Origin of the sequence: Streptomyces blattellae, from assembly GCF_009709555.1 — a bacterium.
GTDB lineage: Bacteria > Actinomycetota > Actinomycetes > Streptomycetales > Streptomycetaceae > Streptomyces > Streptomyces blattellae.
In genome coordinates, this window is the sequence record NZ_WJBG01000213.1 from 56,645 (window position 1) to 112,101 (window position 55,457).

Sequence of the window (55,457 nt, forward strand, 5' to 3'; positions counted from 1 at the left end):
CGGTCACCGTCGGCACCTCCACGATCAGCGAGGAGGCCACCTGCGGCGGTGAGGGCGAGGTCCTTCCGTCCGCGGAGGTGACGAAGTGCCTGGATGAGACGGACATCGAGTCGATCACCGTGGACCCGGACGAGACCGTGCGCTTCGGCGTCGACCCGGAGGTCGCCGACAAGCGCTGGACGATCCTGATGAACGGTCAGCCGCTCACCGAGGACAGCGACAAGACGTACCGCACGGTCCCGGGCAGCGTGTTCTTCAACGCCCAGTACGGCGCGCAGGGCAACTCGACCCTCGTCTCCATCCGGGCGGCCGACGGTGAGAAGGACAGCAACACGGTCACCGGCCTGTGGTCCTTCACGCTGAAGAAGGACGACTGACCACGCCTGCCGTACGCGTCCTCGTAGCCACCGCCGTCCCGGCCGAACGGGACGCGGTGGCACGGGCGTTCACGAAGTTCCCAGGGACACCTGGAACCCCGGGAGCACCGGGGACACCGGGCACCCCGGGGACACCGGGCGCCATCCTCGCCGTCGGCGTCGGCCCCGCCCGCGCCGCCGCCGCCACCGCCACGGCCCTCGCGGGAACCCCGTACGACCTGGTGATCTCGGCCGGAATCGGCGGCGGCTTCCAGCCGTACGCCCCCGTCGGCTCCCTCGTCGTCGCCGACGAGATCACCGCCGCCGACCTGGGCGCCGAGACGCCCGACGGCTTTCTGCCGGTCACGGAACTGGGCTTCGGCGCGGTCACCCACCGTCCACCGGAATCACTCGTACGAGAGTTCGCGGCGGCCACCGGAGCCCGTACCGGCGCGGTACTCACCGTCTCCACCGTCACCGGCACCGCCACCCGCGCCGCCGCCCTGCTCGAACGCCATCCGACCGCGCTCGCCGAGGCGATGGAGGGCTTCGGCGTCGCCGAGGCGGCCATCGCGCACGGCGTTCCCGTGCTGGAGATCCGTGCCGTCTCCAACCCCGTCGGCCCGCGCGACCGCGCCGCCTGGCGCATCGGCGAAGCGCTGGCCGCGCTGACGGAGGCCTTCGGGAAGCTCGCACCCCTCCTGGAGAGTTGGAACCCACATGACCACCGGTGAGCCACTGCGGATCGCGTACTCCCCCTGCCCGAACGACACCTTCGTCTTCGACGCCCTCGCCCACGGCCGCGTCCCCGGCGCCCCCGCGCTCGACGTGACCTTCGCGGACATCGACATCACCAACGGCATGGCCGAGCGCGGCGAGTTCGACGTGCTGAAGGTGTCGTACGCCGTCCTGCCGTACGTCCTCGACGAGTACCGGCTGCTGCCGTGCGGGGGCGCGCTGGGCCGGGGTTGCGGGCCGCTGGTGCTGACGCGGGAGGCGGGGGCCGACCTCACGGGCCGTACGGTCGCCGTGCCGAGCGAGAAGTCGACGGCGTATCTGCTGTTCCGCCTGTGGGCCGCCGACACGCTGCCCGCCGGGGTCGGCGAGATCGTGGTGCTGCCGTTCCACGAGATCATGCCCGCCGTACGGGACGGAAAGATCGACGCGGGACTCGTCATCCACGAGGCGCGCTTCACGTACCGGAACTACGGCCTGCACAAGCTCGCCGACATGGGCGAGCACTGGGAGCACACCACCGGGCTGCCGATCCCGCTCGGCGCGATCGTCGCGAAGCGGTCGCTGGGCGCGGACACGCTGCGACTGCTCGCCGAATCCGTCCGCACGTCCGTCAAGGCCGCCTGGGACGACCCCGAGGCCTCCCGCCCGTACGTCATGGAACACGCCCAGGAAATGGACCCGTCCGTCGCCGACCAGCACATCGGCCTGTATGTCAACGAGTTCACCCACGACCTCGGCGTGGACGGCTACGCAGCGGTCAGGGGGCTGCTGACCCGCGCCGCGGCCGAGGGGCTGGTGCCGCCCCTCGGACCGGGTGCGCTGGATTTCCCGTAGCGGTTCGCTATACGTCCGAGGTTCGCTATACGTCCAACTGGTCGGCGACAGCGCGGAGCAGCCCGGCGATCTTCTTGCCGGCGGCCTTGTCGGGGTAGCGGCCCCTCTCCAGCATCGGCGTGACGTTCTCAAGGAGGGTCGTCAGATCCTGGACGATGGAGGCCAGCTCGTCCGGCTTCTTGCGAGTGGCGGCCGCGACGGACGGGGTCGGGTCAAGAATCGTCACCGAGAGCGCCTGGTCACCGCGCTGCCCGGCGACGACCCCGAACTCGACTCGCTGGCCCGGCTTGAGCGTCTCGACTCCGGCGGGGAGGACCGAGGAATGAACGAAGACGTCGCCGCCGTCGTCACGGGAGAGAAAGCCGAAGCCCTTCTCACTGTTGAACCACTTGACCTTGCCAGTCGGCAAAGCACACACTCCCTCGATCGCTCCCGGACTGGCCGGACACCCTTGATCTGCCGTTGAGACAGCCTACCGGGGGTCTCTCCAGCCGAACACGCCTTAAAACGAGACTGAGCCCCTACCAGTGAAGGCAGAGGCTCAAAGTGGTGCAGGAAGCGTGAGGGGCTAGCCAATGTGCCGGTAGAGCGTGGCGCGGGAGAGTCCGAGAGCCTTGGCAATGGCAGTGATGCTCTCCCCCTTGGCCTTACGAGCCTTTGCGACAGTCAGCACGTCCTCAGTGATGACGGTAGGACGTCCACCGGTACGCCCCTGAGCCTTGGCAGCATCGAGACCAGCACGAGTGCGCTCAACGATCATGTCTCGCTCAAGCTCAGCAAAGGCAACCATCATCGTAAAGAAGAACTTGCCTTCCCCCTTGGGCGAGTAGTTACTAGCCGGAATCCCGACTAGGGGGGTAGTCGGAAAACCGGCTAGGGGTAGTCGGAATCCCGACCAGGAGGTAGACGGAATCCCGGCTACAAACAATAAGTAAAGAACTAGAAGAAGTAACAAGACGAATGGAACAACCGCTGCACCTGGCGTAGCCAGGGACAGCGAATGATTAAAGGGAGAGTGATTCAGTAGACCAGGGAAAACCAAAGGGTAGAGAGATTGGGCTACCCCTGGTTGAGACTAATACCCGCCTTCGGCGGATTAGGTTTCTCCTCTGGTTTACTGATTAGACATCCCCCGACTTCTTCATTGCTATTCCACTGGATATGGAATATCCCAGCCGGCTGGGGTACATTAATCCCCTTAGAAATGTCATTGAATAAGGCTACCGAATAGCAATTCCAAAGGAATTCCAGCCGTGACATCTAGTTTTCTGGGTAGTTCACGGGGGAACTCGACTAGGTGGAGTTACTCCTGTCTAGCGGCCTCTGAGTTATGAGGAGAAAACTCCGAGTTTCCAGCAACGCTCAGAATCGCTAGGGAGTTACTTGTCTGGCTACGACTCAATAGCCTTGAGTCCCTGGTATGCCTCTCTCAGGTCTGCGCTCTCTGGAAGCTGTCGAGCCTCTACAGCCTTCACCACTTCCAGCGCACGCCAGTGATTCGAGGGGACCACACGGCCGGACAGAATAGCTTTCTGCGCCGAGTCGCACGCTTCGTCTAGCCGGTCTTCCTTGAGGAGTACCAAGGCAAGGTCGATATTCGCTGAAGCCACACGCCTAGGCCACTTGGTCACGTCGTCACTCGGACTCAGCCTCTTGATTACTTCCCTGGCGTACGGCTCTGCCGCTACGTCTCCGAGCCAAGCAAGGGTTGTAGCCGTATAGGACAGAGCCTTTGCAGGGTCGTACCTGTAATGATGCTCTGGCGTATCAGGGGAGCCGATAGCCGCAGAGAGAGCCTGTACCCGCTCAATGGCTGAGTAGGTCTCTGTCGACTCCCCTAGCCGTGCATTCGCTCTTCCCTCTTGGGCTGTCGCCTGAATCATTGCTGAGCTAGTAGCGGGAGCTATCTCCTGTGCGGCTCGGGAGAGGTCAACAGCCTGTACGTAATCCCCATCGGTAAGGACTCTCCAAGCCTCAGTCTCGAAACACCATGCCTCAATCTCAGGATGCCCGGCTTCCCTAGCTAGCGTTGCTGCTGTCTCCAGTCGAGCCGTAGCGGCATCGTCTTGCATCAGGTCGATATGGACCGTGGCACCCAGGAGAGAAAGCCAACCCCCGACTACCAACAAGCGTCGGTGCTCAGACAGAGTCTTCTTACTGTCCAAGAGCTTGACGACATACGCGGAGTGCTTCCGTACGTGCCTCAACAGCTCTGCCGGATCAGCCTTTGGGTACGCCATGGCCAGACCGTCAAAGGCACGTTCCAGCCGTTCAAGGGTGGCGTTCCCTACGTCGCTTGCCTGTACGCGTCGGGCAAGTTCCCATGCGTCCATCTCATCGTCATGAGAGCCGCTGTCTTCCACGGAGAGGGAGAGGCCGAGGTATTCGTTAAGAGCCACGGTCAACTCAGCAGAGGGAGCCTGTTTCCCATTGAGTACCCGGCTCAGATAGGCAACGTCGTAATGGAGTTCCTTGGCTGCACCTCTCAGGCTCTTCCCCTGTGCCTTGAGTGCGCTCCGTACCTCTGACCCGAAGTCGACCATGGTGCAGCTCCCGTTGACTGTTGACGTCCATCGTAGTCAACGCTGGTCAACTGCCCTATGGCGTACGCAGATCGGTTGGGTGGACGGACGCATAACCCCACCGACCACAGGAGCCGTCATGGCACGCCGTACCGCCGCAGAGGCCACAGGGAGCAAGCCCGTTCCCCTCGACCTACAGACGATGCGTGAGACGGCCGCACGGCTGCTCTCAGAGGATGCTGTACCGCGCGCATGCGCTCTGGCGTGCGTAGGAGAGGCCCGTATGAGGCTGAGGCTGGAACCCTCCAACGGCACCCTTCCGGCCGCTGTGGCGCACGCTCAGAAGCTCGCACGGTCCGTCAGAGCCCTTGCCGACCACTACGTGACGCTCGGGGGTGAGCAGTGACTCAGACCCTTCACGTCTGCCGGTACTGCGATGGACTGATCACAGAGCCAGGGGACGCGGTAGCCGTAGCCCACGAACTAGGCATGTCCGGCCCCGGTTGGACGGTATGGGCACACAGGGAACACGCTCACCTGGTGGAGCCGGATGAGGCTCCCATTCGCATCCTGGCGCGCGTCCTGGTGGCCAAGCTGACTTCCCCTGATGCCGCATGGCGTAAGGAGTCCTAGCGGCTACTGCCTCCCCCGTAGGGAGCCTCAGGCACGAGAGAGACCAGACCACCCAGGAATTAAATTCAATTAATAAAGGTAGGGGGTCGAATTCATAAACAAATAGGGAAAAGAATAAGGCCCCGCTATTCAGCGGAGCCTTTTCTTTATGCCTCTTTCTTTTACGCCGCTTCGAGTTCCTTTAGGAATGCGGGGACTGGTTCCAATTCCAGGCCAGGGAATTCCCTCAACTCGGGGTTAGTCCAGTGCGGCGGTACGTTCTGGCCAATCAATAGCCGGTCCATTCCCTCTTCCTTATTCAGGCTGAGTTCCTGCGCCATGGTCTGGATATCGCCCAGGTCCATTACCATTGCCCGGTCATTCTGATTTACGCCTTTATCCCAAGCCCATACCTTTACCTCATACGTGCGGAGGAATTCCCTACGGTCTTCCTGGTCTTTGGCTTCCCAGACTTCCCCGTACTTCTTACCCGTGGCTTTCAGTGTGGGGTTAGCCCTTTCCTCTTCCTGCTTAGCCAGGAGAGCGACCTTTGCGGAAAGTCCCTTGTGCATCCGCATGTACGACTCTTCCTGTCCCTCTCCGTCGTACTCTCCAGCCATGTACTTAGCTTCGAGGTTTTCCAGGCGCGCCCTGGTCTCCTGGAGTTCCCTTGCCTGAGAGGGACCCTTACCGGCTCGCTCGTACATGTCCCACGTACCTACGCTGTCACGTACAGCCTGGTCAACCCACGTGTCCAGGAGATCAGCACGGACGTAGAGACCCTGCGCGCACGCTCCGCCCTTGAATTTGTTGGAGCAGCGGTAATACCTGTGTCCCGGAATTCGTTCTCCGTCTTTCCTGGTGTGCCCGGAATTCAGAAGAGAAGTAACCGGCGCTCCGCAATTGCCACACCGAGCAATACCAGCAAGCAGGCTCTTAGCACCCGTACGACTTTCCGCCCCTACAGGCTTGGGAGCCGGTTTAATCCTGTCGACCAGGTCTGTCCATTCATCCATAGAAGCCAAAGGCTTTTCAGGAAGAATCACCGGCTCTCCCTGGTCATCCAGAACAGCCTCACCCTTATAGGCGTAGATACCAGGAACCCAAGAGGAACGGATGAATTTATTGATGATGGTTGATTGCCACTGAGTTCCCTTGGTCTCCTCCCCCTTCAATTTCCTGAGGTGATCTCCCCATGTGAGTACGCCCCGGCCGTTGAAGTCTCGGGCAATCCTGTGTGTGGACTGTCCCTCACGAACACGAGTAAAGATCTCTTCCACGTAGGGATAGAAGTCCTGGTCAATCTCCAGAACCTTCCTCCTGCCACCCTCTACGGCTTTGATGCGGTAGCCGGTAGGCGGAGCACCTGTGAGCCAGGAACGGTTCTCTAGGCGGCTCTGTACGCCGTTGAGGATGCGTGCCTGGATTGTGTCCCACTCAGCCTCAGCGAATACGGCTGTCATGCGAGCCATCATCTTGCCTTGGGGAGTCGAGAGGTCGAACCCCTCTTCAACACAGACGATGAACTTCCCGTTTTCCTGCGCCCACTCCAAGAGTTCGTTGAAGTGCATCGAGCGACGCGTAAGCCTGTCCATCTTGGCCGCAATGATCACGTCGAACTCATCGGCTCGGGACGTGAGCCAGCGTCCTAGCTTGGGGCGCTTGAAGGGGCTCATCGAGCCTGAGACGTCCGTGTCCTCTGCCTCGCCCACCAGGACGCCGGACAGGTGCGGAGAGCTGACGTGGTGTCGGATCACGCCACGCTGCCACTCGATGGACGTCGAGCCGTCCGAGTCGGCAGACAGGCGGAGACAGGCGAGGTAGCGCAGACCAGGTGTCATGAGGGGAGGCTAGCGGAGTCTGTGTGCCTAGGTAACCGGCTTGGCCTTGCCGGTGGGCACGTCTGTCCTCGTCCTCGTACTCGTCGGAAAACTGCTTGATAGCACTGGGGCGGGTCGTCGGGACCCGCCGGTACCAAAGCTAATGCTCTTCGACCCGGTGACAAGACGTCACCCGGTTGTTCCTTCGCGCAGGGAACTACCCTGGTCGGGTGCGTGACAAAACCCAAACGAATTCCGCCGCGCCCGGCGACCGACTGATCCGCGCCGGAGCCGTCGTCTTCTTCGCCGGTGCCGTGGCCACACTCGTCACCGTGGCCCCGCTTCTCCTCGGTACGACGCCATTTCCGACGTACATGTTCGGATTGAGCATGCTCATGGGCGTCGGGTTCCTGGTGGCGGGGGCCGGCGTCTTCCAGTCGATCGCGGCCGGCCGCCGTCAGGCGCGCACCGGGCGGTAGTCCGCGAGCCAGGCCGGGAAGTGGGTGAGGTCCGGCAGGACCACATCCGCACCGGCCGCCCGCAGCGCGTCGCCGTCGCACGGCCCGGTCGTGACGCCGACGGACAGCGCTTCGGCGGTACGCGCCCCGCGCACATCGCCGATGTGGTCGCCGACGTACACCGCCGCACCGTGCTCGCGCAGCGCCTGGGCCTTCTGCTCGGCCCACAGGTCGCCGATCACCGCGTCCGCGTCGATGCCCAGATGCTCCAGATGCAGCTTGGCGTTGGGCTCGTACTTGGCGGTGACGACGATCGCCCGGCCGCCGGCCGCGCGCACGGCGGCTATCGCCTCACGGGCGCCGGGCAGGGCGGGCGTGGCGGCGATGGCGATCGTCGGGTACATCGAGCGGTACAGATCGCCCATCTCCGCCACGTGCTCCGCCGGGAACCAGTTGATCAACTCCTCCGCGAGCGGCGGCCCGAGCCGGGTGACCACCAGATCGGCGTCGATGAACGTGCCCGTCCGCTCGGCGAGCGCCGTGAAGCAGGCGTGGATGCCGGGCCGCGAGTCGATCAGCGTCATGTCGAGGTCGAAGCCGACGGTGGGGGAGGCGAGGGGAGGCAGGGCGGCAGAGGTCATATGGGCCATTGTGCCCAGGCGGGAGGGCGATCAGGACGTCCGGCCCCCGAGATCGGGATACCTACCGCTGCCGCTGGGAGCGCCACAGCAGGAAGAGCGCGGAGGCGAGGGCGGCGCCCCGGATGACCCACGGCCAGGTCTCGGCGGCGGCGGCGTTCACCTGCCCCTCGGCGATGGGGTCGCCCCACCGCCCCTCGTTGCGTCCCCACAGCCAGACGAGCCCGGCGGCGATCGCCGCGCCCGGCAGCACCATGACCGCCCACTGCCGCTCCGTCGGCGTCAGCCGCCGGGAGGCGTAGGCGATGAGCCAGCCGAAGAGGAGCGCGATGAGGTTCCCCAGCAAGGCGCCGGCGACGAGGAGGGAGGCGCCGAGCAGGAGAAGGGGGTTGCTCCAGCTTCCGGGGCGGGGAAGGCGGAGACGGCGGCGGCGCGCGGACGTGCTCTTCTCGGCCTTCTTCGCGATGTTCACGGCGGCGGGCTCGTCCCGGACGGCCTCCTTCGCCGCCTTATCGGCCTTATTGGTCTTATCGGCCTTCTCCGCTTTCTCCGACTTCTCGGCCTTGTCGGCCTTCTCGGTTTCCTTCGGCGGCGGAGGCTTCAGCAGCTCCGGGATCTCCACTCCGCCGACGAACCCCGGCACCTCGTCCCCGCCCCCGAACGGACTGCTGTCCACGCGCCACCAGTCGGGCTGCATCGCACTGGTCCCGAGTTCGTCGGGACCGGCGAGGTGGGGCGGAGTCGGCGCGTCGGAGGGCCTGTCGTCCTCGACGGGGTCGGCGGGTTCGGCGGGCCGAGGCCGGGGCACCACGCGCCGCAACCCCTTGGACCTGGGCCGCTGCTCCGCCCGGTCCGGCTGTACGGGTACGGAGGCGTCCGGCGTCTGCGGGGCACCGCCGCCGGCACCGGCCGCCGCCACGATCTCGTCGGGGCTGCCCAGCCGGGCGAGGATGCGGCGCACGGCGGCGGGACTGTCCACCGGCGCCTTCGACCGGCGCCGCTCGATCTCGTTCCGCAACTCCGAGACCAGCCGCATCCGGTCGGACGACGGCAGCTGACGCTGCTGCGCCACATCACCGACGCGGCTCAGATACTCGTAGACGACCTGGTCGCTCTCGATCCCCACGAAGTCCCCTCCGGGGCGGGTGTGTTGGATACCCCGTGATGACAGACGTTACCGCCAAGCTGCGGCCATGCGTGCCTCCCCCAGTGCCTTAAAGGCCTGGGCGGACCCCCAGGGCGGCATCAGCGCCGGGCGCCCGCACAGCAGGGGCAACGAAACCGACGTACTCACCCGGTACCGTGATTCGGATGAGCACCGAGGACAAGCCGGCCGCCCCGCGTTCCCTCGCGGAGGCGCTGCGTGGGCGGGACGACGCCGCCCTGGCCGCGCTGCTGCGCAGCCGCCCCGACCTCATCACGCCCGTCCCGACCGACCTCACCCAGCTCGCGACCCGGGCCGGCACCCGCGCGTCCGTCGTCCGTGCCCTGGAGCGGCTGGACCGTTTCGCCCTGCAGACGGCTGAGGCGCTCGCCGTCGCCGCGGACCCGGCGCCGTACGAAGAACTCCTCGGCCTCATGACCGGTGACAAGGGGGACGCGACCGTCGCCGCGGCGCTGCCGCACGCCCTCGCCACCCTGCGCGAGCAGGCCCTCGTCTGGGGCCCCGACGACCGCCTCCGTCTCGTCCGCACCGCCCGCGAACTGCTGTCCCCGTCGCCTCAGCACCCGTCCCCGACCGGCCTGGGCCCGACGGTGCAGGAGGCGACGGCGGGCATGTCGCCGGGGCGTATCCAGGAGATCGTCACGGCGGCCGGGCTGGCGTCCACGCACGACGCGGTCTCGGCGGTGGCCGCGCTGACCGCCCTGTTCAAGGACCGCGAGCGGATGGCGGCCCTGCTGGCCGACGCCCCGGAGGAGTCCCTGGAGGTGCTGCGCCGCCTGGTCTGGGGGCCGCCGTACGGGCAGGTCACCGCCGACCCGGCGCCCCGGCTGCGCCGGCTCCTCGACCGCGGGCTGCTGCTGCCGACGGCGCCCGGGACCGTCGTACTGCCCCGTGAGGTGGCCCTTCATCTGCGCGAGGGCCACGCCCACCGAGCCACCGAGCCGCTGCCGCCTCCCGTCGAGCCCGTCGGCTCCCACCGTCCACAGGTTGTGGACGCGACGGCCGCCGGGCAGGCGTACACGGCACTGGCGACCGTCGAGGAGCTGCTGAAGGACTGGGACGAAGGTGGCCCCGCGGTGCTGCGGGCGGGGGGCTTGAGCGTCCGGGACCTGAAGCGGACGGCCGTCGCCCTGGACGTACCGGAGCCGATCGCGGCGTTCTGGGTGGAACTGGCGTACGCGGCGGGCCTCATCGCGTCGGACGGCGAGGCCGACGAGCGGTACGCGGCGACCCCGGCGTACGACGAGTGGCTGGAGCAGCCCGCCGACCGGCGCTGGGTGCGGCTCGCCGAGGCCTGGCTGGCGGCGACCCGCACGGCGGGACTGGTCGGCGGGCGGGACGCCAAGGACCGCAGTCTGTCGGCCCTCGGCCCGGGCCTGGACCGCTCCGCCGCGCCGGAGGTACGGCACCGGGTGCTGGCCCTGCTCGCCGAACTGCCGGAGGGCGCCGCGCCGTCCGCCGAGTCGGTGCTGGCCCGGCTGCGCTGGGAGCGCCCGCTGCGGGGGCCGCAAAAGGACGACGACCTGCGCACCCGGCTCGCCCGGTGGACGCTCTCGGAGGCGGAACTGCTCGGCGTCACCGGCCGCGGCGCGCTGTCCGCGCACGGGCGGGCGCTGATCGGGGCGCCCGCCGCGAAGCCCGCCGACGACACGCCCTCAGGCCCCGGCGACAAGCTGCCCGTCCATCACAGGCACCACAAGAACCACAAGCACCACGAGGCAGCCGCTGTTCGCGAGCCCCTCACCCCCGCCGAACAGGCCGTCGCCTCGGCGACCGCCGCCCGGCTCCTCGCCCCGCTCCTGCCCGAGCCGCTGGACCACGTCCTCCTCCAGGCCGACCTGACAGCCGTCGCCCCCGGCCCGCTGCAGCGCCCGCTCGCCGACATGCTCGACGTCCTCGCGGACGTGGAGTCCAAGGGCGGGGCGACGGTGTACCGGTTCACCCCCGGCTCCGTACGCCGTGCGCTGGACGTCGGCCGCACCGCCTCCGACCTGCACGCCTTCCTCGCCGCGCACTCGCGTACGCCGATTCCGCAGCCGCTGGCGTATCTGATCGACGACGTGGCCAGGAAACACGGGCAGCTGCGGATCGGCGCGGCGTCGGCGTACGTCCGCTGCGACGACGACGCCCTGCTGAACGAGATCCTCGCCGACAAACGCGCCGCCGCGCTGCACCTGCGACGCCTCGCCCCGACCGTGCTGGCCGCCCAGGCCGGCCCGGCGGCCCTGCTGGAAGGCCTGCGCGCGATGGGATTCGCGCCGGCCGCCGAATCCGCCGAGGGCGACGTCCTGATCACCCGCGCCCACGCCCACCGCACCCCGCCCCGCACGGCCCCGGAGCCGGTCCCGGACGGCCCCCCGGCACCCGACGCGACCCTCCTGTCGGCCGCGATCCGCGCGATCCGGGCGGGCGACCTCGCCTCCACGACCCCGCGCAGGCACACCCCCGTGGCGAACGGCGAACTCCCCCGCACCGGCGCCGCCGAGACCCTCGCCACCATGCAGGCCGCCGTCCTCACCGGCGAGGCCCTCTGGATCGGCTACGTGAACGCCGACGGCGCCGCCAGCCAGCGCGTCATCGCCCCGATCCGCGTCGAGGGCGGCTTCGTGACCGCGTACGACCACACCGCGGACGAGGTCCGCACCTACCCCCTCCACCGGATCACCGGCGCCGCGGAACTGGCCGACGACTGAGCGCTCCGCCGGCTGTGCCGATATGCGGCTGTGCCGATATGCGGCTGAGCCGCGGGGGCAGTTCACTGCAGTCGGCCTGATCCGCCGGTCAGGCCCCGGACGTGGCCGCCGCTTCGCTCGTACGGGTGTACGCCCGCGTTCATGCGCGCCACGCCGGACACTTCCCACCGATGAGGGAACGCGCAGGTCATCCGGCATTCCGGGGCGGGGCGGCGGGCAGCCAACGGGTGTCCTGATCAAGTCCGAGCCGCCGGCAACGGGTTCGGGCGAAAGTGCAGTGAAATGAAAGGAAGTCCTCGCCCATGCGTGCAGCCCGTCGAGTCGCCGCTGTCCTGACCGCCACCGCCATGATGATCGGCGCCTTCGCCACCCAGGCCGCGGCCATCGGCATCGATGTCGCCGGCCTGGTCCTCGAAACACCGGCCATCTGACCCGCCCCGCGCCCCTCTCGGGCCGGTCCCGGCAGGTCCGGGCCCGGCCCTCCCCGATCGGCCCACGCTCGCCCCCTCGACCCACCTCCGCGAAAGGCCCCTGACTCCCCATGCGTGACAAGCTCAACCACCGCACCCGTGCCGCCGTCGCCGTGTCCGCCACCGCACTGGTCTCCGCGGCCGCGCTCCTCGCCGCGCTGGCGCCGGAGGCCTCGGCGGCCCCCGCGCTGCCGCTGCCGCTCCCGGCCGCCGGGGCAGGCGGCGAGCCGCTTCTCAACGTCGACGGACACGTCTTCGCCCAACCACTGGTCAACAACCTCGGCCTGCCCACTCTGAAGTAGCCCGGCGCATGCGGTAGCTGTCCCCTTCGAGCCGCACGATCTCGGCGTGGTGGGCCAGCCGGTCCACCATCGCCGGGGCGGCCGGGCCGCCGAACACCTCGTCCCACCGCTCAAGCGGGCGGTCGCCGGTCACGATCAGCGACCCCCGCTCGTAGCGGTGCGCCACCAGCTGGAAGAAGAGCCGGGACGTGTCCGCGTCGAACGGCACGTACCCGATCTCGTCGACGATCAGCACCGGGCAGCCATCCAGCTCGGCCAGCTCCTCCGCGAGCCGGCCCGCGGCCTGCGCCCCGGCCAGCCGTGCGGCCCATCCGGCGGCCGTGTCGAACAGCACCCGGTACCCGGCCTCACAGGCCCGCACCCCGAGCCCGACGGCCAGATGCGTCTTGCCGGTGCCGGGCGGCCCGACGAGCACCACGTTGCCGCGGGCCCCGACGAAGTCCAGCTTGCCGAGCCGCGCCACGGCCTCCCGGTCGAAGACCCGGGGATGCTCGGCGTCGTACTCCTCCAGCAGTTTCCGCGCCGGGAACCCTGCCGCCCGGATCCGCTCCTCGGCCCCCGTCTCGACGGCGGGTGCCCGCGCCTGGCTCGGAATCGGAACGGCGGGCCGTGCGGGCGCGGGCGGCTCGACCCTGTGCCCGTGTTGCTCCCGGCGCTGTACGGACCGCTCGGCATGCGCGGCCATCGGCCCCGACATATACGCCAGGATCGCCGCCGAGACGATGAACGCCATATGGATCACCGTCCCCCACATCAGCGAGTGCCGCGAGGTGTGGTGCACATCCACGAACATCTGCAGCAGATGGACGGAGGAGATGCCCACGATGGCGGTGGCCAGCTTGACCTTCAGCACGTTGGAGTTGACGTGCGAGAGCCATTCCGGCTGGTCGCGGTGGCCCTGGAGACCGATCCGCGAGACGAAGGTCTCGTAGCCGCCGACGATCACCATGATCAGCAGGTTGGCGATCATGACGACGTCGACCAGCTTGAGCACGGCGAGCATGACGTACGTCTCGTTCGCCTGCCCGGTGACGCACCGGAGGATTAAGGTCCACAACTCGTTGAAGAACTTGTAGACATAGACGCCCTGAGCGGCCACGAGGCCGAAGTAGAGCGGCGCCTGAAGCCAGCGAGTGGCGAACAGGGCATAGCCCAGGGTCGTGGGCGGCGTGGACGGATCACGAGTGAGGGAGTGCACGGTCGGCCATTCTTCGCATCCGCCGCCGTACAGGTGAAACCACACCACTCACAGGAATGAATAGACATCCAGTACGACGTGACACCCGCCCCGGCCCCGACCGGGGAACGATCAGGCACACTGGATGTTTGGCCGTGACGTCTGGCCTCAGGGAACCGGAGAGGGTGCCGCGCGTGGGTCCACTGATCGTCCAGTCCGACAAGACGCTGCTTCTGGAAGTCGATCACGAGCAGGCCGACGAGTGCCGGCGGGCCATCGCGCCGTTCGCCGAGCTGGAGCGGGCGCCCGAGCACATCCACACCTACCGGGTGACGCCGCTCGGGCTGTGGAACGCGCGGGCGGCGGGGCATGACGCCGAGCAGGTCGTGGACGCGCTGGTGCAGTACAGCCGCTATCCGGTGCCGCACGCGCTGCTGGTCGACGTCGCCGAGACGATGGACCGGTACGGGCGGCTGACGCTCAGCAAGCACCCCGCGCACGGGCTCGTGCTCACGACCACCGACCGTCCGGTCCTTGAGGAGATCCTGCGCTCCAAGCGGATCACTCCGCTCGTCGGCGCCCGGATCGACCCGGACACCGTCGCCGTGCATCCCTCCGAGCGCGGGCAGATCAAGCAGACGCTGCTGAAGCTGGGCTGGCCGGCCGAGGACCTCGCCGGATACGTCGACGGCGAGGCGCACGCGATCGAGCTGAACGAGGACGGCTGGGCGCTCCGGCCGTACCAGAAGCAGGCGGTGGAGAACTTCTGGCACGGCGGCAGCGGGGTCGTCGTACTGCCGTGTGGCGCCGGTAAGACGCTCGTCGGCGCCGGGTCCATGGCCCAGGCGAAGTCCACGACGCTGATCCTGGTGACGAACACCGTGTCGGCCCGGCAGTGGAAGCACGAGCTGGTGAAGCGGACCTCGCTGACCGAGGACGAGGTCGGCGAGTACAGCGGTACGCGCAAGGAGATCCGGCCGGTCACCATCGCGACGTACCAGGTGCTGACGACCAGGCGGAAGGGCGTCTATCCGCACCTGGAGCTGTTCGACTCCCGCGACTGGGGGCTCATCGTCTACGACGAGGTGCATCTGCTGCCGGCGCCGGTCTTCAAGTTCACCGCGGATCTGCAGGCCCGGCGGCGGCTCGGGCTGACGGCGACGCTGGTGCGGGAGGACGGCCGTGAGTCGGACGTGTTCTCGCTGATCGGGCCCAAGCGTTTCGACGCGCCCTGGAAGGAGATCGAGGCGCAGGGCTATATCGCGCCCGCCGACTGCGTGGAGGTCCGGGTCAATCTCACCGACGCCGAGCGGCTGGCGTACGCGACCGCCGAGCAGGAGGAGAAGTACCGCTTCTGCGCGACGACGGACACCAAGCGGAAGGTCACTCAGGCGCTGGTACGGCGTTTCGCCGGGCAGCAGATCCTGGTCATCGGCCAGTACATCGACCAGCTCGACGAACTGGGCGAGCACCTGAACGCCCCCGTCATCAAGGGCGAGACCTCCAACGCCCAGCGCGAGAAGCTCTTCGACGCCTTCCGGGAGGGCGAGATCAGCGTCCTGGTCGTCTCGAAGGTCGCGAACTTCTCCATCGACCTGCCGGAGGCGACGGTCGCCATCCAGGTGTCGGGGACGTTCGGGTCACGGCAGGAGGAGGCGCAGCGGCTGGGGCGGGTGCTGCGGCCGAAGGCGGACGGTCACCAGGCCCACTTCTACTCGGTGGTCGCGCGGGACACCATCGACCAGGACTTCGCCGCGCATCGGCAGCGGTTCCTGGCGGAGCAGGGGTACGCGTACCGGATCGTGGACGCGGACGAGTTGCTGGCGGAGAGCTGAGCCGGCGGGGCAGGGGCGGTCGTCGATCACGGGTCACCTGCGGCGGACGCCTGCCTCCTCGCCGTACTCGCCGAAGATGATCACGTCGAAGGCGGCGCCCGCGTACACCTTGATGGCACGCAGGGCCTCGCCGAGGCGGTGACGGTGGTGGCTGGGAGTGAGGGCGGTCGCGCCTGAGGCGCGGCCGGGGGCTGGGGTAAAGGTTGCTGCGCTCATGTATCCATGGTGGCTCTCCGACCATGGGAAAGGCATCGGTCTACGGGGCCAACTCGGGTGGTCCCTGGGTACACCCATGGGGCGAGCCTTGCCCCCTACGGGGGATAGGCCTATCCCCTAGGGGATGACGGGGGACGAACCCCCGTGGACGGACACCCGTGGACGGACACCGACTGCTCGCGGCAGGGAAAACCGTTGGCGCCCCTCTCCCTCGGCGACCTAGAATCCCCGCTCTTGTCCGGATCCAACGGAGGCACCCCCTTGTCCACGCCGTCGTCCGCCGATCCCCTCTCCCGAGAGCGCTCCCATCTCGCCTCCTCCCGGGCCGCCCTGCGCGCCATGCGCGAGGACGTCGAGTCCCTCGACATCAGCGACGTCACCGCGAACTGGGTCAACGCCGAAGTCCTCGCCCGCCAGATCGACGAGCGGATCAAGGCCCTCGCCGACCTCAGCGACACCCCGCTGTTCTTCGGCCGGCTCGACTACCTGCACGCGGTGGGCGCCGAGCAGGCGGAGGGGGCGGAGGGCGAGCGCTTCTACATCGGGCGGCGCCATGTGCACGACGCGGACGGCGACCCGATGGTGATCGACTGGCGTGCACCGGTGTCGCAGCCCTTCTACCGGGCCTCCAAGAAGGCCCCGATGGACATCGCGCTGCGCCGCCGCTTCGGCTACACGGGCGGCGACCTCACGGCGTACGAGGACGAGCATCTGTCGGACCCGGCCGAGGCGGCGCGCACCAGCAAGCTGCTCCAGCAGGAGATCGAGCGCCCGCGCGTCGGCCCCATGCGGGACATCGTGGCGACGATCCAGCCGGAGCAGGACGAGATCGTACGCAGCGGGCTGGGCGGGACCGTGTGTGTGCAGGGAGGTCCCGGGACCGGGAAGACGGCCGTCGGTCTGCACCGGGTCGCCTACCTCCTGTACGCGCACCGTGAGCGGCTCGCCCGCACCGGCACGCTCGTCATCGGGCCGAACAGGTCCTTCCTGCACTACATCGAGCAAGTGCTCCCCGCGCTCGGCGAGTTGGCGGTACGGCAGGCGACGGTCGACGACCTCGTGGCACATGTCGAGGTGCGGGGCGCGGACGACGCGGCGGCCGCGGTCGTCAAGGGGGACGCGAGGATGGCGGAGGTGCTGCGGCGCGCGGTCCGCTCCCATGTGACCATGCCCACCGAACCGGTCGTGGTCGTGCGCGGCTCGCGTCGCTGGCGGGTCCCGGCGTACGAACTCGAAGGCGTCGTCGGTGAGTTGCTCGACCGCGACATCCGGTACGGCGCCGCCCGCGACGCCCTGCCGCAGCGCATCGCGCACGCGGTCCTGGTGCAGATGGAGCGTTCCGGAGAGGCCCCGGACGACCGCGTGCAGGACGCCGTCGCCCGTAACCCCGCGGTGAAGGCGGCGGTGAAGGCGATCTGGCCGCCGGTCGAGCCGGCGAAGCTCGTGCTGCGGCTGCTGACGGACGCGGACTTCCTCGCCCTGCACGCGGCGGGGCTCCTCACCGAGGACGAGCAGAAGGCGATCCTGTGGGCGAAGCCGGTGCGGTCGGTGAAGTCCGCCAAGTGGTCCGCCGCGGACGCCGTGTTGATCGACGAGGCGACGGATCTCGTACAGCGCACGCACTCGCTGGGGCATGTGGTGCTCGACGAGGCGCAGGACCTCTCCCCCATGCAGTACCGCGCGGTCGGCCGCCGCTGCACCACCGGTTCGGCGACCGTCCTCGGCGATCTGGCGCAGGGCACGACGCCGTGGGCCACCCGGAGTTGGCAGGAGGCGCTGGGCCACCTCGGCAAGACGGACGCGGTCGTCGAGGAGCTGACGGCCGGTTTCCGTGTGCCGACGGATGTGATCACGTATGCGTCCCGGCTGCTGCCGCATATCGCGCCGGGGCTGACGCCGGTGGCGTCGGTGCGGGAGAATCCGGGGTTCTTCGAGGTTCGTGAGGTGTGTGGTGCGGGGGAAGTGGTCGCCGCGTGTGCGGAGTTGCTGCGGAACGAGGGGTCCACGGGGCTGATCGCGGCGGACGCGCGGATTCCGGCACTGACGGAGGCGCTCGCGGCGGCGGGGCTCGCCCACCTGGCTCCCGGTGAGGAGACGACCCGGGAGACCCGCCTCACCCTGGTCCCGGCGTCCCTCGCGAAGGGTCTGGAGTACGACTACGTGGTCCTCGACGAGCCCCGGGCGGTGGTCGACGGGGAGCCGGACGAGCGGACGGGGTTGCGGCGGCTGTACGTGGCCCTCACCCGGGCCGTCTCGGGGTTGATCGTGACGCATGCGGCGCCGTTGCCGGCGGAGTTGTGAGTGCCGGTTGAGGTTCCCGGACCGGCGGGTACGCCCACGCGGCGGAGCCGCACATCGGCGCAGCCCCGCACTCCGTCCGGGCAAGCCGACTCAGCCTGCGCCGCCCGCGCCGCCCGCGTCCAGGACTCGGCGCCACTCGCGCACGGCCTCCGCCGACACGGGGGACGTCCAGCCCTCCGGCCTGGCTGCCCCTCCGATGTGGAACGCGTCGATCCCGGCGGCTCGCAGTTGCGGGACGTGGTCCAGCCGTAGGCCGCCGCCCACCATGAGCTGCTGCTCATAGCCGGGCTCCCCGGCCCTCGCCGCCTCCGTGAGCAGCGTCGGCAGCCCCTCGTCGACGCCCGCCGCCGATCCGGCCGTGAGGTAGGTGTCGAGCCCCGGCAGGTCGGCGATGTGCTTGCGCAGGGCGTCGCGGTCGGCGGCGTGGTCGATCGCCCGGTGAAAGGTCCAGCGGCAGCCGTCCAGCTCGCCCAGCACCCGCTCCACCGCATCGAGATCCACGCCGTCCCCGGCGTCCAGGAACCCGAGCACGAACTGGTCGGCCCCCGCCCCGCGCAGCTCCCGCGCCACCTCCGTCAAGCGCTCGGCGTCCCCCGCCGCGAACCCGTCCGCGAGCCGCAGCATCACGCGCAGGTCGATGTCGACGGCGGCGCGGATCGCGGTGAAGGCCGTGGTCGGCGGGGTGAGGCCGTCCGCTGCCATGTCGGTGACCAGTTCGAGGCGATCCGCGCCTCCGGCCTGGGCGGCGAGGGCGTCCTCGGCATCGAGGGCGATCACCTCCAGGACTGCACGCTTGCCCATGGAACTCCATTCCTCGGCGACTCGGAACGACTAGGACGACGACCAGGACGACCAGGAGGACGACCAGGACGACCAGGAGGTCTAGTCCATTGCCCGCCACCCTACGCCGGGAAGGACGAGGCCGCGAGAAGATCGCGGTCAGCCGAAGACGTTCAGCTCGGCCTCCGTCACGCCCGTCGGCTCGTACGACGCCGCTCCCGTCGTACGAGCCGAGTACTGCCCGCGTCACGGGAGAATGGCGCACATGCCCGACCTCGAAGCCCTCGCCGCCCGCTTCGCCGAGGCTCTGCGCGCGGCCCGCGCCCCGGTGGACTCGCCCGACCCGGCGCCGTACGCCGACGATCTCCTCACCCGCTGGCAGGAACCCCAGCGCCGGTACCACACGCTCGCGCATCTCACCGCGGTCCTCGACCACATCGACGTGCTGGAGAAGCACGCGGCGGACCCGGACGCCGTACGCCTGGCCGCGTGGTTCCACGACGCGGTGTACCTGCCCGAGCGCTCCGAGAACGAGGAGCGGTCGGCCCGGCTCGCCGAGCGGGCGCTGCCCGAGGCCGGTCTGCCCGCCGCGAAGACCGCCGAGGTGGCCCGCCTTGTCCGGCTCACCGTCACCCACGCCCCGGCCAGCGACGACCGCGACGGCCAGGTGCTGTGCGACGCCGACCTGGCGATCCTCGCGTCGCCGCCGTCCGCGTACGCCGCCTACACCGCGGCCGTCCGCGAGGAGTACCACTTCGTGCCCGGTGACGCCTTCCGCGAGGGCCGCTCGGCGATCCTCCGCCAACTCCTCGGCCTGCCCCGGCTGTTCCACACCCCGCACGGCGAGCGGGAGTGGGAGGCGACGGCCCGCTACAACATCACGTCCGAGCTGGAACTGCTGACATCATGCTGACGTCATGACGTCAGCATGAATCCCTCCCCGAAGGCGTCGAACGTCGAGAGCGGACACACGGCCTGCTGCGACCCGCGGTCGGAGCGGGAAATGGTGTCGCCCGGCCGGTCTCCGTCGGCTTAGCCTGCACGGCATGCGGAACACGGGTGGAGATCAGGTAGCGGAAGCCGTCGCGGGCTGCGTCGCCGTGCTGCGGACGGCCACGGACCGGGACTGGGAGGGGGTCAAGGCCGGTGGGCTGACCTGGAGTTGCCGGGACACCGCGTTCCACATCGCCGAGGACCTGATCGCGTACGCCGGTCAGCTCGCCGGGCGTGCGCAGGACCGGTACGTCCCGTTCGACGTCGTCCCGGAGGACGGCATCGACAACGCGGGCGTGCTGGACGTGATCGAGACGAGCGCCGCCCTGTTCGCAGCCACCCTGCGCACGACACCCCGCGAGGTGCGCGCCTTCCACCCCTACCCCTTCCGCAGCGCGAACCGCGACGGCTTCGCGGCGATGGGGATCGCGGAGGTGCTCCTGCACACGCACGACATCGCCGAGGGTCTGGGCCTGGCGTACGAACCACCCGCCGAGCTGTGCGAGTCCGTCCTCACGACGATCTTCCCGCAGGTCCGCCCCGGTCCGGCCCCCTGGCCCACCCTCCTGTGGGCCACCGGCCGCGGCGATCTGCCGGGCCGCCCGCCCGTCACCGACTGGCGCTGGCACAACAACCTGGTTCTGCCCACCGATCGCCTGACCCTGCAAGCCCTCACCCCCGCGACCGCCATCGACATCCAGGCGGGCGGCGTCGGCGGCTTCGAGTGGGTCGACGGGGAGCCGCTCGAAGGCACCCGGATGGCTGCCGGGCTGCTGGTGAAGGCGTACCAAGAGGGCGTGCTGCGGCCGGAGTTCGGGGTGTTAGTGCTGGTGCGGCGGGAGGACGGGCGGGCGGTCGGCGCCATGGGGTTTCATGCGGCACCGGACGGCGAGGGGCTGGTGGAGATCGGCTACGACCTCGTCGCGGGCGGCCGGGGCAGCGGCTACGCCACGGAGGCGCTGCGCGCCCTGTCGGCGTGGGCCCTGGCCCGGGACGACGTCCGCGGGGTCCTCGCGAAGGTCGATCACGACAACCTGCCGTCGCAGGGCGTCGTGACCCGCGCCGGATTCACCAGGGTCAGCCAGGACGACGGCCTGTTCGTCTACGAACTTCGCGGCTGAGCCCGCCCCTTCGGCCTCCGCAGCCCCGACCCCGTCAGCAGCCGCACCACCTCCCGGCTGCTGACCTCCACCGCCCCGGCGGCCACCGCGTCCGCGTGACGATGCGACGGGATGTCGTAGTGATCCCGCTCGAAGGCCCGCCGGGGCACACCCAGCTTCTCGGCGAAGCCGTGCAGTTCGTCGTACGACACGTCGCTGACGAGGTGGGACCACATACGGCCGTGTCCCGGCCAGGTGGGCGGGTCGATGTAGAGGGTCACGACGAAGCCGTCCCGCCGGCGCACGAGCCGAGCGTGCCGACGGAGGCGACCTTCACGCCCGCCTTGTGGCACACCCAGTGCGGGTCGGGCCCGAGTTCCGGTTCGACGTCGAGGGCGTGCGGGTCGCCGGAGCCGCAGACGGGGCACAGGGGCCAGCGGCCGTACCGCTCCCGCAGTGCGTCCTGTACGTCCTGAGCGACCAGCCCGGCCACATACGCGGCGCCCTCCGGCCACTGCTCCACCCACCAGCGCCGCTGTACGACGGACTCCTCGACCAGCGACACCACGTCCGCCTCGGCGACATCGCCCGCGACCAGGTCGGCGAGCACGAGGGCGCGTGCCGCGTGCAGGGCCTGCTCCAGGGGGCTGACAGGGGAGTCGGTGGGATCCATGCATCCATTGTGCGCACTCTTGACCATCGCACCGGGGCGAAAATATCTTTCAATGGTGACCCAGAAAGTGAAGGAAATTTTCGGCACAGACACAGGCAGAGGCACAGACACAGGCGCAGACACAGGCACCGGCACCGGCACCGGACCTGCCGACGCACGACCCGCACGACCCGCGCCACCCGCCCCCGCCGCCCTCGCGGCCAAGGTGCGCACCCTCGCCCCGTCGATGACCCGTTCCATGCAGCGCGTCGCCGAAGCCGTCGCCCACGACCCGGCCGGCTGCGCCGCCCTCACGGTCACCGGACTCGCCGAACTCACCGGCACCAGCGAGGCTACCGTCGTCCGCACCGCCCGCCTGCTCGGCTACCCCGGCTACCGGGATCTGCGCCTCGCCCTCGCCGGACTCGCCGCACAGCAGCAGTCCGGGCGCGCACCCGCGCTCACCACCGACATCGCCGTCGACGACCCGATCGCCGACGTGGTCGCCAAGCTCGCCTACGACGAGCAGCAGACCCTCGCGGACACGGCGGCCGGGCTGGACACCGTGCAGCTGGGCGCGGCCGTGTCCGCGCTGGCCTCCGCGCGCCGGGCCGATGTGTACGGGGTCGGGGCGTCCGGGCTGGTCGCGCAGGACCTCACCCAGAAGCTGCTGCGGATAGGCCTGATAGCCCACGCGCACAGCGATCCGCACCTGGCCGTGACGAATGCGGTGCAGCTCCGCGGAGGCGATGTGGCGATCGCGATCACTCACTCCGGGTCCACGGGCGATGTCATCGAGCCGTTGCGCGTCGCGTTCGAGCACGGTGCCACGACGATCGCGATCACGGGGCGCCCGGACGGACCGGTGTCCCAGTACGCCGATCATGTGCTGACGACGTCCACGGCCCGGGAGAGTGAGCTGCGGCCTGCGGCGATGTCGTCCCGCACCAGTCAGCTCCTCGTCGTGGACTGCCTGTTCATCGGGGTCGCGCAGCGGACGTACGACACGGCCGCGCCCGCGTTGTCGGCGTCTTATGAGGCGTTGGCGCACCGGCATCGGAACGGTTCGCGGTAGACGTAGGTCTGTCTGCCCCTGATCCTTGAGTGCCTGAGTGAAAGAGCCGCCCCTCATGACCTCCACCTCTCCTCACCGTGATGTCCGTGCCGAGCTGGAATCGCTGACCACCGAAGCGTTCCGGCCCGAACTCTCCGACATCGACCAGCTGCCCACGCTTGAGATCGCCCGGCTCATGAACGGCGAGGACGCGACCGTCCCCACCGCCGTCGCCCAGAGGCTGCCGGAGATCGCCGCCGCCATCGACGCCGTGGCCGAACGGATGGCTCGCGGCGGCCGGCTCGTCTACGCCGGCGCCGGTACCGCCGGCCGCCTCGGTGTCCTGGACGCCTCCGAATGCCCGCCCACCTTCAACACCGACCCCTCCCAGGTCGTGGGGGTGATCGCGGGCGGGCCGGAGGCCATGGTCACCTCCGTCGAGGGGGCCGAGGACTCCGGAGAGCTGGCGAGACGGGACCTCGACGGCCTCGGCCTCACGCCCGTCGACACGGTCGTCGGCGTCTCCGCCTCCGGCCGCACCCCGTACGCCGTGGGCGCCGTGGAGCACGCCCGGCAGCTGGGTGCCCTGACCGTCGGCCTGGCCTGCAACGCGGACAGCGCGCTCGCGGCGGCGGCCGAGCACGGCATCGAGATCGTCGTCGGACCGGAGCTGGTGACCGGATCCACCCGCCTCAAGGCGGGCACGGCGCAGAAGCTCGTGCTCAACATGCTGTCGACGATCACGATGATCCGGCTGGGCAAGACGTACGGGAACCTGATGGTCGACGTACGCGCCTCGAACGAGAAGCTGCGCGCCCGCTCCCGCCGTATCGTCGCCCTCGCCACCGGCGCACCGGACGACGAGATCGAGGCCGCGCTCGCGGCCACGGACGGCGAGGTGAAGAGCGCGATCCTGGCCATCCTCACCGGCGTCGACGGCCCGACGGCCGCCCGCCTTCTGGAGGAGTCCGGCGGCCATCTGCGTGCCGCGCTGGCGGCGGCGAGGGGCTAACCCGCACGCTCGGCGGGTGCACAACGACTCCGCCGCCACGGCCGCCGCCCTCCTCCCCCTGGTCGGCGGCCCCGCGAACGTCACCTCCGTCGCCCACTGCATGACCCGCCTCCGCCTGGGCCTCGCCGACCGCACCCTGGTCGACGACGAGGCGGTACGGGCGGTGCCCGGCGTCCTGGGCGTGGTCGCCGACGACGACACGTACCAGATCGTGCTGGGGCCGGGGGTGGTGGCGAGGGTGACGCCGGAGTTCGAGGCGCTGCTGACGCCGGCTTCTCAACTCGCCTCGCAAGGCGCCGAGCTGAAGGCCGCCCAGCGGCAGCGCAACGCGACCCCGCTCAAACAGACCCTCCGCCGCGTCGCGAACATCTTCGTCCCCCTCATCCCCGCCCTGATCGGCTGCGGCGTCCTCGCGGGCGCGGGCGGCCTGCTGCTGAACGCCGGCTGGCTGCCCGGCCTCACCCCCGCCCTCACCGCCATCTCCTCCGCCTTCATGGCCCTGATCGCGGTCTTCGTCGGCTACAACACGGCGAAGGAGTTCGGCGGCACCCCGGTGCTGGGCGGGGCGGTGGCGGCGGTCGTCGTGTATCCCGGGGTGGCGAAGGTGACGGCGTTCGGGACCGCCCTCGCGCCCGGCCAGGGCGGGGTGCTCGGCGCACTGGCGGCGGCGTTGCTGGGGACGTACATCGAGAAGTGGTGCCGCACCCGCATCCCCGAAACGCTGGACGTCCTCCTCACCCCCACCCTCACGGTCCTCGTCTCCGGCCTGGCCACGCTCTACGGCCTCATGTACGCGGCCGGCGAGATCTCCACCGCCGTCGGCACAGCCGCGAACTGGCTCCTCACGACGACCGGCGCCCTCGCCGGCCTGATCCTCGGCGGCCTCTTCCTCCCCCTCGTGATGCTGGGCCTCCACCAGGCCCTGATCCCCGTCCACATGACGCTGATCGACCAGCAGGGCCACACCACCCTGCTCCCCATCCTCGCCATGGCGGGCGCGGGCCAGGTCGGCGCGGCACTCGCGGTCTACGTCCGACTGCGCCACGACACCTCCATCCGTACGACGATCAAGTCCGCGCTCCCCGCAGGCCTGCTGGGCGTCGGCGAACCCCTGATCTACGGCGTCTCCCTCCCACTGGGCCGCCCCTTCCTCACCGCCTGCGCGGGCGGCGCGGCGGGCGGTGCCTTCGTGGGCCTGTTCGCGATGCTCGGCGAACGGGTCGGCGCGACAGCGATCGGACCATCGGGATGGGCCCTGTTTCCGCTGCTGGCCGGGGACGGGGGGTGGGCGGTGACGGTCGCGGTGTACGCGGGCGGGCTGGTGACGGGGTACGGGGTGGGGTTCGCGGCGACGTATGTGTTCGGGGGCTTGAGCGCCCCAAGGGGCGCGGGGCAGTGACAGGTGCGGCTCCGCCGCGCGGGCGCGACCAGCCACAACGGACCCGCAGGTGACGCGTGACGCACCGCGCTCAGCAAGGCAGCCGCCCCTCCTTGTTGACGCCCCGCACCCGGGCCCGCAGCACCTCTTCCCGCGGTGCGGGCCCCACCGAATCCGGCGGACAGTCCCACTCCCGCCCGCCCCCGACCGGCCGCAACCGCACGTTGCCGTCCACGTGTCCCATGACCTCGCCGACGTGCCCGCCGCGCACATCCACGACGTACGCGCCGATCGCCGGCTTCTCCCCGCGCAGCACGGAGGCCAGCTTCTCGGCGGTACGGACATTGCAGCGCCCCAGGTCGACCAGGGCGAACGGCTCGTCGCTCGCGCCGCTGACGGGGTCCACACACAGGGACGGCAAGAGGACGCCGACACCTACGAGAGCCTCCTTCAAGGACGCCACTACTTCTTCGGTCGAGCGCACGCCTGCCCCTCCTTCACATTGAGTTCGCGATTCACGACACAGCGTGTCCGCCACCTGCCTAACCTGGCTATACGGAGGGCCCCAACAACGTCTGTTGTCGTACCGGGAGTTGCCATGACAGGACCGAAGGACCTCGACCCGTCGTCGTCACCGCGAGCGCTGTTGGGTGCGGAACTACGCCACGCCAGAGAGAAGGCCGGTCTCAGCCAGGAGGAGCTGGGGGCGCGGCTGTTCGTGAGCGGTTCGTTCATCGGGCAGTTGGAGGCGGGGACGCGGCGGATGCTGCCGGAGTACGCGCGGATGCTGGATCAAGTCCTCGGCACGGAGGACTTCTTCACGCGGAACTGCATGGCAGCGGCCAAGTCCCGCTATCCCGAGCACTTCGCGGAGGCGGCGGAGGCAGAGGCGGAAGCCACGGCGATCCGCCAGTACGCGCCGATGCTGATCCCCGGCCTGCTCCAGACGCCCGCGTACGCACGGGCGGTGAACCGCGCGTTCGACCCGACGTCACCGGAGGAGACCATCGAGGAGTGGGTGGACGGTCGGATGGCGCGGACTCGTCTACTCGACGACCCAACAAAGCCGTTGTTGTGGACGGTGCTTGACGAGGCGGCGCTGCGCCGGGTGACGGGTGGCCGAGCCACGATGGCGGAGGTACTACGCCACATCGCGGGCCTGATCCGCCGAAACCGTGCCATCGTGCAGGTGCTGCCGTTCGGAGCGGGGGCGCACACGGCAATGCAGGGTCCGCTGAAGCTGATGGACTTCGAAGACGCCCCTCCACTGGTCTACTTCGAGGGGGTGCGCACCGGACGCCTGGAGGACGACCCGGCCACCGTCGCCCGGCTGAGGTTCACCTTCGAACTCCTCACGGCCTCCGCACTCTCGCCGGAGAAGTCCCTGGCAATGATCGAGGCGTTGGCGCAGGATTACGCCCATGAGGAACATCCCTGACTACGACCTGAGCACGGCCACCTGGCACAAATCGAGCTACAGCGGCGGCGGTGGCGACGACTGCCTCGAAGTCGCCCGCTGGCGCAAGTCCAGCTACAGCGGCGGCAGCGGCGGCGACTGCCTCGAAGTCACCCACGACCTCCCCACCCTCGTCCCCGTCCGCGACTCCAAGAACCCCCACGGCCCGAAGCTCGTATTCCGAGCGTCGGCGTGGTCGGCCTTCGTCAACGCGGTCAGAAACTGACCTAATCGGCTCCTACCGTGGCTGCCATGACTGAGACCACGCACAACACCGTCACCGACGAGCGCACCGACCTGCTGGAGTCGCTGGCCAGGCACCGGCACTTCCTGCGTTTCACCACCCGTGACCTCACCGACGAGCAGGCGGGGCAGCGGACCACCGTCAGCGAACTGTGCCTGGGCGGCCTGGTCAAGCACGTCACGTCGGTGGAGCGGAACTGGGCGGACTTCATCCGGAACGGCCCGTCGGCGATAGGCGATTTCAGCGCCATGACCGAGGCCGACTTGGCCCGCTGGGCCGACGAGTTCCACATGCTCCCCGGCGAGACGCTGGCCGACGTGCTCAAGGAGTACGAGGAAGTGGCGCACCGCACGGACGAGTTGGTCGCCACGCTGCCCGACCTGGACGCCTCCCAGCTGCTGCCGGAGGCCCCGTGGTTCGAGCCCGGGGCTCGATGGTCGGCCCGCAGGACACTGCTGCACATCATCGCCGAGACAGCCCAGCACGCCGGTCACGCCGACATCATCCGGGAGTCCCTGGACGGCCAGAAGAGCATGGGCTGACGCCCCGAAGCTCAAGCGGCCAGCCCCGAGCCCTCTGTCCAAGGAATGGGTGGAGGGTCTCAACCCACCCTCCCACCCGGCGAGTTGACTTGACGCGATCGACTTGCCACACACAGTCACGCTCGTCTAGCGTGCCCGAATAACGAACAGCCCCCGCCAGGTGCAGCAACACCTGCGGGGGCTTAACCAACGAGATCGAAGGCTGACGAGGTCCGATCCCATGGCTGATGCCAAGCTTAGTGCTGCCTCCCTGTCCGCGCACGCGACCCCGCACCCGATGGCCAACCCGGGCTACGGAAAACGCTCCGCACCCGACCAACTCCGCCGCACGAACCACGACTTCGCCCACCTCCCGCCCCGCGAAGCCGCCATCGCCGCGTACCTCGACCGCCTCCCCGACGGCGCCGACATCTCCGTAAAGACGCTGGCCAAGCAGCTTCCGTACGGACAGTGCGCCCTGCGCACGGCCCTCAACAACCTCCAGCGGGCAGGCCACTTGCGCCGAGGCCGCGAGCACATCGCCTCCGACTCCGGCGGCACCCGATGGATCACCCGATCGTGGTTCTCCCGTACCGCACGCGACGACACCTGGTGGGCGGCGTTCACGCGGGGCGACGTACCCCAGGAGCCACCGGACGCGGACCACGGCCCCCGCCCGACCCGCTCCCGGGCCCACATCCTCCTGGCCGCCCTCGGCCGCGAGACCCCCGCGCTGTCGCTCTCAGAGGCCGAATGCGCGCGCCTCGCCCCGCTCGTCACCGACTGGTACGCCCGAGGCGCCACCGACGCAGACGTACGCCACGCCCTTACGACCGGCCTGCCCACCCCGGTCCATCACCCTGCGGGCCTGATCCAGAACCGCCTGACCACCAAGCTCCCACCGGAAAGGCCCACCCCGCGCCCACCTCTCCGCATCCTGGAATGCGCGAAGTGCCGAGTACCCGGCCGCCCGGCGGCCCTGCCCGGCGGCATCTGCGGTGCGTGCCGGGGCGAGCGCGCCCCCGACCGCCACCCCGCGCCCCTGCAAGCTTCCGCAATCCATGCCCGCGCGGCAGAGATCCGTGCCGCAATGTCCCTACGACGACACGAAAGGACATCCGTATGACAGCGCCCACAGTCCGACGGCACCACCCCGGGGCAGGATGGGAGGAAGGAGGCGACGCCATGACCCCTGACACCGCTGAACGCCCGCAGATGTCCGTCGAGGACTTCGAGGAACTCGTCCGCAGGGCTCCAAGGGAGATCAAGAACCGGCTGGAATTCCTCGGCGGACGGCTGTGCATCCGGCACGGGCCACTCGACGTCGACGAATTCGAGGAGCTGGCCGCCGCAGCTCCGGAAACCGTGCGGCTTGAGTACGTCAACGGAAAGGTAGTAGTCAAGGCCATGCCGGACGGCAACCATGGCGAGATCTTCATGTGGCTCGTGCGCCAATGCATGCAGCAACGGCCCGAGCTGAATCTCATGCCTGAGCGGGGCGTCAAGGCCGAGGCGTACCGCAAGGGCCGCGCCCGTACGGACGGGTTCCTGGCACCGGTGGGCCACTTCAAAGGTCATGGCGAGTGGTCTGAATCCGACGGCGCCCTCATGGCCGTAGAGATCACCTCCCACGACCGGGACACCAATCAACGCGACCGTATCGACAAGCCCGTCGGCTACGCAGGAGCCGAGATTCCCGTCTACCTGCTCATCGACCGCGACATCGACACCGTCACGGTGTACTGCGAGCCGAAGGACGGCCGGTATCTGCAGGCATCGTCCTACCCGTGGGGGTCCATCGTCGAGTTGCCCGCCCCTGTCGGCATCACCTTGAACACCGCGGAACTCAGGGACTACGCGGACTGACACGCCCTCATGAACCACTCCCAGCTGACCGCCCTGGGCCGGGCCCTCCGCCTCCTCGGCGAACACGGCGACGCGCTCACCGCCGACACCCCCGACGCCCGCCTCCACGAGGTCAAGGCCGACCTCCGCCGTGCCCTGGAACTCCTCGACGAGAGCGTGACCAGCTCCGCCCCCACCACCCGCTGCGCCGAGCACCCGAACGGACCGGTCGACACCGCCGCCCCCGACCTCTGCCTGCTCTGCGAGACCCGCCGCCGAGCCGCCCGCCGCTCCGAGTACAACGGCACCGCCCCCGCCGTCCCCCGCTCTCCCGAGCACACCCCCTCCCGCTACGGCGTCCGCGACGACCGTCCGCAGCCGCAGCAGCGCTGGCTGCCGGAGATGTGGAACGGCCAGGCGTGGCAGCTGTGCGGCACGCCGCGCCGCGACCGGCGCGAGGCCGAGCTGTATCTCGCCGCGCAGCGTCGCGGACCGCGCCCGGCCACGGCGTACCGGCTGGTGCACGAGTTCACCGACTATGAGGTACTGAGGGTCTGGGGCACGCCCGTACACGTCGACATCGAGCCCATGGGCAACGGGGGCAACGGGGGCAACGGGGGCAACGTGTGAACGGCCGAGGGCGGCACCCCCGTGAAGAACAGGGAGTGCCGCCCTCGGTCGTGAAGGACAGGCGATCGACCGGAGTCGATCAGAAGTCCATGTCACCGCCCGGCATGCCGCCACCGGCCGGCGCGGCGGCCTTCTCCGGCTTGTCGGCGATGACGGCCTCGGTGGTGAGGAACAGCGCGGCGATGGAGGCGGCGTTCTGCAGCGCGGAACGGGTCACCTTCGCCGGGTCGATGATGCCTTCGGCGATCATGTCGACGTATTCACCGGACGCGGCGTTCAGGCCGTGGCCGACGGCCAGGTTGCGCACCTTCTCGACGACGACGCCGCCCTCAAGACCACCGTTGACGGCGATCTGCTTCAGCGGGGCCTCCAGGGCGAGCTTCACGGCGTTGGCGCCGGTCGCCTCGTCACCTTCGAGCTCCAGCTTCTCGAACACCTGGGAGGCCTGGAGCAGGGCCACGCCACCACCGGCGACGATGCCCTCCTCGACGGCCGCCTTCGCGTTGCGAACGGCGTCCTCGATGCGGTGCTTGCGCTCCTTCAGCTCGACCTCGGTGGCGGCACCGGCCTTGATGACGGCCACGCCGCCGGCCAGCTTCGCCAGACGCTCCTGGAGCTTCTCGCGGTCGTAGTCCGAGTCGCTGTTCTCGATCTCGGCACGGATCTGGTTGACCCGGCCGGCGACCTGGTCGGCGGAGCCGGAGCCGTCGACGATGGTGGTCTCGTCCTTGGTGATGACGATCTTGCGGGCGCGGCCCAGGAGGTCCAGGGTCGCGTTCTCCAGCTTGAGGCCGACCTCCTCGGAGATGACCTCGCCGCCCGTGAGGATGGCGATGTCGCCGAGCATGGCCTTGCGGCGGTCACCGAAGCCCGGAGCCTTGACGGCGACGGACTTGAAGGTGCCGCGGATCTTGTTGACGACCAGGGTCGACAGCGCCTCGCCCTCGACGTCCTCGGCGATGATCAGCAGCGGCTTGCCCGACTGCATGACCTTCTCCAGGAGCGGGAGCAGGTCCTTGACCGAGGAGATCTTGGAGTTGGCGATCAGGATGTACGGGTCGTCGAGGACGGCCTCCATACGCTCCATGTCGGTGGCGAAGTACGCCGAGATGTAGCCCTTGTCGAAGCGCATACCCTCGGTGAGTTCCAGCTCCAGACCGAAGGTCTGGGACTCCTCGACGGTGATGACGCCTTCCTTGCCGACCTTGTCCATCGCCTCGGCGATGAGCTCGCCGATCTGGGTGTCGGCGGCGGAGATGGAGGCCGTGGAAGCGATCTGCTCCTTGGTCTCCACGTCCTTGGCCTGCTCAAGGAGGGCACCGGAGACAGCCTCGACGGCCTTCTCGATACCGCGCTTGAGGGCCATCGGGTTGGCGCCGGCGGCTACGTTGCGCAGGCCCTCCTTGACCAGGGCCTGGGCGAGAACGGTCGCCGTGGTCGTACCGTCGCCGGCGACGTCGTCCGTCTTCTTGGCGACTTCCTTGACCAGCTCGGCGCCGATCTTCTCGTACGGGTCCTCGAGCTCGATCTCCTTGGCGATGGAGACACCGTCGTTGGTGATCGTGGGGGCGCCCCACTTCTTCTCGAGGACGACGTTGCGGCCCTTGGGGCCGAGCGTCACCTTCACGGCGTCCGCGAGCTGGTTCATGCCGCGCTCGAGGCCGCGCCGCGCCTCCTCGTCGAACGCGATGATCTTGGCCATGTGAAGTGGTCCTCCCGGACTGGGGTGGATTGCTCCGGACCGCGCTGGCGCCCGCGACGGACGGCCCCCGACCGACTGGTTCCTTGCCCCACCCGGTCATCGGGCCTCACCGACCCGGTCCTTCTTGTCACTCTCACCTTCAGAGTGCTAACGCCAATGATTAGCACTCGCCCATGCCGAGTGCAAGGCGTGCCCGCGAAGCGGGCTCGTTGAGGGGTGGTGGTCGGGTGGCGGGTGGGAGCAAGCGCTGTCCAGTGATCGCCCAGGCGGGGCAGGGCGTCCGGACATGATCCGGGCATGGTCCGGACATGCCGGAGGGCTCGCAACCCATGACTCCCCATGGGAAACGAGCCCTCCGAAGAAGAACAGAAGAACGTCGCTGCAGTCAGTCGGCGCGTGCTTCAGCCTGCCGCCAGCCGGACCATGTCCGCCTGCGGCCCCTTCTGGCCCTGCGAGATCTCGAAATCGACCCGCTGACCCTCTTCCAGGGTGCGGTAGCCGTCCATCTGAATCGCGCTGTAGTGGACGAATACATCCGCACCACCGTCGACCGCGATGAAGCCGTACCCCTTCTCCGCGTTGAACCACTTGACGGTGCCCTGAGCCATGCCTAACTCCCCTATTACTGGCCCTTGCACAGATCCACACTTCGCGGATCCGGGTCAGACCTCACCCCCCACGGTTGGGGGCGTGCGCCGGAACGCGTCGACCGCGGCTGAATGTATCTGTCCAACTGCCGTCTGCAACAGGTCAATCGGACGAGAAATCTGGGCACGGCCGGTCGCCGAAATGCGGAGAATTCATGGAAACCCAGGGCAAGTCGGACCCGATAAAAGGAATGAATGACGCAAAAAGCCCGCACACTTTGGCTACTTCTTGTCGGCCGTGCGGGCGGAACTCATATGCGCCCGGCATGAAAGCCCGAGCACGTTCCCCAACTGTACCGTGCTCAACCATAGAGAATGGCCCCCTCCGCTTCTCTCACGGAGGGGGCCATTCGATGAACAATGCGTGACTCAGCCGCCCGCGACCGCCGGGATGATCGAGACCCCCGCCCCGTCCGGCGTCGCCGTCTGAAGCCCCTGCTCAAAACGGACGTCGTCGTCATTGACGTACACATTGACGAACCGCCGCAGCTTCCCCTGATCGTCGAGGATGCGGGCCGCGATGCCGGTGTGGTTCTTCTCCAGGTCGGAGATGACGTCGGCGAGGGTCGCCCCCTCGGCGGAGACCTCGGCCTGACCACCGGTGTAGGTGCGCAGGATGGTGGGGATTCGGACGTTGACGCTCACGGTGTGACCTCCGGTCAGATAGGCGCCCTGAAGGGGCGCGGGGCAGTTTCGATATGCGGCTACCGCCGCGCGGGCGCGACCAGCCCCCACCGGCCCGCAGACGAAATGATGGGGACGGGCCCTACCCGAGACCCGCCTCACGGAACGAATCCAGGTTGGGCCGAATAGTCGCGGTCAGCCCCGTGCCGGCCACCGCATCCAGCGTCTTGAGCCCGTCGCCGGTGTTCAACACGACCGTCGTCTTCGCCGGGTCGAGAACCCCGTTCTCGATGAGCTTCCGGGTGACACCGACCGTCACACCACCGGCGGTCTCCGCGAAGATGCCCTCGGTCCGCGCAAGAAGCCTGATCGCGTCGACGACCTGCTCGTCGTTCACGTCCTCCACCGCACCCCCGGTACGCCGAGCGATGTCGAGGACGTACGGACCGTCCGCCGGGTTGCCGATCGCCAGCGACTTGGCGATCGTGTCCGGCTTCTGCGGCCGGACGACGTCATGGCCGCCCTTGAAGGCGACGGACACCGGCGAGCAGCCCTCGGCCTGCGCGCCGAAGATCTTGTACGGCTTGTCCTCGACGAGCCCGAGCTTGATCAGCTCCTGCAGCCCCTTGTCGACCTTCGTGAGCTGCGAGCCGGAGGCGATCGGCACCACGATCTGGTCGGGCAGCCGCCAGCCGAGCTGCTCGCAGATCTCGTACGCCAGGGTCTTGGACCCTTCCGCGTAGTACGGCCGCAGGTTGACGTTGACGAAGCCCCAGCCCTCGCCGGCCGGGTCGCCGATCAGCTCGGAGCAGAAGCGGTTCACGTCGTCGTAGTTGCCCTCGATACCGACGAGTTCGCCGCCGTAGACCGCGGCCATGACGACCTTGCCCTGCTCCAGGTCGTGCGGGATGAACACGCAGGAGCGCAGGCCGGCGCGGGCGGCGGCGGCACCGACGGCGCCGGCCAGATTGCCCGTCGACGAGCAGGACAGCGTCGTGAAGCCGAAGGCCCTCGCCGCCTCCAGCGCCTGCGCCACCACCCGGTCCTTGAAGGAGTGCGTCGGATTGCCGGAGTCGTCCTTCACATACAGCCCGCCGGTCACGCCCAGCTCACGCGCGAGGTTGCCGGCCTTGACGAGCTTGGTCCAGCCCGGGTTGAGGTTGGGCTTGCCGGCCACGTCCGCGGGGACGGGCAGCAGCGGTGCGTACCGCCAGATGTTCGCGGGTCCCGCCTCGATCTGCTTGCGGAGCTCTTCGGCGTCGTAGGCCGAGAAGTCGTAGGCGATCTCCAGCGGGCCGAAACACTCCTCGCACGCGAAGAGCGGGCCGAGGGGTACTCGGTGACCGCATTCACGGCACGAGAGGGCCGCGGCGGGGCCGAGGTCCACGGTGTCGGTGTTGCCGGTGTCGGTGGTGCTTGCAACTGTCTGCGCAGCCATGTGAGGCGAGGCCCTTTCTCCTCATCTTCCTCACGACGCACTTCGCCGTGAGACGGATTTGGCACCTTCCCTAGCCGGGAGCCTCGCGGAGAACGATCAAGACTGAATCTATGAGTCTGATCCATGAGTCTGATCTACGAGTACCGACTGGAGGGTTGCCGGGGCTTCATCGGGCCGTATCCCTCTGCCCCTCTGGATGAGCTGTATGCGGTTGTTGTGCGGTTGTGGTCGCCGACGACCCCCGACATGCGATGGTCATCAGCGTTGTTCAAGACTGTAACCGAAGGCCAGGACAGTTGAGATAGTCGTCCGAACCGCGAGATGGATCACACACCTCAAGTCGTGATCCGCGACAGTGAGGAGCCGCTTACTGTGCTGGAAGAAGTCGAGCGCTGGCTGAGCACACGCTCCTGGTCCGTGACCGATCGCCCGCTGCGTCAGATCCTGGCCGCGAAACGCGCCACCGGGCAGACGGTCAGCGTCGTGCTGCCCGCGCTCAACGAGGAGGAGACGGTCGGCGACATCGTCGCCGTGATCCGTCACGACCTCATGCGCCAGGTCCCGCTCGTCGACGAGATCGTCGTCGTCGACTCGGGATCGACCGACCGCACCTCCGAGGTGGCCGCCGCCGCGGGCGCCCGGGTCGTCCACCGCGACGACATACTGCCGCGCATTCCGGCCGTCCCCGGCAAGGGCGAGGTCCTGTGGCGCTCGCTCCTCGTCACCGGCGGTGACATCGTCTGCTTCATCGACGCGGACCTGAGGGAGTTCGAGTCGGACTTCGTCTCGGGCATCGTCGGCCCGCTGCTCACCGACCCGGAGGTCGACCTCGTCAAGGGGATGTACGACCGTCCGCTCGCCGGCGCGGCAGGCCAGGGCGGCCGGGTCACCGAGCTGATGGCCCGCCCGCTGCTGAACATGCACTGGCCGCTGCTGGCCGGATTCGTCCAGCCGCTGGGCGGCGAGTACGCGGCCCGCCGCTCGCTGCTGGAACAGCTCCCGTTCCCCGTCGGCTACGGCGTGGAGCTGGGCATGCTGGTCGACGCCCTGCACCTGGTGGGCCTGGACGCCCTCGCCCAGGTCGACGTCGGCGTGCGCAAGCACCGGCACCAGGACGGGCAGGCGCTGGGCCGCATGTCGGCCGCGATCTACCGCACGGCCCAGCTGAGGCTGGCCCGCGGCCATCTGATCCGTCCGTCCCTCACCCAGTTCGAACGGAGCGAGGACGGATTCGAACCCCGCACCTACTCCGTGGACACGGAGGAACGGCCTCCGATGGCGGACATCGCCGAGTACCAGTCACGCAAAGCGGCATAAACCTGCGCGTGACGTGCGCGTGGCGTAGCGGGATGCGCCGGTTGTATACAGCTGAGCCGTACGTTTGAGCGGTTCTGGCCCGGGCTAGGTTGAGGCGTATGGCTGCAACCTTCGGTGCTGCGCAGGTACTGGTCGCCTCCAACCGCGGACCGGTCTCTTACCAGGTCCACGAGGACGGCTCCCTGCGCGCCAGACGCGGCGGCGGCGGGCTGGTGTCCGGTCTCTCGGCGATCGGCCCGGACGCGGGTGCCCTGTGGGTCTGCTCGGCGCTCGGCGACGGCGACCGCGAGGCGGTCCGGCGCGGAGTGGGAGAGTCCGGCGTGCGGATGCTGGACATTCCGGCCGGCGTGCACTCGGACGCGTACAACGGCATCGCGAACTCGGTCCTCTGGTTCGTGCACCACATGCTGTACCAGACCCCGCTGGAGCCGGTGTTCGACGCGGAGTTCCGGCGGCGGTGGGAGTCGTACGTCCGCTACAACCGGGCCTTTGCCGAGGCGCTGGCCGAGGAGGCGGCGTCCGGGGCCGCGGCGCTGGTGCAGGACTACCACCTGACGCTGGTGCCGGGGATGCTCCGCGAACTCCGCCCCGACCTGCGCATCGGCCACTTCTCGCACACCCCCTGGGCGCCGGTCGACTACTTCCGCATGCTGCCGGACGACATCGCCGGGCAGGTGCTGCGCGGGATGCTCGGCGCCGACCGGCTGGGCTTCCTCACCCACCGCTGGGCCGACGCGTTCACCGCCTGCGCCGAGGCCGTCGTCGGCGGGCTCGGCGACACCCGGGTCGGTGTGCACGGGCTGGGCGCCGACGCCGACTTCCTGCGGCAGCGCGCGCACGAGACCGACGTGGAGGAACGGATCGTCGCGCTGCGGGCCGAGATCGGCGCGGGCCGGCAGACCGTCGTACGGGTCGACCGGACCGAGCTGTCCAAGAACATCGTGCGCGGCCTGCTGGCGTACCGGCAGCTCCTGGACGACCACCCCGAGCTGCGGGGGCGGGTGGTCCATGTCGCGTTCGCGTATCCGTCACGGCAGGATCTGGCCGTCTACCGGGAGTACACGGCCGAGGTGCAGCGGCTCGCGGACGAGATCAACTCCGGGTACGGGACGGCGGACTGGACGCCGGTCGTGCTGCATGTGAAGGACGACTTCGCCCGCTCGCTGGCGGCGTACCGGCTGGCGGACGTGGCCCTGGTCAACCCGATCCGCGACGGCATGAACCTGGTCGCCAAGGAGGTGCCGGTCGTCTCCGACGACGGGTGCGTGCTGGTGCTTTCCCGGGAGGCGGGGGCGTACGAGGAGCTGGGCGAGGACGCGATCGCCGTGAACCCGTACGACGTGACGGGCACGGCCGAGGCGTTGTACGAGGCGCTGACGATGCCGGCCGGGGAGCGGGCGGAGCGGACGAAACGGCTGGCGGCGACCGCGACGTCACTGCCGCCGGCCCAGTGGTTCCTGGACCAGCTGCACGCCCTACCCGATACGGGCCGCCAGCCCCGCCAGTAGCCGTACGACCCCGGCCGGACCGTCCACCACCACGTCCGCCCGTTCCCTCAGCTCGGTCACCTCGTCGCTGCCGCTGCACACCAGCAGGCCGGGGGTGCCGGCGGAGCGGAGTTCGCCGACAGCCGAGTAGGCGGGGAGGTCACCGAGGTCGTCGCCCGCGTAGAGGACGGACTCGGCGGCGATTTCGCGGGCGAAGCCGGCGAGGGCCACGCCCTTGTCCATGCCGGGTGGGCGGAGTTCGAGGACCAGGCGACCCGGCTCCACGACCAGCCCGTGGCGGGTGGCGAGGTCGGCGAGCGGCTCGCGGAGGGCCTCGAAGGCGGCCTGCGGATCGTCGGCACGCCGCGTGTGCACGGCGACGGCCCGGCCGCCCTTCTCCTCGATCCAGGCGCTGGTCCCGTCCAGGAGCGCCGGCAGCTCCGCGCGTACCGCGGCGACACCGGGGTCGGTCGGCGGGGCGGTGACGGTGTCGCTGACGGCGTCCCAGCGTTCGGCGCCGTAGTGGCCGAGGACCACGAGGTGCTCCAGCCCGGGGACCCCGGAGAAGCCGCCGAACCGTACGGCGACGTCGGCCGGACGCCCGGTGACCACGGCGACGGCCGCCACCTTCGGCGCGAGCGCGGCCAACGCCGGCACCGCCTCCGGGTGCGCCCGCGCCCGCTCGGGATCCGCCACGATCGGCGCGAGCGTCCCGTCGAAGTCGAGGGCGATCATCGCCCTGCCGGGCCGCTCAAGAATCGCGGCGAGCCCGGCCCGGCCGGGCTGGGTGACGGGGGTCGGCAAGGGGTCGGCTGTCGAGTCCGCGGGGCTGCCCATGGGGCGACCCTATCCAGGGAGGCGGGATCGTACCCCCGGATCAGCAGGTCGGCTGCGGTTCAGCAGCGCCCCAAAGGGGCGCGGGGAACTGCGCGACCAGCCACGATGGCGCCGCGGACAAAAAGACGACACATCCGGGCACTCCCAGCGGAGCGCTACCGTTCCGCTCGCCGCGCTTGTCTGACCCTTCTCAGCCTGTTCACCGTCACCGGGTCGTGCGCCAGTGCCCTCGGGTCGTCCAGCAGGGCATTCAGCAGCTGGAAATACCGCACCGGCGCCAGCCCCAGCTCCTCCCGTATCGCCCGCTCCTTCGCGCCCGGCCCCGAAAAGCCCCGGCGTTCGAGCGCGAGGATGTCCTGCTCCCTGCGGCCCAGTTGCTCCATACCCGCACGCTATCCCCCTCCCCTCCCCTGCACTCCCCTCCACCTCCCCCAAGAAATGTCACCAAAAGGCCTACACCGCACAGTGGACTAGACCTCTTATGGGTCCACGGGCCACACTGTTCCCCGTGAGACATGTCATCGCCCTCGACGTGGGCGGCACTGGGATGAAGGCCGCCCTGGTAGGGGCGAAGGGCGAGCTGCTGCACCAGGACCGCCGCGCCACCGGCCGCGACCGCGGGCCCGGGGCCGTCGTCGAGAGCATCCTCGACTTCGCGGCGGAGCTGCGCGCGTACGGCGAGCAGGCCTTCGGCGAGCCCGCTGCCGCCGCCGGAGTCGCCGTCCCCGGCATCGTCGACGAGGAGCACGGCATCGCCGCCTACTCGGCCAACCTCGGCTGGCGCGACGTACCCCTGCGCGACCTGCTCACCGCTCGCATCGGCAACGTCCCCGTCGCCCTCGGCCACGACGTCCGCACCGGCGGCCTCGCCGAGGGCCGCATCGGCGCGGGCCGGGGCGCCGACCGCTTCCTCTTCGTCGCCCTCGGCACCGGCATAGCGGGCGCGATCGGCATCGAGGGCCGGGTGGAGTCGGGCGCCCACGGCTTCGCGGGCGAGATCGGCCACATCGTCGTACGACCGGCGGGGGCTCCGTGTCCGTGCGGTCAGGCCGGCTGCCTGGAGCGCTACGCGTCGGCGGCGGCGGTGAGCGAGGCCTGGGCCGAGGCGTCCGGAAACCCCGAGGCGGACGCGGCGGACTGCGCGAAGGCCGTGGTCTCCGGCGACCCGAAGGCGGAGGCCGTCTGGGACCGGGCCGTCTCCGCCCTGGCCGACGGCCTGGTCACCGCCCTCACCCTGCTGGACCCCCGCACGCTGATCATCGGTGGCGGGCTGGCCGAGGCGGGGGAAACGTTGTTCACACCGCTGCGGGACGCGGTGAAGGAACGCGTGACCTTCCAGAAACTGCCGACGACAGTCCCGGCGGCCCTGGGGGACACCGCCGGCTGCCTCGGTGCAGGCCTGCTGGCCTGGGATCTCCTGAACTCAACCGACCATACGGAGGTAACCACCTGATGGCCGCCAACCCAGGGGCGCGGGACAGCGCTGAATGTGCGGCTACCGCCGCGTGCGCGCGACCAGCCACACACGACCCGCACCCCTCGACGGCGAAGGCGCCCCTCATCCTGTCCGGTGCCAACGTGGTCATGCCGACGGGAACCGTCAAAGACGGCTCACTGATCGTCGACGGCACTCGAATCGCCCGCACAGCCCCGGAAAACGCCCAGGTCGTCGACGTAACCGGCCACTGGCTGGTGCCCGGCTTCGTAGACATCCACAATCACGGCGGCGGCGGAGCCTCCTTCACGTCAGGCACCGCGAACGACGTGGTCACCGGCATCCGCACGCACCGCCTGCACGGCACCACCACCCTCGTCGCCTCCACCGTCACCGGCGACATGGACCTCCTGGTCCGGCAGGCGGGCCTGCTCAGCGAACTCGCCGAGCAGGGCGACATCGCCGGCATCCACTTCGAGGGCCCGTTCATCTCACCGTGCCGCAAGGGCGCACACTCCGAGGCACTGCTGCGGGACCCGGACCCCGCGGAGGTCCGCAAACTGATCGACGCGGCGCGCGGCAAGGCGAAGATGGTCACGCTCGCGACCGAACTCCCGGGCGGCATCGACTCGGTGAGACTCCTGACCGAGCACGGCGTCATCGCGGCGATCGGCCACACGGACGCGACGTACGAGCAGACGGTCGAGGCGATCGAGGCGGGCGCGACGGTCGCGACGCACCTCTTCAACGCGATGCCGACGCTCGGCCACCGCGCCCCCGGCCCGATCGCCGCCCTGCTGGAGGACGACCGCGTGACGATCGAGCTGATCAACGACGGCACGCACCTCCACCCCGCCTCCCTCCAACTCGCCTTCCACCACGCGGGAGCGGACCGCGTCGCGTTCATCACCGACGCGATGGACGCGGCCGGCTTCGGCGACGGCCGCTACCTGCTCGGCCCACTGGAGGTCGAGGTCAGCGACGGCGTGGCCCGGCTGGTGGAGGGCGGCTCGATCGCGGGCTCCACCCTCACCCTGGACCGCGCCTTCAAGCGTGCGGTGACACTCGACCGCCTCCCGGTCGAGGCCACCGTCACGGCCCTCTCCGCCAACCCGGCCAAGCTCCTGGGGATGTACGACGAGGTGGGCTCCCTCGAACCGGGCAAGTACGCGGACCTGGTGCTCCTCGACACGGACTTCAACCTCAAGGGCGTCATGCACCGGGGTGAATGGGTGGTCGATCCCCAGCATCCCCAACATCCCCAACCCGCCTGACCCGTACGGCAGTCAGCGAGACGGTGACCGACCGGGGCCGGGCCCGGTCGGTCACCGTCTCTTTGGCCTGGTCCTTGGCCTAGTCCTGGACCTGGCCTTCCTTCAGCCACAGCTGGTCCAGCAGGACATCGCACTTGTCGCCGTTCTCGCAGGAGAGCGAGATCGTGTTGGTGCCCTTGGTGAGGGACGGCCACGCATACGTCGTGGTCCACCCCTTCGCGAAGTCGCCGTCATCGGCCCCCGCGTAGTTCTTCATGCCCATCTTGGAGCCGAACTGCTTGCCGTTGACGGTGAGCGTCATCGACTGGTCCTCGCCGGCCGCGCTGTAGCGGGCGAAGAGCGTGTAGACGCCGTCCTTGGGAATGCCGCTGACCGTCCAGGTCACCGAGTTGCCGACCTGGTTGAGGTTGCCGACGTAGACGCCGCCGTCCGACTGGGCGCCCTCGACGTCCGAGGCCAGTGCGGCGGTGCCGCCCAGCCGGAGTGCCTTCCCGTCGGTTGTCGGCAGCTCGGCCTCGCTCTCGGCGCTGCCGCTCGCCGACTGGCTCGGCTCGGCGCTCTGGGACTGGGACGGGGTCGAACCCGCCTGGTTGCCCGTGCCGTCGCCCTCCGAGTCGTCGCCGCCCACCACGGCCACGCTGATTCCGATGACCACCGCGGCGACCACCGCGACCGCACCGATCAGCAGCCCCTTGGTGTTCGGGCCACCTCCCCGGCCACCGCCGCCGGCGCCGTACGACGGCTGGGGCGGGGCCGTGGGGGCGCCGCCGCCGGGGAACGTCTCCGGCGCGGCATAGTGCGCGCTCGGCTGGCCGAAGGCGCCCTGCTGCTGCGGCACGGTCTGGCCGTACTGCGCGGTGGGTGCGGTGGGGGCCGCGGGGGCGGCGGCCTGCTGGCCGTACTGGCGCTGGCCGACCGAACGCGCTCTGTTGACGGAGCCAACGGAGCCGGGGTAGCCGTAGCCGCCGGAGGGCGGCTGGGCGCCGTTGGCCTGACCGTCGGCGTAGAGGTAGCCGAACGGGTCGTCGTCCTCGGGCGTGCTCGCGCCGTTGTTGCCGGGCGTCATCCCTAGGTCTCCTCAACAGGTGCGGTGCGGATGCGGTGTATAGGTCAGATTGGCGAGCCTACCCGCTCCGCGAGGCCCAAATGGGTGACTCCGGTCGCATCAACTCACTGACCTGCGGTCATCCGGCACGTCTGTGCTGTTTGGGACGCGATCGTTTCTCGACGTACATCCGCTCGTCAGCGGACTTCAGCACTTCGTCCGCAGTCATCCCGCAATGTGCCCACCCGATACCGAAGCTGGCGCCGACCCGCATGGCGCGGCCGTCGACCCGGATCGGCTGGATGATCTCGGTGCGCAACCGGGCCGCGAGGTCCGCCGCGTCGGCCCGCCCGAGCCCGTCGGCGAGGACGACGAACTCGTCACCGCCGAGCCGGGCGACGGTGTCGCCGTCGCGCACCCCGCGCGACAGTCGCCTGGCCACCTCGATGAGCACCGCGTCGCCCGCGTTGTGCCCAAACCGGTCGTTGATCGACTTGAAGCCGTCGAGGTCGCAGAAGAGGACCGCGAGCCCCTTGGTGCCGTCGTCGTGCTCACCCTCGGGGGCGACCTTGTGCACGTGGTGGTCGTAGGCGTCGTAGACATCGATGCCACCGCCCGGGCGATAGTCGAAGCCGTGGCCGTTGGCGTCGTAGGCGGCCTGGCCGTAGGCCGCGTCGACGGTGTCGAGGGCGCCGGGGTGGGTGGGCCGCCGGCAGAGCCGGGAGGAGAGCCGGGCGCGCAGTTCGGCGGAGTTCGGCAGGCCGGTGAGGGAGTCGTGGGAGGCGCGGTGGGCGAGCTGGAGCTCGCGGCGCTTGCGCTCCTCGATGTCCTCGACGTGGGTGAGGAGGAAGCGGGGGCCGTCGGCGGCGTCGGCGACCACGGAGTTGCGGAGGGAGACCCAGACGTACGTCCCGTCCCGGCGCCCGAGCCTGAGTTCCGCCCGGCCGCCCTCCGCCGAGGTCCGCAGCAGGGTTCCTATGTCCTCGGGGTGGACGAGGTCGGAGAAGGAGTAGCGGCGCATCGCGGAGGCGGGGCGGCCGAGCAGACGGCACAGGGCGTCGTTGGTCCTGAGTATCCGGCCGTGCTGGTCGCCGCCCATCTCGGCTATGGCCATGCCGGAGGGGGCGTACTCGAAGGCCTGCCGGAAGCTTTCCTCGCTCGCCCGCAGCGCCTGCTGCTCGCGTTCGAGCCTGACCAGTGCCCGCTGCATATTCGCGCGTAGACGGGCGTTGCTGACGGCGATGGCGGCCTGAAAGGCGTACATCTGCAAGGCCTCGCGGCCCCAGGCGCCCGGCCGGCGGCCGTTGCGCGGCCGGTCCACGGACAGTACGCCGATCAGCTCGCCACACGCGCCGCCCTGCACGCCGGGCATGAACATCGGCGCGAAGAGCCGGTCGGCCGGGTGCCACTCGTCCTCGAAACGGGGCGCGGGCCCGTCGGTGTACCACTGCGGTACGTCGTCGTCATCGAGGACCCAGCCCTCGGTGTGCGGGATGAAGACCAGCTCGCCCCACTGCTCGCCCATGCCCAGCCGCCGCTCCCAGGACTCGCGGGAGCCGACCCGGCCGGTGATGAGCGCCTCGGCGGCGGGGTTGCCGGCGAAGGCGGCGACGACGAGATCGCCGTCCGGCCGGACCAGGTTGACGCATGCCAGCTCGTAGCCGAGGCCGGTCACGACGCCGTCGGCGACGGTCTGCAGTGTGTCCGCGAGGCTGCGGGCCGTGTTCATGTCCGCCATGACCTGGTGCAGCTGTCGCAGGGTCGCAAGACGGACGTACGGCTCCGACTCGGTCTCCATGCTCGCCCTCCCCCCGAGACCTCGCAGCGAATCAAGGGTTGTCTTCGGCGTTCGCTTCGGCGCTTTTGATCAGTGGTGCTGTTGCAGCTTCCCGCCACTGAATCACAGCGCGCTGCCCACTCGGTACACAGGGTCAACAATTAACGGCTCTTGTGACTCAAGTCACAGCTAAACATGAATAATTGAGCGACGTTTCTGTGAGTTTCCTGTGCATTTGCCGAGCGGGAATTTCGCACCTCTGCGGTGATTGCGCCCCTGTCGTCTGCGGTCCGCCTGCGGCTGCGTACGGTCTGTATGCGGTCTGCATGCGGTCTGCATGCGGTCTGCATGCGGTCTGCATGCGGTCTACCTGTGCACTTCCCGTGGTCTGCCTGTAGTCCGCCTGTGGCCCGTCTGCGGTCCTAGGACCAGGCTCGGGCCAGCGCCCGATGTGCCATACACCGATCGGAGACTAGCGTTTCCGTGTGCTGAACACTCCCCCTGCCATCACCCCGCCAACCCCGCCCGTCCCCCTGCCCCGCGCCGGGCATGCTGAGGGTGTGAGCAACGACGAGTTCCGCGCCGCCATGTCCCGGCTGGCCGCGGGCGTGGTCCTGGTGACCGCGCAGGAGCCCCCGCTCGACCCGGACGACCCCACGTCGCCGAAGGTCGAGGACGTCGGCATGACCGCGACCTCCTTCATGTCGGTGTCCCTCGACCCGCCCCTGGTCCTGGTCAGCCTGCGCGACGGCTCCCGCATGGACGACCTGCTCGCCGAGCAGCCCCTGTGGGCGGTCTCGGTCCTCTCCGAGAGCCAGCGCCACATCGCCGGCCGCTTCGCCATGAAGGGGCGCATCAGCGACCGCCTGCTGTTCGAGGACATTCCCTACGTCCGCGGCGAGGCGACCGGCGCTCCCCTCGTGCGCGGCGCCCTCGCGACCCTGGAGTGCCGCACGGAACAGCGGGTGCCCGCTGGCGACCACACCCTGGTGATCGGCCGGGTGCTGACAGCCGCCGTAGCGAGCGTGGACGGCGGCCCGCTCGCGTATTTCCGGGGGCGGTACCGGCAGTTGGGGTGATGTCACACGTCCAGGAGTGTGATGTCGGGACCGGTGATCTCCATCCGGGTCCAGAGCCCCGACCAGTGCGTCGAAATCACCGTCCCGCGCGGCGGCCAGGCAGGCGTCGACCACCCGCCGCTGCCGCACCAGCCCGGTGTCCGGCGCCTCGGCGCCCTGCACCCGCCGCCGGGCGCGACCGCCCTGCACCCGCCGCCGGGCGCGACTGGCCAGCTGCCGGGCCGCGGCCGGCGTCCGCCACTCGGCTACGAACAACTCCGCCCGACGCGGCTACCGAACGACTCCGGACCGCCCCACGCGGCTCAGGACCAGTCCCGCCCGGACCGCCCCCGCTTCGTATCCGACCGCGCCTTCTTCTCCCGCAGCCGCCGCTCGTTGATCCCGCGCGGGATACGCGTCGGCCGCCGCGGCTTGGGCGGCGGCGCGGTGGCTTCCGCGAGCAGGGCGGCAAGGCGTACGGCGGCGGTCTCGCGGTTGCGCCACTGGGACCGGTGCTCGGAGGACCGTACGGTGATGACGCCGTCGGCGAGGCGGGCGGCCAGCCGCTCCAGGGCCCGCCGCTTCCACACCTCGGGCAGCGCCTCGGTCTTCGCCAGGTCGAAGCGCAACTCCACCTGCGAGTCGCTGGTGTTGACGTGCTGCCCGCCCGGCCCCGACGACCGCGAGAAACGCCACATCAGCTCGGCCTCGGGAAGCGAGACGGAGCCGCGAATGGAATAGGGACCGGACATGGCTCCATGGTCGCGCCGCTGTCCGCTCCACGTCACCCGAATATCCGCATGTCCAGATGCCCGGATGTCCAGAGCGTCCCGGCCGCCCAGGTAAAGAAAGTAAAGTTACCTGGAACCCCGCGTACGCTCCCGGCGTTCATAGGGGTAGCTGTAGCGTTCTTGCCGTACGTAAACGAGGGAAGGGACTCCCAACAATGGCTGTAAGCCTGTCCAAGGGTGGCAACGTCTCGCTCACCAAGGAGGCTCCGGGCCTGACCGCCGTCACCGTGGGCCTCGGCTGGGACGTCCGCACCACCACCGGCACGGACTTCGACCTCGACGCCTCCGCGATCGCGGTCAACACCCAGGGCAAGGTGTACTCCGACGCCCACTTCGTCTTCTTCAACAACAAGCAGACGCCGGACAACACGATCGTCCACACCGGCGACAACCGCACGGGCGAGGGCGCGGGCGACGACGAGGCGATCAACGTCAACCTGGCGGCCCTCCCGGCCGACATCGACAAGATCGTCTTCCCGGTCTCGATCTACGACGCCGAGAACCGCACGCAGAACTTCGGCCAGGTCCGCAACGCCTACATCCGCATCCTCAACCAGGCAGGCGGCGCCGAGATCGCCCGCTACGACCTCTCGGAGGACGCGGCCACCGAGACCGCCATGGTCTTCGGCGAGCTCTACCGCAACGGCGCCGAGTGGAAGTTCCGCGCCGTCGGCCAGGGCTACGCCTCGGGCCTGGTGGGCATCGCCCAGGACTTCGGTGTGAACGTCTGACGGACGCACTGAGTCAGGGAGCCCCCGGCCTTTCGAAGCCGGGGGCTCCGTCGTCGTTCACTCCTTTGGTACGAAACGCACGCACGTCGAGAACGGGCTCTGCTGGACGCAGGCAAAGAGCGCTTGCCACTTGGAACCTTCGTCCTGGGCACCCTGAGCCAGCGTCCCGGCGCACGACGGGTCGGAAAGGCCCCAGAGAGTTCCATCCGGCCAGCCGGCCTGGAGTGTACGGTTTTCCACTGCCTGGACACAGGCTGTGGGCGCCTTGTACTGCTTGAGCTGCTGCAGAAGTTCCAGGTACAGAGGGTTCTTGAGCGAGTTGGCCCGCTGGTCCAGCTCTCGCTGCGCCTCATTGCGCTCCTGCTCCGACGCGTCCGGGTTCCGAACTGTCGCCAGCGCGTCGGTGGTTTCCTGCAGAGCCTTCTGGATCTGCTTGCGATCCTGCGCGTTCTTCGGTGCTGTCTTCGGGTTCTGGATCGTCACCAGCCCGTTGGCGAGGGTCTCCAGGACCCTCATGTAGTACGCCCGCTCGTCCGGTGTCATTTGCTGCAGGCTCTCCGCGGCATCCGCCAGTTCGTCTGCGAGCCTCAAGTAGAAGGCCCGGTCCTCCGGCGCCGTATCCGGGTTCAGGGCCCTCCTCAGCGATTCGGCGATGCCCTCCACGATTCTCGTGTAGGAAGCCCTCTCCTTCGACGTCGTGTTCGCGTCCTGGGCTGCCTTCAAGGTCGCGGTGACCTGCGCCACGATGCTCGCGTACACGGCCCGGTCCTCAGGCCTGGTAGACGGATCCTCAATTGCGTCCACCGCCTTGCTGAGCACCTCGTTGAGCTTCTCCTTCACCACCTGGGATGCCTCTAGCCCTGTTACCGCGGCGTCCAGGTCCTTCTGCAACTGCTCCGGGTCCGGAGGGGGAGGGTCCGGAGGCTCGGGTGCGGGCGGCTCGGGTGGAGGCTCGGGAGGGGGCTCAGGAGGGGGCTCAGGAGGGGGCTCAGGTGGAGGCTCGGGTGGAGGCTCGGGAGGCGGCTCGGGTGGAGGCTCAGGAGGCGGCTCAGGAGGCGGCTCGGGAGGCGGCTCGGGAGGCGGCTCGGGAGGCGGCTCAGGAGGCGGCTCAGGAGGGGGTTCAGGTGGAGGCTCGGGAGGCGGCTCTGGTGGAGGGGGTGGCGGGGGTGGCGGGGGCCCCTCAAGTGCTGCCGTCGGGCTTTGAGCAGGCTCGGCAGGGGCTGCCACAGCGGTGACAATGCCTGTCGGGACCGCAAGCGCGGCAGCCAGCGAGGACGCGCCGATAATGCGGCAAATTCGTCGCCGAGCGGTTGCGACCATGATGGTTCCAGAGGTGAGGTGTGCGGTATTGCCTGCGCGGCATTGGCCTCTTGATACGGCCGATGACACCGGAGATCCGCGACTCAACAGTGTCCCTGAAGCCAGTCTTTCCCTAGTCACCGCATCCTGCAACTCAGGCAACGCGCGGGCATATCAATGACCGTTGACACGGCCTGCTGATGGTGGACGCGACGGCGCGACGCCGGTGATACGGACGGCAGTTGACGCCTGTCGTCGAGAACCGCATCCGCACGGCGGACGGCACCGCCGAACGCCTCGCCGTCCTCCGCGAGGACCGCCAACTCGGCCGCCCATGCGCGGCGTTGCGCAACGTGCGGAGCTGTACGCCCTTCAAAGCCACGGCTGGAACTACCCCACCCGCGGAAACCTCGCCTGCAAGGTCCAGATCGCCGGATTCTCCGCCAGGTCGTCATGCAGGTCGCACAGATCGGCGATCAGGTCATGGAGGAAATCCCGCGCCTCCCGCCGCAACTCGGCGTGGGAGAAGCTCAGGGGTGCCTCCTCCGCCGGCATCCAGTCGGCTTCGATGTCCACCCATCCGAAGCGGCGCTCGAAGAGCATGCGGTCGGTGGACTCGGTGAAGTCGAGTTCCGCCCGCTGGGGGCGGGCGGCCCGGGAGCCGGCCGGGTCCCGGTCGATCCGTTCCACGATGTCGCACAGCGCCCACGCGAAGTCCAGCACCGGCACCCATCCCCAGGCTGTGGACAACTCCCGGTCCGCCTTGCTGTCGGCGAGATAGACGTCCCCGCAGAACAGATCGTGCCGCAGCGCACGGACGTCCGCGCGGCGGTAGTCGGTCTGGGGCGGATCGGGGAAACGGGTGGAAAGGGCGTAGCCGATGTCGAGCACGCAAGCGATGTTGTCACGGCCCCCCTAGGATCACGGACGTGTCCCTGTCCCGATCCGCACGCACTGTCCCGACCTGCGTACTTGCCGCGCTCGCCCTCACGCTGACCGCATGCGGCGGCGGAGTCGGCGGCACCCCGGGCGGCTCGGGCCTCGGCGACCCGTACTTCCCCAAGGCGGGCAACGACGGCTACGACGTGACGCACTACGGCCTGACCCTCGACTACACCCCCGAAACCGAGCACCTCTCCGGCACCGCCGAGATCACGGCGAAGGCCACCCAGGACCTCTCCGCCCTCAACCTCGATCTCAAGGGCCTGGACGTCGAATCCGTGACCGTGGACACCGAGCGCGCCCGCTGGAACCGCACCGGCCAGGAACTGACCGTCCGCCCGCCCCACGACCTGGACGACGGAGCCACCTTCCGCGTCACCGTCCGCTACTCCGGCACCCCCGAGACGATCACCGACCCGGACGGCTCGGACGAGGGCTGGCTGCCCACCGAGGACGGCGCCCTGGCCCTCGGTGAACCGACGGGCTCCATGGCCTGGTTCCCCGGCAACCACCACCCGTCCGACAAGGCGGCGTACGACCTCGAAGTGACCGTGCCGAAGGGGCTGCACGCCGTCTCCAACGGCGAACTGGCCGACGAGACGACCAAGGACGGTCGTACGACCTTCACCTGGCACACCGCCGAGCCCATGCCGAGCCACGCCGCCACGCTCGCCGTCGGCCGCTACGACATCAGCCGCACCACCGTCGCGGACGACCTGCCGGCGTACACGGCCGTGGACCCCGACCAGACCAGGGCGAGCCGGGAGGTGCTGGCGCAGCTCCCCGAGATCATGGCGTGGGCCGAGGACAGCTTCGGGCCGTACCCGTTCTCCTCCACCGGGGCGATCGTCGAGCGCGAGGGCGACATCGGCTACGCCCTGGAGACCCAGAACCGTCCCGTCTTCCCCGGCGCCCCCGACACGGAACTCCTCGTCCACGAACTCGCCCACCAGTGGTACGGCGACTCCGTCTCCCCGAAGACCTGGCGGGACATGTGGCTCAACGAGGGCTTCGCGACCTACGCGGAGTGGCTGTGGCAGGAGGACCACGACGGCGACACCGCCCAGGAGATCTTCGACCAGCTCTACGCCGGCGACTACTACGCCGACCCCGAGGACAACGACGCGATCTGGGCCTTCCCGCCCGGAAAGCCGTCCGACGCCGCGCACATCTCCGACCCCCCGGTCTACGTACGGGGGGCGATGGTCCTCCACAAGATCCGGCAGACCGTCGGCGACGACCGGTTCTACGAGATCATCCAGGGCTGGGCCGCCACCCACCGCCACGGCAACGCGGACACCGGCGACTTCACGGCATACGTCGAGCGGCAGGCCCCGGGGCAGGACTTCACGCAGATCTGGGCGGAGTGGCTGTACGGCGAGGGCAGGCCGGACCAGCCCTGACGCCATACGATGGGAATCTCCCGCAAATGGCTATAAACGGGACTTTCACCCGCCCTTCGTGTCCCACTGCGGGCACCGCTCGGAGAGGTGCTGCACGTGCGATCCATATGGAACGGCGCCATCTCGTTCGGCCTGGTCAGCATCCCGATCAAGCTGGTGAACGCCACCGAGAGCCGCTCGATCTCCTTCCGCCAGATCCACACGGAGGACGGCGGCCGCATCCGCTACCGCAAGGTCTGCGAACTGGAGGACCGCGAGGTCACGCAGCAGGAGATCGGCAAGGCGTACGAGGACGCGGACGGCTCGCTCATTCCGATCACCGACGAGGACTTGACCCGTCTCCCGCTTCCCACCGCCAAGACGATCGAGATCGTGGCGTTCGTGCCGAACGACCGGATCGACCCGCTCCAGATGGACGCCGCGTACTACCTCGCGGCGAGCGGCGCCCCGGCCGCCAAGCCGTACACGCTGCTGCGCGAGGCACTCAAACGGAGCAACAAGGTCGCCATCGCGAAATTCGCCCTGCGGGGGCGGGAGCGGCTGGGCATGCTGCGGGTGGTCGGTGACGCGATCGCCATGCACGGGCTGCTGTGGCCGGACGAGGTCCGCGCCCCCGAGGGCGTCGCCCCGGACACCGGGGTCACGGTCCGCGACAAGGAGCTGGACCTCGCGGACGCCCTGATGGACACCCTCGGCGAGGTCGAGCTGGATGATCTGCACGACGAGTACCGCGAGGCCGTCGAGGAGGTCATCGCCGCGAAGGCCGCCGGCGAGGCGCCGCCCGAGGCACCCGAGCCCGCGAAGGGCGGCAAGGTCCTGGACCTGATGGCCGCCCTGGAGAAGAGCGTGCGGGAGGCGAAGGAGTCCCGCGGCGAGGAGGCGGCCGAGGAACCCGCCCAGGAACCCGCCCAGGTAAAACGCCTCCCGGCCCGCAAGACCGCCCGCGCCGCTCCCAAAGAGCCAGCCGGCAAGAAGTCGACCTCCACGGCCAGGAAGAAGACGGCCGCGAAGAAGACGACAGCCAAGAGCACGACGGGCAAGAGCACGACGGGCAAGAGCACGACGGGCAAGAGCGCGACGACGGGCGCGAAGAAGTCGACGGCCGCCAAGAGCACGGCGAAGAAGGCCCAGGCCAAGAAGACGACGTCCCGGAAGCGGACGGCCTGACACCGGCAGGCCTCAGGCTGCCCCGGCAATCGCATCCGTTCGGCAGGCACGGACGCGATTACCGGAACACGGCAACGAAGAGCGCAGTGGATTGCCCACCGCGCCCGTTGTCTTCTGCCTTCCGTCCATTGAAGCTTTGGCCTCGTGACAACAACGCGTACAGACACGGCCAACGGGACAGGCGAACCGCCGGTGCCCCCGACGAGAACCGGCCGGGGGCCTTCCCGCCGCCCGCTGCTCATGGGCGCGTCGCTGATCACCGCCTCACTGATCTCGGCGCTTGCCTGCTATGCCGTCTTCGCCGTCTGGCTGCCCTACGATGCCGAGCGCTACCGGGAGTACATGGCGGCCGAACAGTGCCCTGACCGGGCGGCGACGCAGCGGGCGGAGGACTGTCTGCGTACGGTCTCCTTCACCGTGACGGACACGGAACTCGACGGCGGAAGGGGCTCCAGGTACAGGGCGACCCTGTACGCCGCGCCCTTCTGGAACCACGTCGTGCCATTCGGCGATCCCGGGCCGGTGCTGGAGCAGCTTCGGCCGGGCGAACGGATCACCGGAACCGTCTGGCGCGGCGCCATCATGACGATCGCCAAGGGCGACTCCCGGCAGAACACCTCCGACGCCCCTCGCGACGAAGCCCAGATGACGGCGGCCATCGGCACGTTCGCGGGACTCCTGTCGGTCCTGGCGCTCGGGTTCGGTGCGGTACGGCTGGCCCGGCCCCGCGACCACGAGCCCTTCACCTGGTACCCGTACGGCAAGTGGCTGCTCATCACCATGGGCATCGTCTGCACCGCCGCGGGCTTCCTCACCCTGTGGCCCGGCTGGCCCTGGTGGCTCGTGCCCACCGTCGTGGTCCCGGCCATGGCATACGTGGCCTGGCAGCTCTACCGCCACTTCCGGCAACGCCTCTCAGCCGTCCCTGCGCCGTGAGTGCAGATGGCCGTCGAGCGGGAAGGACGGCGGCGCCGCGGGCAGGATCCGGGCGAGGTCGTAGCCGCTCTTGTGCGCCACCCGGCACGAGGCCGGGTTGTCCGCCTGGTGCAGGAGTTCCAGACGTATGAGGTGACCGGCGCCCAGGTGGTCGAAGGCCCACCGGGTGACGGCTTCCAGGGCCCGCGGCGCCACTCCGCGCCCACGAGCCGGCGCCGCGGTCCAGTAGCCCACCTCGGCCGACGGCTTCCCCGGAGCCACGTCCTTGAGCACCACATGCCCGGCCAACTGCCGCTGAGCGGACCCGGGTTGCGCTTCCAGAACCGCGAAGCCGAACCGGTCACCGACCGCCCATCCGCGCTCCTGACCCCGCACCCATCTCAGCGCGTCGGCCTCGTTCTCCACGGCAAGGCTCGTCCCCTGCCGCAGCACGGGATCCCGGCCCGCCTCGACCAGTGCGGGGACGTCCGCCTCGCACCAGGGACGGAGAACCAGGGCGGGAAAGGACGTCGTCGCCTCCCCATGCAGTACGACCCTGTCCTGCGCCGTCACCCTTCCACCCGAATCCCCAGCTCCCCCGCCAACACCCCGGCCAGTTCGAGCAGTTGACCCGAGCTGATCACCGCGCCCGACAACCGGTCCACGCCCCGGCCGATGCCGAGTTCCGCCGCGTCGCGCAGGTCGACGTCCGTCAGCGTCGCCGAGGTGAAGTCGGCCTCCTTGAGGACGCAGCCGGGGAACTCCACACGCTCCAGGCGGGCGCCACCGAAGTCCGGTTCGACCAGGACGCAGTTCTCGAAGACGACGTCTCTGAGCCGGGCGGCACGCAGGTTCAGGTAGTCGATCTTGCCGCCGCGCAGGACGACGCGTTCCAGGACGGCGCCGTGCAACTGGGCTCCGCCGAGCCGGGCGTCCAGCACTTCGACGTCGCGCAGGGTCGCCTCCGCGAGGCCGGTGCCCACGCCGCGCGGGGCGGTGAGGACCGAGTCGAGGAAGCGGGCGTGGTGCAGCCGTGTCTCGTCCAGCGCGCAGCCCGTCAGCGCGCAGTCCATGAAACGGGCACCCCCGCCGTCCTGCCCGGCGAGGTCGGCCTCCCGGAACTCCAGCCCGTCGTAATCCCCGTCCGGCTCCAACTCCTCGCCCCCGAACGGCTCCAGCGCCGGCAACCGCACCTCCGGCCGCCGCGCCCCCTTCACGGCCCCAGCCTTCTTCACCACGCCCTACCGCCCTTCTTCACCACGCCGCCCTACCACCCGTCTTCACCACGCCCTACCGCCCGTCATCGCCACGCCCTACCACCCGTCATCGCCACGCCCTACCACCCGTCATCGCCACGCCCTACCGCCCGTCACGCCGCACACACCCGCACCACACCCGCATCCCGCCCGTATCACCCCATGCTGCACCCCACCACTGACAATCCCCCTGACCTGCGAAAACTCCAACCCAGCACAGTGCTATGTCACATTCCGGCCGCCTCCGACCGTCGTACTCGCAGAAAGGCGACCCAACCAGACCCCACCGACCCAGCCCAACCAGACCCAGCCCAACCAGAGGGAGACCCCCAGCCATGCACCGCATCACCGTCATCGGCGGCGGCTTCGCCGGACTCACCGCGGCCATCACGGCCGCTGAGGCGGGCGCCAAGGTCACCGTGTACGAAGCCCACCACACCCTCGGCGGGCGGGCGCGGACCGCGGAGGAGCCGTACCGGACGAACGAGGGCCCGCACGCCCTCTACAGCGGCGGCCCGCACTGGGCCTGGCTCCGGCAGCGCGACCTGATCGGGCCGCTCGCCCCGATCCCGCCCCTGGAGGCGGCCCGGCTGCGGCTGAAGCACCACGGTGCGCTGCGCCGCACCCCGCCGTTCGCGATGCTCAATCTGCTCCGCCGCAGCGCCCGGCAGGCGCCTGTAGACGTCGACTTCATGACGTGGGCCGAGCGGGAGGCGGGCGAGGAGGGGGCCCGCGCCGCCGCGCACTACTCTGCCGTCGCGCTCTTCCATCACGACCCCGGCAGCCTGTCCGCGGCCTTCGTGCAGGAGCGGCTGCGGCGTGCCACGAAGCTGCCGCCGGAGGCGCACTATCCGCGCGGCGGCTGGGCCACGCTCATCGACCGGATGGCCGCCCGCGCCTGGAACCTCGGCGTCCGGATAGAGACGCTGTCCCGGGTCGACACCCTGCCGACCGACACGCCCGTCGTCGTCGCCACCTCCCTCGACGCCGCCCGCCGCCTGCTGAAGGACGACTCCCTGACGTGGCCGAGCGGCCGTACGGCGCTCATCGACCTCGCGGTGCGGACCCGGCGCGGGGACGCCTTCGCCGTCTCCGACCTCGACTCCCCCGGCTGGCTGGAGCGGTTCACCGCGCAGGACCGGTCGCTCGCGCCTGCCGGTGAGCAGCTCATCCAGGGTCAGATCCCGATCGCCCCGAACGAGTCCCGCTCGGCCGGTGTCGCCCGTGCCGAGCGGCTGCTCGACATGGCTTTCGAGGGCTGGCGCGACCGGGTCACCTGGCGCCGCGAGTCCGTGGCGAACGGCCGTACGGGCGCCGTCGACCTGCCCGGCACCAGCTGGCACGAACGGCCCGCCGTCGACCGCGGCGCCGGCGTCTACCTCGCCGGCGACCAGGTCGCCGCCCCGGGCGTGCTGTCCGAGGTCTCCTTCAACAGCGCGCTCACCGCGGTGTCGCTGGCCCTCGGCCGCCGCAACACCCTTGACCTCAAGCAAGCTTGAGGTTGAAGACTGGGCGCCATACCGAGCGATCGATGCCACTGGGCGATCGATGCAATCAAGCACTCGACGCAACCGAGCTCTCGACGCAATCAAGCGCTCGACACAACCGAGCTCTCGACACAACCGAGCGATCAAATGAGGAGCGCTCCATGCACGCCATCCGCCTGCACACCTTCGGCCCGGCCGGGAACCTCACCTACGAAGAGGTCACGGACCCGCTGCCGGGCCCGGGCCAGGTCCGTATCGCCGTGGAAGCGGCCGGAGTCCACCTCCTCGACACCGCCCTGCGCGAGGGCATGCGGGGCCCCCTGCCCGAACCCCCGGCCCTGCCCACCGTTCCCGGCCGCGAGGTCGCCGGTGTCGTCGACTCCCTCGGCGACGGCGTCGCCGCGCTGTGGCTCGGCAAGCGCGTGGTCGCCCACCTCGGCTTCGCGCCCGGAGGGTACGCCGAACTGGCCGTCACCGATGTCGACCGCGTCCACGAGATCCCCGAACGACTGGACTTCGCGCAGGCCGTCACCATGATCGGCACCGGCCGTACGACGATGGGCATCCTCCAGTTCACCGACCTGGGCCCCGACTCGGTGGCCGTGATCCCGGCGGCGGCCGGCGGCATCGGCACCCTCCTCGTGCAGTACGCCCACAACGCCGGCGCCACCGTGATCGGCCTCGCGGGCGGCCCCGAGAAGGTCGCGCGTGTACAGGCGAACGGCGCCGACCTCGCCGTCGACTACAAGGACCCCGCCTGGCCGGACAAGGTCCGCGCCTTCCTGGGCGGACGGGGCGCCACCGTCGTCTTCGACGGGGTCGGCGGCGACATCGCCCGCGCGGCCGTCGACCTGCTCGGGCCCGGCGGCCGGCACATCGTCTTCGGCTGGTCCGGCCAGGGCATCCACGACGGCAGTCCGTACGTCGTCGAAGGCATTACCGAGCAGGTCCTCGGGCCGGTGATGATGCGGAAGGCGGGCGGCCCCAACCCCGTACACACCCTCGAACTGCGCGCCCTCGCCG

Annotated in this window: 57 protein-coding genes and 1 riboswitch (2 of these 58 running past the window's edge); of the genes, 32 read left to right on the forward strand and 25 right to left on the reverse strand. The window is 69.6% G+C overall.

The features are described from left to right. The 3 genes in view from GFH49_RS28980 to GFH49_RS28990 are tightly spaced (each overlapping or abutting the next) and all read left to right on the forward strand, a layout consistent with a single transcriptional unit that may run on beyond the window. Positions 1 to 377: the 3' portion of a DUF2771 domain-containing protein gene (locus tag GFH49_RS28980; RefSeq protein WP_408055965.1), read on the forward strand. 109 nt of this gene lie to the left of the window's left edge; the window shows 377 of its 486 coding nt (coding positions 110-486); its start codon lies off the left edge, out of view; it ends in the stop codon at positions 375 to 377. Next, positions 347 to 1,090, forward strand: a complete 744-nt coding sequence (locus GFH49_RS28985; RefSeq protein WP_155059016.1) for a futalosine hydrolase — start codon at positions 347 to 349, stop codon at positions 1,088 to 1,090. The genes GFH49_RS28980 and GFH49_RS28985 overlap by 31 nt, the downstream gene beginning before the upstream one ends. Beyond that, a complete protein-coding gene (locus GFH49_RS28990) occupies positions 1,077 to 1,928 on the forward strand; it encodes a 1,4-dihydroxy-6-naphtoate synthase (RefSeq protein ID WP_155059017.1) in 852 nt (283 codons plus the stop codon). The genes GFH49_RS28985 and GFH49_RS28990 overlap by 14 nt, the downstream gene beginning before the upstream one ends. A 25-nt stretch (positions 1,929 to 1,953) precedes the next feature. Here GFH49_RS28990 and GFH49_RS41260 read toward each other — a convergent pair whose 3' ends face one another. The 3 genes from GFH49_RS41260 to GFH49_RS29005 form a co-directional block, all read right to left on the reverse strand. Continuing rightward, a complete protein-coding gene (locus tag GFH49_RS41260; RefSeq protein ID WP_155059018.1) occupies positions 1,954 to 2,337 on the reverse strand; it encodes a cold-shock protein in 384 nt (127 codons plus the stop codon). Between the two features lie 159 nt (positions 2,338 to 2,496). Next, the gene (locus GFH49_RS41760; RefSeq protein ID WP_328288297.1) at positions 2,497 to 2,970 is read right to left on the reverse strand and encodes a recombinase family protein; all 474 of its coding nucleotides are present in this window, start codon (positions 2,968 to 2,970) and stop codon (positions 2,497 to 2,499) included. 349 nt (positions 2,971 to 3,319) lie between these two features. Next, on the reverse strand, positions 3,320 to 4,471 hold the full coding sequence (locus GFH49_RS29005) for a helix-turn-helix domain-containing protein (protein ID WP_155059020.1): 1,152 nt from the start codon (positions 4,469 to 4,471) through the stop codon (positions 3,320 to 3,322). 181 nt (positions 4,472 to 4,652) lie between these two features. On the opposite strand from GFH49_RS29005, the gene GFH49_RS29010 reads away from it, so the two are divergent. Further along, positions 4,653 to 4,856 (forward strand): DUF6415 family natural product biosynthesis protein, encoded by a 204-nt coding sequence (locus tag GFH49_RS29010; RefSeq protein ID WP_230396560.1) that lies wholly within the window; start codon positions 4,653 to 4,655, stop codon positions 4,854 to 4,856. Between the two features lie 388 nt (positions 4,857 to 5,244). On the opposite strand, the gene GFH49_RS29015 is transcribed toward GFH49_RS29010, so the two are convergent. Continuing rightward, on the reverse strand, positions 5,245 to 6,903 hold the full coding sequence (locus tag GFH49_RS29015; RefSeq protein WP_155059022.1) for a recombinase family protein: 1,659 nt from the start codon (positions 6,901 to 6,903) through the stop codon (positions 5,245 to 5,247). A gap of 209 nt (positions 6,904 to 7,112) precedes the next feature. Between GFH49_RS29015 and GFH49_RS29020 the strand changes: the two genes are divergently transcribed. Further along, positions 7,113 to 7,361 (forward strand): hypothetical protein, encoded by a 249-nt coding sequence (locus GFH49_RS29020; RefSeq protein ID WP_155059023.1) that lies wholly within the window; start codon positions 7,113 to 7,115, stop codon positions 7,359 to 7,361. On the opposite strand, the gene GFH49_RS29025 is transcribed toward GFH49_RS29020, so the two are convergent. Then, positions 7,340 to 7,990: an HAD family hydrolase gene (locus tag GFH49_RS29025; protein ID WP_155059024.1), complete on the reverse strand. Its 651-nt coding sequence runs from the start codon at positions 7,988 to 7,990 to the stop codon at positions 7,340 to 7,342. The genes GFH49_RS29020 and GFH49_RS29025 overlap by 22 nt on opposite strands. 52 nt (positions 7,991 to 8,042) lie before the next feature. Continuing rightward, positions 8,043 to 9,104, reverse strand: coding sequence for a hypothetical protein (locus GFH49_RS29030; RefSeq protein ID WP_155059025.1), 1,062 nt, complete (start codon positions 9,102 to 9,104; stop codon positions 8,043 to 8,045). A 185-nt stretch (positions 9,105 to 9,289) separates the two neighbouring features. Here GFH49_RS29030 and GFH49_RS29035 point away from each other — a divergent pair, with 185 nt between their 5' ends. The 3 genes from GFH49_RS29035 (at position 9,290) to GFH49_RS29040 (ending at position 12,608) form a co-directional block, all read left to right on the forward strand. Further along, on the forward strand, positions 9,290 to 11,836 hold the full coding sequence (locus tag GFH49_RS29035) for a helicase-associated domain-containing protein (protein ID WP_155059026.1): 2,547 nt from the start codon (positions 9,290 to 9,292) through the stop codon (positions 11,834 to 11,836). A gap of 302 nt (positions 11,837 to 12,138) precedes the next feature. Next, positions 12,139 to 12,267, forward strand: a complete 129-nt coding sequence (locus GFH49_RS41075) for a hypothetical protein (RefSeq protein WP_268867531.1) — start codon at positions 12,139 to 12,141, stop codon at positions 12,265 to 12,267. A gap of 110 nt (positions 12,268 to 12,377) precedes the next feature. Beyond that, positions 12,378 to 12,608 (forward strand): hypothetical protein, encoded by a 231-nt coding sequence (locus GFH49_RS29040; RefSeq protein WP_155059027.1) that lies wholly within the window; start codon positions 12,378 to 12,380, stop codon positions 12,606 to 12,608. Here the strand turns inward: GFH49_RS29040 and istB are convergent. After that, positions 12,577 to 13,806: an IS21-like element helper ATPase IstB gene (gene istB, locus GFH49_RS29045; RefSeq protein ID WP_155059028.1), complete on the reverse strand. Its 1,230-nt coding sequence runs from the start codon at positions 13,804 to 13,806 to the stop codon at positions 12,577 to 12,579. The genes GFH49_RS29040 and istB overlap by 32 nt on opposite strands. A 173-nt stretch (positions 13,807 to 13,979) precedes the next feature. Here istB and GFH49_RS29050 point away from each other — a divergent pair, with 173 nt between their 5' ends. Beyond that, on the forward strand, positions 13,980 to 15,620 hold the full coding sequence (locus GFH49_RS29050; protein ID WP_328288298.1) for a DNA repair helicase XPB: 1,641 nt from the start codon (positions 13,980 to 13,982) through the stop codon (positions 15,618 to 15,620). A 33-nt stretch (positions 15,621 to 15,653) separates the two neighbouring features. Here the strand turns inward: GFH49_RS29050 and GFH49_RS29055 are convergent, their stop codons facing one another. Then, positions 15,654 to 15,836, reverse strand: a complete 183-nt coding sequence (locus tag GFH49_RS29055; RefSeq protein ID WP_196218158.1) for a hypothetical protein — start codon at positions 15,834 to 15,836, stop codon at positions 15,654 to 15,656. A gap of 261 nt (positions 15,837 to 16,097) precedes the next feature. Between GFH49_RS29055 and GFH49_RS29060 the strand changes: the two genes are divergently transcribed. After that, entirely contained in the window at positions 16,098 to 18,137 is a 2,040-nt protein-coding gene (locus GFH49_RS29060; RefSeq protein WP_155059030.1) for a HelD family protein, read from the forward strand. Positions 18,138 to 18,227: 90 nt separating this feature from the next. Here GFH49_RS29060 and GFH49_RS29065 read toward each other — a convergent pair whose 3' ends face one another. Next, entirely contained in the window at positions 18,228 to 18,938 is a 711-nt protein-coding gene (locus GFH49_RS29065) for a copper homeostasis protein CutC (RefSeq protein ID WP_155059031.1), read from the reverse strand. A 244-nt stretch (positions 18,939 to 19,182) separates the two neighbouring features. Between GFH49_RS29065 and GFH49_RS29070 the strand changes: the two genes are divergently transcribed. Next, positions 19,183 to 19,830 carry an HD domain-containing protein gene (locus tag GFH49_RS29070; RefSeq protein WP_155059032.1) on the forward strand — a complete coding sequence of 216 codons (648 nt, stop codon included), beginning with the start codon at positions 19,183 to 19,185 and terminating at the stop codon, positions 19,828 to 19,830. A 133-nt stretch (positions 19,831 to 19,963) separates the two neighbouring features. Continuing rightward, entirely contained in the window at positions 19,964 to 21,031 is a 1,068-nt protein-coding gene (locus GFH49_RS29075; protein ID WP_155059033.1) for a GNAT family N-acetyltransferase, read from the forward strand. Here GFH49_RS29075 and GFH49_RS29080 read toward each other — a convergent pair. Both GFH49_RS29080 and GFH49_RS29085 read right to left on the reverse strand, forming a co-directional pair. Continuing rightward, positions 21,013 to 21,291 carry a DUF4031 domain-containing protein gene (locus tag GFH49_RS29080; RefSeq protein WP_155059101.1) on the reverse strand — a complete coding sequence of 93 codons (279 nt, stop codon included), beginning with the start codon at positions 21,289 to 21,291 and terminating at the stop codon, positions 21,013 to 21,015. The genes GFH49_RS29075 and GFH49_RS29080 overlap by 19 nt on opposite strands. Then, a complete protein-coding gene (locus tag GFH49_RS29085; protein WP_155059034.1) occupies positions 21,288 to 21,683 on the reverse strand; it encodes a DUF8819 family protein in 396 nt (131 codons plus the stop codon). The genes GFH49_RS29080 and GFH49_RS29085 overlap by 4 nt, the downstream gene beginning before the upstream one ends. Positions 21,684 to 21,738: 55 nt before the next feature. Here GFH49_RS29085 and GFH49_RS29090 point away from each other — a divergent pair, with 55 nt between their 5' ends. The 3 genes from GFH49_RS29090 to GFH49_RS29100 are packed head-to-tail and all read left to right on the forward strand — an operon-like array spanning position 21,739 to position 25,127. Then, positions 21,739 to 22,737: a MurR/RpiR family transcriptional regulator gene (locus tag GFH49_RS29090; RefSeq protein WP_408055967.1), complete on the forward strand. Its 999-nt coding sequence runs from the start codon at positions 21,739 to 21,741 to the stop codon at positions 22,735 to 22,737. A 55-nt stretch (positions 22,738 to 22,792) separates the two neighbouring features. Next, positions 22,793 to 23,728 carry an N-acetylmuramic acid 6-phosphate etherase gene (gene murQ, locus GFH49_RS29095; protein WP_155059036.1) on the forward strand — a complete coding sequence of 312 codons (936 nt, stop codon included), beginning with the start codon at positions 22,793 to 22,795 and terminating at the stop codon, positions 23,726 to 23,728. A gap of 16 nt (positions 23,729 to 23,744) precedes the next feature. Further along, positions 23,745 to 25,127 carry a PTS transporter subunit EIIC gene (locus GFH49_RS29100; protein ID WP_155059037.1) on the forward strand — a complete coding sequence of 461 codons (1,383 nt, stop codon included), beginning with the start codon at positions 23,745 to 23,747 and terminating at the stop codon, positions 25,125 to 25,127. Positions 25,128 to 25,197: 70 nt separating this feature from the next. On the opposite strand, the gene GFH49_RS29105 is transcribed toward GFH49_RS29100, so the two are convergent. After that, positions 25,198 to 25,590, reverse strand: a complete 393-nt coding sequence (locus tag GFH49_RS29105) for a hypothetical protein (protein ID WP_155059038.1) — start codon at positions 25,588 to 25,590, stop codon at positions 25,198 to 25,200. A 114-nt stretch (positions 25,591 to 25,704) separates the two neighbouring features. On the opposite strand from GFH49_RS29105, the gene GFH49_RS29110 reads away from it, so the two are divergent. The 6 genes from GFH49_RS29110 (at position 25,705) to GFH49_RS29135 (ending at position 29,802) form a co-directional block, all read left to right on the forward strand. Next, positions 25,705 to 26,544 carry a helix-turn-helix domain-containing protein gene (locus GFH49_RS29110; RefSeq protein ID WP_155059039.1) on the forward strand — a complete coding sequence of 280 codons (840 nt, stop codon included), beginning with the start codon at positions 25,705 to 25,707 and terminating at the stop codon, positions 26,542 to 26,544. Then, positions 26,528 to 26,788, forward strand: coding sequence for a DUF397 domain-containing protein (locus GFH49_RS29115; protein WP_155059040.1), 261 nt, complete (start codon positions 26,528 to 26,530; stop codon positions 26,786 to 26,788). Before GFH49_RS29110 ends, GFH49_RS29115 begins: the two co-directional genes overlap by 17 nt. Before the next feature lie 26 nt (positions 26,789 to 26,814). After that, entirely contained in the window at positions 26,815 to 27,348 is a 534-nt protein-coding gene (locus tag GFH49_RS29120; protein WP_155059041.1) for a DinB family protein, read from the forward strand. A gap of 277 nt (positions 27,349 to 27,625) precedes the next feature. Continuing rightward, a complete protein-coding gene (locus tag GFH49_RS29125) occupies positions 27,626 to 28,453 on the forward strand; it encodes a helix-turn-helix domain-containing protein (protein WP_155059042.1) in 828 nt (275 codons plus the stop codon). 59 nt (positions 28,454 to 28,512) lie between these two features. Beyond that, the gene (locus tag GFH49_RS29130; RefSeq protein WP_230396552.1) at positions 28,513 to 29,193 is read left to right on the forward strand and encodes a Uma2 family endonuclease; all 681 of its coding nucleotides are present in this window, start codon (positions 28,513 to 28,515) and stop codon (positions 29,191 to 29,193) included. A gap of 9 nt (positions 29,194 to 29,202) precedes the next feature. Then, entirely contained in the window at positions 29,203 to 29,802 is a 600-nt protein-coding gene (locus GFH49_RS29135; RefSeq protein ID WP_155059043.1) for a hypothetical protein, read from the forward strand. A 79-nt stretch (positions 29,803 to 29,881) separates the two neighbouring features. Here GFH49_RS29135 and groL read toward each other — a convergent pair whose 3' ends face one another. The 4 genes from groL to thrC all read right to left on the reverse strand — a co-directional run bounded on the left by groL (position 29,882) and on the right by thrC (position 34,213). Then, the gene (gene groL / locus GFH49_RS29140; protein WP_155059044.1) at positions 29,882 to 31,504 is read right to left on the reverse strand and encodes a chaperonin GroEL; all 1,623 of its coding nucleotides are present in this window, start codon (positions 31,502 to 31,504) and stop codon (positions 29,882 to 29,884) included. Between the two features lie 401 nt (positions 31,505 to 31,905). Beyond that, the gene (locus GFH49_RS29145) at positions 31,906 to 32,112 is read right to left on the reverse strand and encodes a cold-shock protein (RefSeq protein WP_016436693.1); all 207 of its coding nucleotides are present in this window, start codon (positions 32,110 to 32,112) and stop codon (positions 31,906 to 31,908) included. Positions 32,113 to 32,520: 408 nt separating this feature from the next. Next, positions 32,521 to 32,796, reverse strand: a complete 276-nt coding sequence (locus GFH49_RS29150) for a MoaD/ThiS family protein (protein ID WP_155059045.1) — start codon at positions 32,794 to 32,796, stop codon at positions 32,521 to 32,523. A 121-nt stretch (positions 32,797 to 32,917) separates the two neighbouring features. Continuing rightward, positions 32,918 to 34,213, reverse strand: coding sequence for a threonine synthase (thrC, locus tag GFH49_RS29155; protein WP_155059046.1), 1,296 nt, complete (start codon positions 34,211 to 34,213; stop codon positions 32,918 to 32,920). 18 nt (positions 34,214 to 34,231) lie between these two features. After that, positions 34,232 to 34,416, reverse strand: a riboswitch (SAM riboswitch). A 169-nt stretch (positions 34,417 to 34,585) separates the two neighbouring features. On the opposite strand from thrC, the gene GFH49_RS29160 reads away from it, so the two are divergent. Then, positions 34,586 to 35,530, forward strand: a complete 945-nt coding sequence (locus GFH49_RS29160; RefSeq protein ID WP_155059047.1) for a glucosyl-3-phosphoglycerate synthase — start codon at positions 34,586 to 34,588, stop codon at positions 35,528 to 35,530. Positions 35,531 to 35,628: 98 nt separating this feature from the next. Further along, positions 35,629 to 37,038 carry an alpha,alpha-trehalose-phosphate synthase (UDP-forming) gene (locus tag GFH49_RS29165; RefSeq protein ID WP_155059048.1) on the forward strand — a complete coding sequence of 470 codons (1,410 nt, stop codon included), beginning with the start codon at positions 35,629 to 35,631 and terminating at the stop codon, positions 37,036 to 37,038. On the opposite strand, the gene otsB is transcribed toward GFH49_RS29165, so the two are convergent. Together otsB and GFH49_RS29175 are read right to left on the reverse strand one after the other, a co-directional pair. Continuing rightward, the gene (gene otsB, locus GFH49_RS29170; RefSeq protein WP_155059049.1) at positions 37,006 to 37,854 is read right to left on the reverse strand and encodes a trehalose-phosphatase; all 849 of its coding nucleotides are present in this window, start codon (positions 37,852 to 37,854) and stop codon (positions 37,006 to 37,008) included. The genes GFH49_RS29165 and otsB overlap by 33 nt on opposite strands. A gap of 155 nt (positions 37,855 to 38,009) precedes the next feature. After that, complete coding sequence (locus GFH49_RS29175) at positions 38,010 to 38,237, reverse strand: DUF3263 domain-containing protein (RefSeq protein WP_155059050.1); 228 nt, start codon at positions 38,235 to 38,237, stop codon at positions 38,010 to 38,012. 98 nt (positions 38,238 to 38,335) lie between these two features. Here GFH49_RS29175 and GFH49_RS29180 point away from each other — a divergent pair, with 98 nt between their 5' ends. Together GFH49_RS29180 and nagA are read left to right on the forward strand one after the other, a co-directional pair. Next, positions 38,336 to 39,307: an ROK family protein gene (locus tag GFH49_RS29180; protein WP_155059051.1), complete on the forward strand. Its 972-nt coding sequence runs from the start codon at positions 38,336 to 38,338 to the stop codon at positions 39,305 to 39,307. Between the two features lie 107 nt (positions 39,308 to 39,414). Further along, complete coding sequence (gene nagA / locus GFH49_RS29185; protein ID WP_155059103.1) at positions 39,415 to 40,563, forward strand: N-acetylglucosamine-6-phosphate deacetylase; 1,149 nt, start codon at positions 39,415 to 39,417, stop codon at positions 40,561 to 40,563. Between the two features lie 79 nt (positions 40,564 to 40,642). Here the strand turns inward: nagA and GFH49_RS29190 are convergent, their stop codons facing one another. Together GFH49_RS29190 and cdgB are read right to left on the reverse strand one after the other, a co-directional pair. Beyond that, entirely contained in the window at positions 40,643 to 41,629 is a 987-nt protein-coding gene (locus tag GFH49_RS29190) for a carbohydrate-binding protein (protein ID WP_155059052.1), read from the reverse strand. A 118-nt stretch (positions 41,630 to 41,747) separates the two neighbouring features. Then, on the reverse strand, positions 41,748 to 43,406 hold the full coding sequence (gene cdgB / locus GFH49_RS29195) for a diguanylate cyclase CdgB (RefSeq protein WP_155059053.1): 1,659 nt from the start codon (positions 43,404 to 43,406) through the stop codon (positions 41,748 to 41,750). 464 nt (positions 43,407 to 43,870) lie between these two features. Between cdgB and GFH49_RS29200 the strand changes: the two genes are divergently transcribed. Beyond that, positions 43,871 to 44,464 (forward strand): flavin reductase family protein, encoded by a 594-nt coding sequence (locus GFH49_RS29200; protein WP_155059054.1) that lies wholly within the window; start codon positions 43,871 to 43,873, stop codon positions 44,462 to 44,464. A gap of 302 nt (positions 44,465 to 44,766) precedes the next feature. Here GFH49_RS29200 and arfB read toward each other — a convergent pair whose 3' ends face one another. Then, positions 44,767 to 45,195, reverse strand: coding sequence for an alternative ribosome rescue aminoacyl-tRNA hydrolase ArfB (arfB, locus tag GFH49_RS29205; protein WP_155059055.1), 429 nt, complete (start codon positions 45,193 to 45,195; stop codon positions 44,767 to 44,769). Between the two features lie 194 nt (positions 45,196 to 45,389). Here arfB and GFH49_RS29210 point away from each other — a divergent pair, with 194 nt between their 5' ends. Further along, positions 45,390 to 45,965: a TerD family protein gene (locus GFH49_RS29210; protein WP_155059056.1), complete on the forward strand. Its 576-nt coding sequence runs from the start codon at positions 45,390 to 45,392 to the stop codon at positions 45,963 to 45,965. Between the two features lie 57 nt (positions 45,966 to 46,022). Here GFH49_RS29210 and GFH49_RS29215 read toward each other — a convergent pair whose 3' ends face one another. Continuing rightward, complete coding sequence (locus GFH49_RS29215) at positions 46,023 to 46,856, reverse strand: hypothetical protein (protein WP_155059057.1); 834 nt, start codon at positions 46,854 to 46,856, stop codon at positions 46,023 to 46,025. Between the two features lie 798 nt (positions 46,857 to 47,654). Further along, positions 47,655 to 48,155 carry a hypothetical protein gene (locus GFH49_RS29220; RefSeq protein ID WP_155059058.1) on the reverse strand — a complete coding sequence of 167 codons (501 nt, stop codon included), beginning with the start codon at positions 48,153 to 48,155 and terminating at the stop codon, positions 47,655 to 47,657. Positions 48,156 to 48,199: 44 nt separating this feature from the next. Here GFH49_RS29220 and GFH49_RS29225 point away from each other — a divergent pair, with 44 nt between their 5' ends. The 3 genes from GFH49_RS29225 to GFH49_RS29235 all read left to right on the forward strand — a co-directional run bounded on the left by GFH49_RS29225 (position 48,200) and on the right by GFH49_RS29235 (position 51,712). Continuing rightward, complete coding sequence (locus GFH49_RS29225) at positions 48,200 to 49,609, forward strand: M1 family metallopeptidase (RefSeq protein ID WP_155059104.1); 1,410 nt, start codon at positions 48,200 to 48,202, stop codon at positions 49,607 to 49,609. Positions 49,610 to 49,705: 96 nt separating this feature from the next. Then, entirely contained in the window at positions 49,706 to 50,776 is a 1,071-nt protein-coding gene (gene ku / locus GFH49_RS29230; RefSeq protein WP_456243058.1) for a non-homologous end joining protein Ku, read from the forward strand. 192 nt (positions 50,777 to 50,968) lie between these two features. Continuing rightward, complete coding sequence (locus tag GFH49_RS29235; protein ID WP_155059060.1) at positions 50,969 to 51,712, forward strand: hypothetical protein; 744 nt, start codon at positions 50,969 to 50,971, stop codon at positions 51,710 to 51,712. Here GFH49_RS29235 and GFH49_RS29240 read toward each other — a convergent pair. Both GFH49_RS29240 and GFH49_RS29245 read right to left on the reverse strand, forming a co-directional pair. Next, the gene (locus GFH49_RS29240) at positions 51,692 to 52,264 is read right to left on the reverse strand and encodes a GNAT family N-acetyltransferase (protein WP_155059061.1); all 573 of its coding nucleotides are present in this window, start codon (positions 52,262 to 52,264) and stop codon (positions 51,692 to 51,694) included. The two genes, GFH49_RS29235 and GFH49_RS29240, sit on opposite strands and share 21 nt — an antisense overlap. After that, positions 52,261 to 52,908 (reverse strand): pentapeptide repeat-containing protein, encoded by a 648-nt coding sequence (locus tag GFH49_RS29245; protein ID WP_155059105.1) that lies wholly within the window; start codon positions 52,906 to 52,908, stop codon positions 52,261 to 52,263. The genes GFH49_RS29240 and GFH49_RS29245 overlap by 4 nt, the downstream gene beginning before the upstream one ends. Before the next feature lie 374 nt (positions 52,909 to 53,282). On the opposite strand from GFH49_RS29245, the gene GFH49_RS29250 reads away from it, so the two are divergent. Then, complete coding sequence (locus GFH49_RS29250; protein WP_155059062.1) at positions 53,283 to 54,446, forward strand: NAD(P)-binding protein; 1,164 nt, start codon at positions 53,283 to 53,285, stop codon at positions 54,444 to 54,446. A gap of 149 nt (positions 54,447 to 54,595) precedes the next feature. Further along, positions 54,596 to 55,457: the 5' portion of a zinc-binding dehydrogenase gene (locus GFH49_RS29255; RefSeq protein WP_155059063.1), read on the forward strand. It continues 119 nt past the right edge of the window; 862 of the gene's 981 nt are visible here — the first part of the coding sequence; the start codon lies at positions 54,596 to 54,598; its stop codon lies beyond the right edge, outside the window.

What these genes read in the sequence shown, in the direction of transcription:
- GFH49_RS28990 (WP_155059017.1), top strand. Translation starts at nt 1,077, where the DNA reads ATGACCACCGGTGAGCCACTGCGGATCGCGTACTCCCCCTGCCCGAAC.
- GFH49_RS29005 (WP_155059020.1), bottom strand. Translation starts at nt 4,471, where the DNA reads ATGGTCGACTTCGGGTCAGAGGTACGGAGCGCACTCAAGGCACAGGGG.
- GFH49_RS29010 (WP_230396560.1), top strand. Translation starts at nt 4,653, where the DNA reads ATGCGTGAGACGGCCGCACGGCTGCTCTCAGAGGATGCTGTACCGCGC.
- GFH49_RS29015 (WP_155059022.1), bottom strand. Translation starts at nt 6,903, where the DNA reads ATGACACCTGGTCTGCGCTACCTCGCCTGTCTCCGCCTGTCTGCCGAC.
- GFH49_RS29025 (WP_155059024.1), bottom strand. Translation starts at nt 7,990, where the DNA reads ATGGCCCATATGACCTCTGCCGCCCTGCCTCCCCTCGCCTCCCCCACC.
- GFH49_RS29035 (WP_155059026.1), top strand. Translation starts at nt 9,290, where the DNA reads ATGAGCACCGAGGACAAGCCGGCCGCCCCGCGTTCCCTCGCGGAGGCG.
- GFH49_RS41075 (WP_268867531.1), top strand. Translation starts at nt 12,139, where the DNA reads ATGCGTGCAGCCCGTCGAGTCGCCGCTGTCCTGACCGCCACCGCCATG.
- GFH49_RS29040 (WP_155059027.1), top strand. Translation starts at nt 12,378, where the DNA reads ATGCGTGACAAGCTCAACCACCGCACCCGTGCCGCCGTCGCCGTGTCC.
- GFH49_RS29055 (WP_196218158.1), bottom strand. Translation starts at nt 15,836, where the DNA reads ATGAGCGCAGCAACCTTTACCCCAGCCCCCGGCCGCGCCTCAGGCGCG.
- GFH49_RS29065 (WP_155059031.1), bottom strand. Translation starts at nt 18,938, where the DNA reads ATGGGCAAGCGTGCAGTCCTGGAGGTGATCGCCCTCGATGCCGAGGAC.
- GFH49_RS29070 (WP_155059032.1), top strand. Translation starts at nt 19,183, where the DNA reads ATGCCCGACCTCGAAGCCCTCGCCGCCCGCTTCGCCGAGGCTCTGCGC.
- GFH49_RS29075 (WP_155059033.1), top strand. Translation starts at nt 19,964, where the DNA reads ATGCGGAACACGGGTGGAGATCAGGTAGCGGAAGCCGTCGCGGGCTGC.
- GFH49_RS29085 (WP_155059034.1), bottom strand. Translation starts at nt 21,683, where the DNA reads ATGGATCCCACCGACTCCCCTGTCAGCCCCCTGGAGCAGGCCCTGCAC.
- murQ (WP_155059036.1), top strand. Translation starts at nt 22,793, where the DNA reads ATGACCTCCACCTCTCCTCACCGTGATGTCCGTGCCGAGCTGGAATCG.
- GFH49_RS29110 (WP_155059039.1), top strand. Translation starts at nt 25,705, where the DNA reads ATGACAGGACCGAAGGACCTCGACCCGTCGTCGTCACCGCGAGCGCTG.
- GFH49_RS29115 (WP_155059040.1), top strand. Translation starts at nt 26,528, where the DNA reads ATGAGGAACATCCCTGACTACGACCTGAGCACGGCCACCTGGCACAAA.
- GFH49_RS29120 (WP_155059041.1), top strand. Translation starts at nt 26,815, where the DNA reads ATGACTGAGACCACGCACAACACCGTCACCGACGAGCGCACCGACCTG.
- GFH49_RS29125 (WP_155059042.1), top strand. Translation starts at nt 27,626, where the DNA reads ATGGCCAACCCGGGCTACGGAAAACGCTCCGCACCCGACCAACTCCGC.
- GFH49_RS29130 (WP_230396552.1), top strand. Translation starts at nt 28,513, where the DNA reads ATGACCCCTGACACCGCTGAACGCCCGCAGATGTCCGTCGAGGACTTC.
- GFH49_RS29135 (WP_155059043.1), top strand. Translation starts at nt 29,203, where the DNA reads ATGAACCACTCCCAGCTGACCGCCCTGGGCCGGGCCCTCCGCCTCCTC.
- groL (WP_155059044.1), bottom strand. Translation starts at nt 31,504, where the DNA reads ATGGCCAAGATCATCGCGTTCGACGAGGAGGCGCGGCGCGGCCTCGAG.
- GFH49_RS29145 (WP_016436693.1), bottom strand. Translation starts at nt 32,112, where the DNA reads ATGGCTCAGGGCACCGTCAAGTGGTTCAACGCGGAGAAGGGGTACGGC.
- thrC (WP_155059046.1), bottom strand. Translation starts at nt 34,213, where the DNA reads ATGGCTGCGCAGACAGTTGCAAGCACCACCGACACCGGCAACACCGAC.
- GFH49_RS29165 (WP_155059048.1), top strand. Translation starts at nt 35,629, where the DNA reads ATGGCTGCAACCTTCGGTGCTGCGCAGGTACTGGTCGCCTCCAACCGC.
- otsB (WP_155059049.1), bottom strand. Translation starts at nt 37,854, where the DNA reads ATGGGCAGCCCCGCGGACTCGACAGCCGACCCCTTGCCGACCCCCGTC.
- GFH49_RS29175 (WP_155059050.1), bottom strand. Translation starts at nt 38,237, where the DNA reads ATGGAGCAACTGGGCCGCAGGGAGCAGGACATCCTCGCGCTCGAACGC.
- GFH49_RS29180 (WP_155059051.1), top strand. Translation starts at nt 38,336, where the DNA reads ATGGGTCCACGGGCCACACTGTTCCCCGTGAGACATGTCATCGCCCTC.
- GFH49_RS29190 (WP_155059052.1), bottom strand. Translation starts at nt 41,629, where the DNA reads ATGACGCCCGGCAACAACGGCGCGAGCACGCCCGAGGACGACGACCCG.
- cdgB (WP_155059053.1), bottom strand. Translation starts at nt 43,406, where the DNA reads ATGGAGACCGAGTCGGAGCCGTACGTCCGTCTTGCGACCCTGCGACAG.
- arfB (WP_155059055.1), bottom strand. Translation starts at nt 45,195, where the DNA reads ATGTCCGGTCCCTATTCCATTCGCGGCTCCGTCTCGCTTCCCGAGGCC.
- GFH49_RS29210 (WP_155059056.1), top strand. Translation starts at nt 45,390, where the DNA reads ATGGCTGTAAGCCTGTCCAAGGGTGGCAACGTCTCGCTCACCAAGGAG.
- GFH49_RS29250 (WP_155059062.1), top strand. Translation starts at nt 53,283, where the DNA reads ATGCACCGCATCACCGTCATCGGCGGCGGCTTCGCCGGACTCACCGCG.